The following is a 53,694-nucleotide window of genomic DNA, read 5'->3' as shown; positions in this document are numbered from 1 at the left end:
CTGCTCGTCAGGATCGATCACCACGAACGGGAAGACAAGGTTGACATCCCGTTGGCTGCTTGACCCCCGAAGAACTTCCAAAACCAACCACTAAGTCGGAGCGATAGGAGTACCTGCTCGCGCAGGTCCGCGAGGCGTTCGGCCGGGTGGTGTAGAGCCACAAGACCCACGAGAAGCAAGCAGACATCTGCTTCAGGCGATACCGGTGGCAGCAGGGTGTACTGGTCGCCTTCACGGCTGTCAGCGCCGGAACGTTCCTCGCGCCCGTGCTCGGCATGCTGGGCAACCAGGTCCTGACCAGCCTTGCGACCTCGTTCATCGCCCTCGTCGTCAGCGCGCTGAGCCTCGCCTCCAATAGCTTCAAGTTAAGCGAGGAGTCTGAGGCCCACCGCAAGATCGCCTCGCGGCTGCGGGACGTACGCGAGTCATACCTGTCGCTGATCACCGATCTGATGTCCGCCGCGACCGTGCCTGCGGACGCTCGCGCGCGTCGCGACGAACTCCAGGAGGCCACGCGTGCTGCTTACGCCGACGCGCCCCGGACCACGTCCAAGGCCTACGTCCGGGCGCAGGACGGGCTCAAGAACAACGAGGAGCTGACCTTCACCTCCCGCGAGATCGACCTGTTCCTGCCAGAGGCGCTCCGTCTCAATGAAGGCGAGGCGGGACGACGACCGTGGACGACATCTTTGACGCCCTGCTCGAGAACCTGAAGGTCGGCGACGCCAGCACCACCATCGCCGCACGCGCGACGAGATCACGAAGGCGTTGAACAAGGACTTCCGGTCGCCCGATCTCCGCGTCGTCGTGGGGTGTCGTTCCGGCCAGCGGGCCCGATCCGGCCCCTTCGGGCGGCCGCGGCAGCCTGGGTGATCGGGGCCGAGGGACGGACGTTCACCGCGTCAGTGTTCGGCGATGACCGCGGCCACGCGCTTCATCAGCTGCGTGTGCTCGTCCAGGATGGTGCGCAGTTCGTCGTGGTGCTCCGCGATCCTCGTGTTCTGGTACTCGGTCTCGACCTCACGCCAGGTTTCGACGACACCCGTCTGCCGCTTGCACGCGACGTCGGCCGTGGCGGTCGCGATCTCCCGCTGGGTCAGGGCACCGTTCAGGTCGAACGCCGACACCGCGGTGAGCGGATCCTTCTGCTCGACCCCCTTGGCTTTCATGCAGCCGGACCACGCCGCCACCACCTTCCCCAGCCGTGGATCCCCGAGTGACTCGCTGAAGGAGGCCGACGCTATCCCGCGCGCCAGTTCGGCATCGCCGCTTTCCAGCGCCAAGGTCTTGCCCGCTTCCGCGGCACATGCCGCTTGGCCCGGCGGCGCCTTCTCCGGCTGGGCGGCCTCGGCGCCGTTCACCGAGGTTGGCAGGTGGTAGCCGTACTGGCGCGCGTCCTCGGCCGAGGTCACGCCGTATCGCCGTTTGTTGCCGTGAAACCCGAAATCGGCTATCCGGTTCCGGGTTTGCCGCTCGGACCCGGCCTGGTCGGGCGCCGCGCCGTGGCGCGGGCCGGACCGGGTCAGGCAGTCGTCGATCAGGAGTGCTCGGGCCAGGATCAGCTCCCCGGTCTCCCATGCGGTCGACCGGTAGGCGTTGATCGGGAGCTCGAGGTCGTCGGTCACGACGTCGGCCGGGGGAGCCGGACTGGGGGCCGGCACCGCGGCCACTGCGGAGCAGCCGGTCATCAGGCCGAGGACGAGCAGGGCGGGCACCAAGCGGCGATACGGCGTGGGCATCGGCTCAGCCCCAGCTGATCTTCACGGAGGCGTCATCGTTGTAGGTCTCCTGCAGCCGGCCGCTCGAGCCGCCGTACAGCCAGTCGCGACCACCCGTGTAGCCGGGCAGCGAGAAGATGTAGCAGATCGAGCTCGATCCGGCGTCACACGCGACAGCCGCCGCGTTGGTCTTCACGCGTGTTCCCGAGCCCGTGCCCGTGCCGGCGAAGAACGTCCGGGTGCCCAGATCCGACACCGAGGTCTGGGTTCCCCACCACGCCGTCGTCCGGGTGCTGTTGTAGTACAGGCACAGGTAGTAGGTCGAGTTGTGGCAGCGTCCCTCGACCCCCGCGTCGCTGCCGACATATGTCAACGCCTGTGCCGAGCCGGCGAGCGCGATCGGAGCCGCGATCCCCACCCCCAGGACGGCCACCGCCGCTCGCACGAGCTTTCCGGCCTTGCCCTTCATCTGCATGCTGATTCCCTTTCCTCGGTGAAACCTCTCCGGGTTCACCCAGGCTCGCGGGCGGCCGCATCGCCGGTGCATCGCGCATGCATTGCCGGCGACCGGGTCGTTTCCAGGCACCGGTGCGGCTAAGGTCTGCGATAGGGAGGGGAACCGTGGCCGAGGTCTCGATTCTGCTGCTGGGTGACGTCCAGGTGCACGCGGCGGGCGCGCGGGTGCCGCTGAGCGGGGCGAGACAGCAGAAACTGCTGGCGGCGCTGGCGCTCGCGGAGGGCCGGCTGGTGACAGTTTCCTCGCTCGTCGACACGGTCTGGGACGCCGCACCCCCGCACACCGCCGTCCGGCAGGTCCGCAATCTCGTCACCGCCCTGCGGCGGACGCTCGTGGCGGCCGGGGCGCCGGAGTCGGTCATCGTGGCCGAGGGGGCGGGCTTCCGGATGGACCTCACGGGTCTCCGGTGCGACGTCGTCGAGTTCGACGCCCTCGCCAAGGCCGGGGACCGGCGGGCGGCACTGCGGCTGTGGCGCGGACCGGCGCTGGCCGGGCTGGACGGCGAGATCCTGCGCGGGGCAGCCGACGCGCTCGTGGAACGACGTCTTTCCCTGCTGGAGCGTCATTTCGCCACTGTGCTCGACGAAGGCGGTTCGCCCTGCCCACAGGAGCTGGCCGAGGCTGTCGCGGACCATCCGTTGCGCGAGAGCCTGGTCGTGCTCGCGATGACCGCCCTGTACCGCGCGGGCAGGCAGAGCGACGCGATCGACGCTTACACCGCGTTGCGGACCAGGCTGCGTGACGAACTGGGCGTCGAGCCCGCCTGCTCCGCCCGCGAACTCTACGAGCGGATCCTTCGGCAGGATCCCGGGTTGACGGGCCCGGCCGCGCCGGTCCGGGCGGTACCCCGGCAGCTCCCCGGGCTGACGACCGAGCTCGCGGGCCGGGACGGGTTGCTCGCCGAGATCCGGGCGGCCCTGCACCGGCCCACGGGGACCGTCGCCCCGATCGGGCTGCTCGTGGGCCCGGCGGGGATCGGGAAGACGTCGCTGGCGCTCGCCGCGGGGGCCGCGCTCGCCGGGGACTTTCCCGACGGGCAGCTGTTCGCCGACCTGCGGGGCGCGGGCGGCGCCGCCGTCGACGCGCACACGGTGCTCGGCAGGCTGCTGGCGGCGCTCGGGGTCGCCGGGCCCGAGATACCCGACGACCCGGAGGAGCGGGTCGCCCGGTACCGCACCGCGCTCGCGGGGCGGAGGATGCTGGTCGTCCTCGACGACGCGGCGGCCGAGCGCCAGGTCCGGCCGTTGCTGCCCGGCACGCCGTCCTGCGCCACGCTGATCACCTCGCGCCGTCGCCTCGGTGCGCTGCTCGGCGCGTCCCGCTGGACCGTGCCCGTGCTCGAACCGGACGCGGGGCTGGCGGTACTGACCGGGATCGCCGGTGCGCCCCGGGCCGCGGCGGAACCGGACGCGGCGACCGAGCTCGTCGAGCTCTGCGGTGGCCTGCCGCTGGCGGTGTGCATCGCGGCCGGGCGGGTCGCCGTCGGACCGGACCTGACGATCGCCGAGCTGGCCACGGAGCTCGCCCAGCAACGCCGCCGTCTCGACGGGCTCAGCATCGGGGACCTCGACGTCCGGGCCACCATCGAGCTGAGCTACCGGGCGCTCGACGCCGCGTCCCGGCGCCTGTTCCGCTACCTGAGCCTGGTCCCGATGTCCGAATGGCCCGCCTGGGTCGGCGCGGAGCTGTTGGACGATCCCGCGGGACCGCTGCTCGGCCACCTCGTCGATCTGCATCTCGTCGACCTCGCCGCGCGTGACGCGCTGGGCCGGCGCCGGTACCGGATGCACGGGCTGGTCGCGGCCTTCGCTCGCGAACGGGCGCTGGCCGAGGAAACGCCTCAGGCCCGCGCCGTCGTCGTCGAGCGCCATCTGAGCGCCTGGCTCGACCGCGCCAAGAAGGCCGACGGGCAGCTGGCCGACGCCACCGCGGACGCCCGCGACTGGTTCGACATCGAGCTGCCGAACCTGCTCACCGCGGTCGACGAGGCTTGCGGGCTGCCGGGTAGCGCGGTCGCGGGCGAGCTGGCACTGAGCCTCGGCGCCTACTTGAACTTGCGTGCCTTCACCGCCGATGAGGGCCGACGGCTGCTCGCGGTCGTCGAGCACGTCCGCCGTACTGGCCCGGACGAGACGCTGCTGCGGCTGTTGTCGGTGCTGTTCCCCTGGGTTTCCCGGACCGCGCGAGCCCGGCAGATGTTGGCGCTGGCGGCGGAGCAGGAGCAGCTCGCGCGGCGGCTGGGAGACCGGTCCGCGGAGGAGCGGGCGCTGGTCAACGGCGTCTGGGGACTGCTTCGGGCCGGGCGGCTGACCGACGCCGCCCACCGCATCGCCGAGCTGGGCCCGCGGCTCGTCCCGACATCGCCGACCACGGTCTCCTTGGACGTCGCCACCGCGAGCATGCACCTCGAGGCGGGGCGGCCGGGGGACGCGCTGCCCTGCATCGACCGGGCGGCCGAGGGGGCCGACCTGCTCGGCGACGTCCGGCTGGGCCTGCGCTGTGAGGTGGAACGTGCGGTCGCGCTGATGGAGGCCGGCCGGATCGCGGAGTCGGAAACCGTGGTGGCACAAGGACTTGCCACGGCGCGCGAGACACGTAACGACCAGATGGCGGCGTACCTGAACCACGTCCACGCCGAGCTGGACGCGCTCCGGGGCGGGTGGGGTGTCGCGGCCGAAGCCATGGACGGCGTCGTGCGTACCTACGAGGACAACGCCGACTGGCTCGGTCTCGGCCTCGCCCTCGGCCTCGTCGCGGATCTCGCCCGCGCTCGTGACCAGCCCACGGCCGGGGTCGCGCCGCTCACGCGCGCACTGGCCATCTGGCGACGGCTCGACGCGCCGCTCGAGATCGCCCGGACCCATGCCCGCGCCGAACGAGTCTTCGCGGCCCTCGGTGACCGGGAGTCGGCCGGGCGCCACGAACGGCAGTGGCGCAGCGCGTTCGACGGCCTGGGTCTCGGCGACTCCTCGTTGCGCATCCTCGTTCCCTGACCTCTCACCACCCAAGGAAAGGAAGGAAAACATGAACGAAACCGAGTTCTCACCGCAGGAGGACCCGATCGGGCCGCCGGTCCTCGGCCCCGGCACGCACAAGCTCGGCGCCTGCAACCGAGCGCTCGGAGGCTGCAGATCCGTGTAGTTCGAACCAGCCCACTTGTGGCGCGGGTGATGTTGATGGCGTGCTGATGCGCCCGGGCGATCGTGAAATCCACCGAAACCGACCAATCGACCAGGCCGGCCACGCCGGCGTCTGGCCGCACGCCGAGCGACCGTTCGACTTCTCCTGAACTCGTTCCTCAGCATTCTCTACTTCGGCGAAATCGAGGACTACCGGTGTCCGGCCAGCTTCGCCGATCGCCTGCAGCAAGCCGGCCCCGACCTCTGCCCAACCGATCAACAGCAGCGGGCCAACAGCGTCGAACGCCGCCTTCCCGTACTCGCCCGCCACGAGCGGCTCCGCCACGTTCAGCGCCAGCGTGACCACGCTGGCGAAGATCAGCAGCCGGCGGGCCGGACGAAGTACAGCCTGCGAAGCGCCAGTGAGGGCCAAGTGCCTGGTACCGAGCAGCAGACCGAGAATCGAGAGGTCGACCGCGGGCGCGACGAGCGGCGCCACCCAGATTGGCACTCCCAGCCGGAGGGCGAGGCCGAGAACGCTGCCGAAGCCGAACAGGAACGTGAGCCCGACGACCGTACCCATGATCGCCGAGACGGCCCGGACGATAGTGGAGGTATCGGACGATGAGCTCCGGTCTGAAACGGCCATCAGGCATCGCCGCCCGGGTTGCCGAGCTGGAAACTGCCTTCGATAACCAGCATCCCGCTGGAAAACAGCTGGTCAGACGCGGGACCGTCTGTGTGGTGTCCTGCCGAGGGCTCGAACCTGCGCATGTTGTTCACCGCGCGCTCCCCCGCGGCCGACGCTCCATCACCAGCTGCAAGTCGGCCCGGATCAGCAGCCCGTCGGACAGTCGCCGTCGCATCGACTCGAGAACCACCCACTCAGCCCCTGTCTCTTCAGTCACGCATCGCTCGGCCGCTTCCCGTAGTACGCACGAACCACCTTCCCCAGCTTCCGCTGGATTACGCGCAAGGCCTGGATCGTCGTTACGTCATCGAGCCCGGTCGTCGTCCTCCACTCGAACCCGGTGCCCGCCAGATCGCTGACGAAGACGATCTCCGCCGCGATCAGCGTCCGAGCCCAGTCGACCGCGGCCAACGGACTCCCCGCCTTCAACGCTGCTCGCAGCCGTTTGCACTGCGTGATCAGGTCATCGAAACTCGCAAACCCCATGCCGACCGCCAGCTCGTCACTGCACCGGGCGGGACCACCCCACTCCAGCAGCGCCCGGTCCAGCAGTGCGATCTCGTCCGAGGCGAGCAAGTCGCCCGGGGTCAGCGGATTCAATTCAGCCTCTCCCAATAGTCGTCCACCTCGTTCGGATCCCTCCGGAAGATCGTTCCGCCGTCGGGGTGCCTGGGGTGGATGACGATAGTCGAGCCGTCCTTCCCGAAGAAGGCTTTCCGACTGCTGCCCAATTCCTTTGTACGTGACGGATTCTGCGTGGTGTCCGGGCCAGCCGGTCAAGGTCCTCGGACGAGGCCCCGGCGAACATTGTGGACCAGCACCGCGCCCGCGTAGTACGTGTGCAGGTTGTCGCTGCTCAGAGGAAGTCCACCCGATCGCGGTCGTCCTGAGTGACGTGGACCGCGGTCACTTGTGGTGCTCGATCGGCTTGCCGTCCGGGCTCGTGGTGGCCGACCACGGCTCGAAAGTATTGGCGCACAAGACTTTCGCTGCCACGCTCGGAACCTCGGGGCCGCGCTGGACTGGGCTGCGCAGCGTCGGTGGGGCCGATGGGAGCTGATCGACCCCGTCGGTCGCCGCGCAGATTGCCGAAGCCCGAAGGTAGTCACAGCCGCCGGGCGTCCAGCCGATGGTCACGTCGATCCGGGCCACCACGCCGTAGGACAGCCCACTGACCTTACCGATCTTGCGTACTGGGTCGTTCAGGCTCGCCGTAGCCCGTGCCGACGACCTGGCCGATCTGGGCGATCGCGCAGCGCCGCGTCCACGGGCGGCTCGCGCTCGCCACCGCGCAGTCGACCGTGCCACCGATGCCGGCTCGTTCAGATAGCCCACCAGGTTGTCCGGGCAGACTCCGCCCTCCTTCGGGCCCGGCAATCGCACCCCACGGTCCACCGAACTCCAGTTCTCGTCCAGCGCCGGCAGGTGGTAGCAGCTCAGCAACATCCGGTCGACGCCGGTATCGGAACGGACGAGCAAGCCAGCATCCCGCCATTGGGGCTGCGGCAGGCGCCCCTCTTGTAATCGCCAACCCGTGGGATCATCCACGGTCGAGTGGTTCGCTCCGGCGAGTCAGCCCGCAGACCAGTCGGCACGTCGCTCGTCACTCCCTGGCCAAGAGTGGCGGCAGCTGGCCACCTTTGGTGACCTTTCACATTCCACTGATACGCCGATCAATATTCTCGCAGTGCCTCGACGATTCGTTTGAAGGCCACCGAGTCACGGCGGACCAGGCATTTCTTTGTTGCGATATCGACCCAGCCACGCACCGATCCCCGCTTTAACTTTCCTTGTAAAGCTTGAAGCTTTGCGATCTCAAGCGAGAGTGTCATGCGTTCGCCGCCGGGGAGCGTCGCCGGCAGAGCCGTCATCGCTCGTCAGGGCCCCCATGGGGGGCCCTGACGAGCGCCTACCGCTCGCGAGCGAGGCGGTTCGATGCGTTCACTGCGGTGGTCTGCCGGCCTGTACCGATGGGACCGGAGACAAGAGCTCCGTGGTGGTCGCTTGCCGACGTTCGGAGTTGACATCTCGCCCCCTGGCCGCGGGGCCGAGCGCCCAGGGGTAGCGTCGACCCCGCGGCAGCAGGCGAGAACCGGGTCGTCCGGTCAGGCCCGGTTCAGTTGCCACTGCTGGTTGGCCCCGCCGTTGGCGGCCCACTGCACGACCTGCGCCCCGTCGCTCGTCGCCGCACCGGAGACGTCCGCCACCAGTCCGCTGTCGTGGCTGACGATGGTGTAGTAGCCGTTGCCGGTGGACCGCAGATACCACATCTGGTTGGTGCCGCCGTTGGCCGTCCACTGCTGCAGTTGCAGCCCGGCCGTGCTGCTGTTGGCGTTGACGTCGAGCGCCTTTCCGCTCGGGACGTACTGGAGGGTGTAGGAGCCGTCGGAGGTCGTGGCGATGGTCCAGGTGGCCGTGCCGCTCTGCTGGACCACCTTGGCGCCGTCCGCGGTGGAGTTGCCCGCGACAGCGAGCGGCTTGCCGCTGTTGCGGTTGACGATGCGGTAGGTGCCCGGTGCGGGTCCGTCTCCGCCGCCTCCGGCGAGGTTGAAGTACTCCACCGCGTCGGTGAAGACGGGGTTACCGGACTTCGTGGTCGACAGCTGCAGGTACACGCGGTTGCCGGTGGCCGGGGTGGTGAAGGACACCGGCTGGGTGACCCGCGAGCCGAGCGGGACGGTCAGGGTCGTGCTTCCGGACGCGACGACCGCGCCGTCCGGCGCGTCGAGCCGCGCCGTCCAGGTGAAGCCCACCGAGGTGTCGGCGAAGTCGTCGTTGAAGACGGTGATGTTGCGGGTGACCGTGGCGTTCCGGGCGTAGTTGGGCACGGCCTGCGGCAGCGGGAAGGTGCCGTTGGAGTCCGAGGCGCCGGAGGCCGACCAGAACGGCAGGTCGACCGCGGCCACCGGGTTGAACGCCGCCTGGACGCGCTGGATCTGCGGGTTGCTCCAGGGGGCCGGGAGGTTGTCCGCGCCGTAGATGGGGTGACCGCCCTCCTCCGGGGTGAAGTCGGTGGTCCGCACTCCGGGCACGACGCCGGCCCAGGCGGACAGCAGCGTGTACGGACGCAGGTCGGTGGCGTTCTTGCCGCGCTTGGCCAGGGTTGCCGTGGCGAACCACTCGAAGCCCTGCTTGTTGTTGCACGCCGGCCAGATGTACTCGCCCTCGCCGTCGGGCCGCCCATTCACGGTTTTCAGGCCCTCCCCGTACCTGCCGAAGCCGTCGACGTAGTGCGGGATCACCGCGAAGTTGGCGTACGTCATCCCGGGATACCCGTTGAGATTCCCGTCGACGCCCACCTCGGCAATGACCGGCCGGGTGCCGTCGTTGCCGTTGATCGCCGCGTACAGGTCCTTCTCGAACTGTTCGGAATCCTGGCCGCTCTGGTTCGGCTCGTTGGTCTGACTCCAGCGGATGACCGCGGGGTGGTTGCGGTCGCGCAGGACCAGCGCACGGGCGTGGTTGACCATGTTGTCGTGCCCGGCGATCCAGTCCTGCCCGGATTGGGAGCCGCGGATCGCGGTCTCGTCGATGATCATCAGGCCCATCTCGTCGGCCACGTCGAGCATGTACGGGCTGGCCGGCTCCTGATGGACGCGCAGCACGTTGAAGTTGAGCCGCTGGTAGTTGTCCACCGTCTGCGGCCAGCCGCCGTTGTTCGACGAAGGGGGCAGGAAGCCGGGCAGGGTGTCGTAGGCGTCGCCCTTGCCGCCGTTGTTGATCCGGTCGTAGTCGGCACCCTGGAGGTTGTCGCCGCGGAAGTTCACGCGCACGCCGTTGAGGTAGTAGTAGTCACCGTTCTGGGTGGCCTCCCGGAAGCCGAACCGGTACGTGGCGTCGCCGGTGTGCCCGTCATCGGTGACGGCACGCACCGTCAGCCGGTGCAGCTGCGCCTGGTACCCCGGCCGGTACGGCACGTTGGGCCACCAGTACGAGGTGCTGTCGAGGTTCCACGCGACCGGCCCGACGGTCACGGTCGCGGTCGAGTGGGCCGCCACGGTGACCGTACGGCTGGGCAGTTCCGTGTAGCTGAAAGCCGTTCCGTTGTTGGACGACAGCGATCCGGTCAACGTCACCGACCGGGAACTGTCCGATGTGTTACGCACCGACACGTCGTAGGTCAACGTCTTGTTCGCCACCGACGTACGCACGAATGTGTCGCTGACGGACACCGCCGGGTACGTCCGCAGGAACGCCGAACGGTAGATCCCCTGGGGGACCGCCTCGGACCACTCGGCGGCGTCGGGCACCAGGTACCGGCCGTTGGACGCCTTCAACGCGCCGCGGCCCTTCACGTCGACGCTGATCGTGTGGGTGCTGCCGGGGGCCGCGTAGGCGGTGATGTCGAAATTCGACGGCGTGAACGCCGTGGTCTGCGTCGCCACCACCCGGCCGTCGACCGACAGCGTCGCCTGGTGGTTGACCGCCCCGAACTCGATCCACGTCGACTGCGGCTGACCCGAGTCGGGCACGGTGATGGTGCGCGAGTACACCGCCTCGTTCACGTCGGTGAAGCCCTGCTTGTACCAGCCGCCGCCGGGCACGGTGATCGAGGTCGCCCCCCGACCCGTCGGCGTGAAACTCCACGTCCCGGCCAGGTCGACCGAGGCGATCGCGGCGGCGCCGCCAGCTGCGGCCGCGTGTGCCGGCTGTGTTGCGACGGCCGGCTGTCCTGCGGCGGCGGGTTGTCCCGTGTCGATGATCGCGAGGAGTGTGGCGCCGGCCAGCGCTACGCGGGCGAAGCGCCGGGATAGCGTGCGAGGGCTGTTCTGACGCATCAAGAAATCCCTTTCGCGGGTGTCGCGTCTACGGGGATACACCGATCATCGGACCCGCCGTCACTACCGCCGGGGTCACCAAAACAAGCAATCGTGTTCGAACCGGTTCGACAGAACGATAAGCGGGGTCGACTCGTGGTGTCAAACACATCTATGGCTTGCGACGAAAGAAGAGCGCGATCCCGTGAAACTTTCAAAGAAGAGCGCAATTCCGGGAAATTTCAGGCTGCAACTGGGTGCCCCGTCGTCGGCGGTCCACTGGATGACCTGTGCCCCGTCGTCGGTTGCGGCGCCGGAAACGTCGGCTAGCGGCGGCTAGCAGGCCACTGTCGTGGCTGACGATGGCAGCCGTGGCGGATGATGGCCCCCTGGCGGCGCTTGTGATGCCGCGGCCAGCACAGGCGGCCGCCTCATGGTCGCGATGGGTCGGGTTCGGGCCCCGGGGTGCAGCGCGTGTCCGTGGCATGCGCTCGCCGACCGGGGGGATCCGGGTTCAGCGAGTGAAGGGGCGTTGCCGGATCACCCGCGTCGGCGCGCGCGAGCGTGCCGCGGCGGGCGCCAACCCGGCCGGGCAACGTGGTGCCGCCCCGGCCGGGGGCGCCGAGCGGATCGCGGGCGCAACCAGGGCCACCGCGGCTGTGCCCGCTAAACTGGTACGCGTTCCGGGGAGAAAGGCTCGCTACGGCGGCCGAACGCACCGACCACGCGGAAGAGTTCGTTGTCGGCCTGCACGCTCCGGCGCACGCCCTGCGCGGCCGCGTCCCGTTCGCTCTTCAGGTACCGCATCCAGGAGTCCGGCGACAGCAGCGCCCGCACCAGATGCCACCACTGCACCGGCAGCAGCTCGAGCGTCCTGACGTCAGTGCGCAGTCGAACCCACCGCGACGATCTTGCAAGGATCGTCTGCGCTCCGGCGCGTCCCCCGAAACTGCGCGTCGTCCCTGGCTCCACAAGGGACGCTGGGCGCGACGCAGCTCCCCCGCCAGGACTCGAACCTGGTGCCTCCCGATCAACAGTCGGGTGCGCAGCCTGTTGCGCCTCGAGGGAATGATCGTGGCGAGTGCCCCCAGCAGGAGTCGAACCTGCGTTCCCGGCTTCGGACGCCGGAGTCGTATCCGCTGGACCACGGGGCGAGGTGGGCCGCCGGGGATTCGAACCCCGAACCTGCCGAGTAAGAGTCGGCGGCTCTATCCAGTTGAGCTAACGACCCAGGTCACCGCCGCTTCCTGGGCGGTGTGGCGGAGGATGCAGGATTTGAACCTGCGCGGCGCTCGTCACGCCGACCACCGTTTTCGAGACGGCTGCCTTTCCGGGCTCGGCCAATCCTCCCTGCACGACAACGGCTACGTGGTCGTGGTGGTCGAGGTGCCAGGAGTCGAACCTGATTCTTCGCGTCATCAGCGCGCTGCACAGACCGCCGTGCTCCACCTCGTTCTCGTGCGCGGAGGGCGCGCGATTCGAACGCGCGCCGGGACCTCGGTCCCGGACCACGGGGTAGCAGCCCGGTGCCTTGCCTGGCTCGGCCAGCCCTCCAAAAATGTGCCCCCGGCAGGAGTCGAACCTGCATGCCCGCTCGCGGGCCCGCGGGTTTGAGCCGTGTGCGTCTTCCGGTTCCGCCACAGGGGCGTTGCTGCCCGTCGAGGATTCGAACCTCGGATCTCCGCGTCCAGGGCGCGGTGTCCTGCCAGCTGGACCAACGGGCATCGGCAGGTCGCTGTCCGGCTCCCGGTCCAGGGATCGAACCTGGGCTCACGGATCCAAAGTCCGGCGTGCTGCCAGCTACACCAACCGGGAAAGCGTGCCCCCACCAGGATTTGAACCTGGACTGGCCGCGACCTGAACGCGGTGCCTCTTCCGTTGGGCTACAGGGGCTTCGCCGCTGCCTCTGCCGGTCGGGCTAGAGCGGCGTGACGGTGCACCCGGCACTCCGCCGGCCGCGGTGCTCGTCGAGATCGTGTTGTGGTGGCTCCCCAGGGACTCGAACCCTGCCGTGCGAGGAAGTTGTCATCGGAGCTGGAGTACCGCCCCCGAGGGGGCCACCCTCGGGACCCGGTGGCGAGCCGGGACCCCTCGCGTAGCGCGTACGGGACTCGAACCCGTGTCTCCCGGGCGAGAACCGGGGATCCGTACCAACTGGACCAACGCGCCATCGGGCCCGCGGCAAGCCGCTCGGATGGGCCGTAGTCGGATGCCCGCGAGTCGAACGCGGTGACTCCTGATCCCGGATCAGGTGGGGTCGCCAGTGCCCCTCGCACCCGGTGACCAGCACAACGACCGTGACGGTCGTGCTGTTCGGAGCGCTCACGACGGGACTCGAACCCGCGATCGCCGCATCGACGGTGCGGTGCCCTCGCCGCTGGGCCACGTGACCATCTGCGGCCGGCGTGCCCGTAAAGCACGTAGACCAGTACCCCTACCAGGACTCGAACCTGGCACCTCCGCGTTCGTAGCGCGGCGCTCTGTCCGCTGAGCTACCGGGGCGAAGCGAACGACCGGCGCCGAAGCCGGTGGTCCGCGAGGCAGCGCGGACGGGATTCGAACCCGCGCCGTCCGGGGTGAAAACCCGGCGTCCTTCCCGTAGACGACCGCGCCATGCGAGCGGCCGGAGGGCATCGAAACCTCTGCTCCAGGGTGGAAGCCTGGCGTGTCCGCCGAGTTCACCACGACCGCAGAACGCGCCCGGCCGTGATGGCCGTCGCGCGGGTGCCCCCAGCAGGACTCGAACCTGCGCGCGTCGGCTCAGGAGGCCGCTGCTCTGTCCGCTGAGCTACCGGGGCGTGGGTGGTGGAGGAGGGAGTCGAACCCCAGTGCCGCGTGGGCGTCCGGTTTACAGCCGGGTGGGGCTCCGCTGCCCGTCTCCACCGGGTGGGTCGGGCCGTCGGTGGACGGCCGGACCCGGCGCTCGTCCTGGCCACGTGTGAGGCGGCGGTGACGAGCATTGGGAAATGTCTGCTCCGCTGTGTAGATGTCAAGGATCTGCGCCGCCCGACGTAAATGGGCGGCGTCAAGCACCGGCGGAGGGTGTCGAACCCCCTGCGAACGGTTTTGGAGACCGTCGCGCTTCCGAAGCTCGCCGATAGAAAGAATTGTTTTTGGTGCACGATACAGAGAAAGCCGCCCGGATCGGTTTCCCGATGGGCGGCTCCCTCGACATGACGAGATCTACGTCATGGTGGGGAGCCTGTGCCACTCAGAAGGTTCTCTTCCAGCCAGGAGAAGGGCTTCTGGTGTTCGTCGTTCGACGAGCACACGACAGCGATCGCGGCGGCCAGATACTGGCCTCGCGTCCCTCGCTTCCGCATGGTCGTCATGGTTGCTCCTTCGCTCAGTGATGTGCATTCATCATCGCCTGTGACCCTGCGCGGGTCAATCGTATTTTGCAGAAAAGTCGTACACCTGGTCGCCTGACGCGATTGGCCTCTTGATTCCTGAGCGCCGGGGGACGAAGCCGGCCACCATCGGACGGGAGACCACGTCGAGGCGTGCGGTGATGGACTCGCGAGACGACGAGGCGATGTCTTCGGGCACGGGCGACCATTGCCCGTCGGTGGAGGCGACGTGGCAGGCGATGGCGGCATGTTGCTCCCAGGTCAGCTCCACCTCGATCGGCTTGGGGTCGGACGCACGGGAGGAGCCTGCTGGGTTATGGCTGGGTGAGGTGGTGTTGGTAGGCGTAGCGGACGGCTTGGGCGCGGTCGGCGGCGCCGATTTTGGCGTAGATGTGGTTGATGTGGGTTTTGATGGTCGTTTCGCTGACGAAGAGCTGTTGGGCGATTTCGGTGTTGGAGTGTCCGGCGGCGAGTTGGGTGAGGACTTCGGTTTCGCGGGTGGTGAGCCCGTCTGGCGGTGTTGACGGTGGCGTGTCTGGGGGATGCGCGGTCGCGGCGAGCAGGCGAGCGTGGACGGTGGGGTCGAGGACGGCTTGTCCGGCGGCGGCGGTGCGGATGGCTTGGGCGATGTGGTCGCGGCCGGCGTCCTTGGTGAGGTAGCCCAGTGCGCCGGCGCGCAGGGCGTCGAGGATGGAGGTGTCGTCGCTGTAGGTGGTGAGCACGACAGTTTTTGTGGCGGGGTGGTGGTCATGGATGCGTCGGGTGGCTTCGATGCCGTCGACGCCGGGCATGCGCAGGTCCATGAGCACCACGTCGGGGGCGTGTTGTTCGACGAGGGTGAGGGCGTGGTCGCCGTCGGCGGCGGCGCCGACGACGGCGATGTCGGGGAGGAGGTCGAGCAGGGTGACGAGACCCTCGCGGACGGCGGCTTGGTCGTCGGCGACGACGACGCGCAGCGTCGGGTTGTCAGGGGTGGTCATGTTGGTAGCCACAACTGCAGGCTCCAGTTGGCTGCGTCTTGTCCTGCGATGAGTGTGCCCCCGAGCAGGGTGGCGCGCTCGGCCAGCCCGGGTAGCCCGTAGCTGCCGCCGGTAGCGCCGAGTGTGCTCCCGTCGGCGGTGGTGCTGGTGGGGTTGCTGATGGTGACTGCGACGTTGTCGTGGTGGTAGTGCACGTGCAGGGTCACCGGCTGGCCGGGGGCGTGTTTGCGCGCGTTGCTGAGGCCTTCCTGCGCGGTGCGGTAGACAGTGAGGGCGGCGTTCGCCGGCAGCGGGCGGGGCTCGCCGAAGATGGTGAGTGTGGCGGCGTCGTCGTGATGGTCGGCGACCAACGCGGAGAGTTGGTCTCCAAGAGGTGGGGCGTCGTTGCGTAGCACGCCGATGGCGCGGCGGGTTTCGGTGAGACCGTCCACGGTCAGGTGCCGGGCGCGTTGGACGTGGTGCCGGGCTCGTGGTGTGTCGGTGTCGGCCTCGAGGAGCGCGTCGGCGGCGTCGAGTTGCACGGCCACTGCGCCGAGGGAGTGCGCGAGCACGTCGTGGATATCGCGGGCGATGCGGGTGCGTTCGTCCAGTGCGGCGGCCCGGGTGTCGGCGGCGGCGGCGATGCGGGTTTGGGTGAGCAGTTGCTCGGCCTGGACGAGGCGTTGTTTGTACTGGCGGCGGTTGAATCCCGCGAGGGTGATCGCCACGAGTCCGCCGGAGTAGCCGGCGAAGGCCACCCACTGGTGGTTGATCGTCGCGGTGCCGACGGCCGTGACGAGGACGCCGGCGGCGGTCAGGGTCGTGGCCAGTGCGGGTGGCAGCTCCACGGCTGCGGTGAACGCTCCCACACCGGCCAGGGCCAGCGCCGGGGGCGTGGGGGCGATGCTCATGAGCAGGCCACCTGCGGTGACCAGCGCCCCGCCGGCGGCGGTCGCGGTGAGGGTGGCGTGCTGGTTGTCGAGATATACGGTGATGGTCCTGACCAGCCAGCCCAGGCATGCGACCACGACGCAGATCAGCACGGCCAGCGCCTGACCGTGCAGACCCAATCCCGGTGCGCGGGCGTTGATGCCGTAGACGATGCCGCCGAGTCCGGCCAGGCTTGCACCCAGCCGCAGCGGCCACCATCGCCGTGGCACCCATTGCCCCGTCACTATCACCGTCGTCGCTCCTTGTCTGCATCTGCTTTACGACCGGGGTGGGAGACCGATAGCGGTGGTCAACGCCGCCTGCGCCCCCGCATCTTGAAGGCCATCACGCCCACCACGGCGAGGACAGCCACGGTCAGCCACACCGCGGTGGGCACACCGGACAACAGGCCAGTGGCAGCCAGCAGGGATCCGATCAACATGGGGCTCCTTCGAGGGTCACCATCGCGACGGCATAACCGTTGATGACGACGCTACGAACACCGCCCCGGGTGTGTCGTCGGTTCGCGGTAGGAGACCGCGGTGGAGATTTCCCAGGCGGGTATCCACCCCGATCTCCACCTCCAGCAGGAGGACACCCGGCCCGGAAACCGGCTGGTGTCACCGCCGATCGCCTCGGTGACCGCACGGGATCAGGGAGGTGTGATGGCGAGCCGGCGAGCACTTCCCCGGTTCGGTCGGCAAGGGCTCACCGCACGCACCCAGGAGGTGCTGGACGACCTCGGTGTCACCGACGAGGTGCTGCACTACGGGTTCCGGCACCTGCCACACCGGCGGTACCTCGACGGCGACCGACCGGTGGATCTCGCCGCCGCGTGCTGGAGGGCAGGCCCACCGCGCCGCTGTCCCCTCGGCCAACGGTGTTCAACACGCCGGTGGCCGGGGCGTTCCCGCCCCGGCCACCGGTGTCGGCGAGGTCAGCTCGTGACGGGTCGGTTCAGGTCGGCGCCGATCTGGAAGCTCGTCACCGAGTCCGGGTTCACCGCGATCCAGTCCGCGTCGAGGTCACCTTCCTTCACCTCGAGGTCGTCGCCGCGCAGTGCCGCTGTCCGGTCGCCGTCGAGCTGGAAGCCGGTGACGCCGCCGGCCAGGTGGACGATGTCCGCGTCGAGGTCGCCGTCCTTGGCGTAGAGCTCGCCGCCCTCCGCGAACGCGATGCGGTCGGTGTCGAGGTGGAACGCGGTGACCGAATCGGCGTCCACCGTGAACCAGCCGGGGTCGAGGTCGCCTTCCTTGACCATCAGCTCACCGGCCGCCGTCAGCGCCGCGAGGCGGTCACCGGAGAGCTGGTAGGCGGTCGCGTCGACCTCCTGGTCCACCGACGGCGCGTCGAGCTCGCCTTCCTGGGCGAACAACGCGGTGCCCTCGCGGTAGGCGATGCGGGTGCCGTGCAGCTGGAAGTCCGTGACGCCGCGGCCCGCGACCGTCGTCCAGCCCGGATCGAGGTCGCCTTCCTTGACCTTCAGTTCGCCGTCGGCGGTCAGCACACCGACGCGGTCGCCCTCGATCTGGAACGCCTTGACGACCGCGTCCTGGTGCACGGCCTCGCCGTCCAGCTCGCCGTCGACCACGTACAGGTCGGTGCCCTCGGTGAACGCGATGCGGTCGCCGTCGAGCTGGAAGTCGGTGACCGAGTCGGCGTCGACGGTGTACCAGTCGGGGCCCAGGTCGCCTTCCTTGACCAGCAGGGAACCGTCGTTCTTCAGCACGGCCAGGCGGTCACCCTCCATGACGTACTTCTTCACGTCGGACGCCTGCCACTCCGGCGGCGCGTTCAGGTCGCCGTCCTTCGCCCACAGTTCACCGCCTTCGGCGTAGGCGACGCGCTGCGAGCCGGGCGCCGGACCGCTCGACGTGCCGCCCTTGAAGAGGCGGATCGCGCCGTAGTAGTCGCCGTGGGAAGAGGCGGCGGAAACCCGGACCAGCGCACCCGAGTTCGGTGCCTCGACGATCCAGCCGTCACCGAGGTACATCGCAATGTGGTGCAGGTTGCCGGGAGCGGTTCCGTACAGCAGCAGATCGCCCGGCAGCAGGGGGTCGTAGCCCTCGGAGCCCGTGAACCGGTCGACGACTCTGGACGACTGCCACTGGGTGGTGGTGATGCCGTTGATGATGTCCTCGCCCACGGCCAGCGCGTAGGCGTAGCGGACGAACCCGGAGCAGTCGAGCCCGCGGACGTTGCAGTCGTTCGGGGCGTTGTTGCCGGGATCGCACAAGCCGAACGACGGGCCGGGCTCGCCGCCGTGGCCGCCGCCCCAGGAGTACGGGACGCCGATCTGTTCGCACGCGCTCTCGACGGCGGCCACGGCTTCGGCCGCGGCGCCGTCGGCGAACACCCCGCACTCGGGAGCCGCGGAGGCGGCGGGCGCGGCGGCGAGGTTGAGCGCGGTGGTGCCGAGCCCGATCACGGCGGCGAGCGCCAGCCGGAAGGTTTTCTTCATCGCAGATGTCCTCTGTGGAGTATCGGGAGAAGTCAGGGACGGACGCAGTTGATGTGGCCGTCGGGCAGCTCGCCGCCGTTGAAGTAGCGCAGCGCGGCCTGGAAGTCGGAGCAGCGCTCGCCGTCTTCGCGCGCATCTGTGGCGTAGCCGATGTAGGCGTCGACGAGGCCCATGTTCAGGTTGTCGGCGGCGTTGTTGGTGTCCGAGCGGGCGATGGTCCAGTACCACTTCGCGATCTGGGCGCTGTACTGCAGCGAAGCGGCGGCCTCCGGGTCGGCGAGCAGGTCGTGGCCGACATAGCCGCCCGCGGCGCCGTAGTTGGCGGAACCGGTGAGCTGGATGTACCCACGCCCGAGGTAGGGGACGGTCTGGCCCGCTTCGCCCGCGTTGTAGCGGAAGCCGCTCTCGTTGCGCAGGGTGGCGAGGAACGCCGCGATGCGGGCCGTGTTGGTGATCTCACCTTCCGTCATGGCCTGGTTGAGACTGTCGAGGCCTTCCGCGATGACGTCCTCGTCGCCGAGGAAACCGTAGATGGCGGTCAGGTCGTCGAGCGTCACGAGTGTGCCGCCACCGCCACCGCTGTGGTGCGGGGCGGCGAGCAGCTGCACGGCGGTCGCGCTGTCCTCGTCGACGGTGAACCACCCGGGTTCGAGGTCGCCCTCCTTGGCCAGCAGCTCACCGTTCTTGATCACCGCGACCCGGTCGCCGACCAGGTCGAACGCGGACACGCCCTCCTCCTGGCGGAACGACTCGGCGTCCAGCTCCCCCTCCTGCGCCCACAGGTCGGTGCCTTCCAGGTAGCCGATGCGGTCGCCGTCGAGCTTGAAGTCGGTGACCCCGCCGGCGATTTCCGCCCAGCCGGGCTCCAGGTCGCCGCCCTTGACCTGCAGCAGACCGTTGTTCTGCAACGTGCCGATCCGGTCGCCGCTCAGCGCGAACTTCTTGACGTCCGACTCCTGCAGGACGGACTGGGCGTCGAGCTCGCCCTCCTGCGCCCAGAGCTCGGTGCCCTCGGTGTAGGCGATCCGGTCGTCCTCCAGCTGGAAGTCGGTGACGTTGTTCGCGCTGATCTCCGCCCAATCGGGTCCGAGATCGCCCTCCTTGACCTGCAGCACGTGGCCGGTGGTGATGATCCCGATGCGGTCGCCCTCGATCTGGAACTTCGCGACGTTGTCCGCCTGAGGCACGATCTCGCCGTTCAGCTCACCGTCGACGGCGTAGAGGGTGTTCCCCTCGGTGAACGCGATGCGCCCGTCGCGGATCTGGAAGTCGGTGACCGAGTCGGCGTCGACGGTGTACCAGTCGGGGCCCAGGTCGCCCTCCTTGGCCAGCAGCGAACCGTCGTTCTTCAGCACCGCGATCCGGTCGCCGTCGAGCTGGAACTTCTTGACGCCGGACTCCTGGCGCTCCCATTCCGCGTCGAGCCCGCCCTCCTTGACGAAGAGCGTGTCGCCTTCGAGCACGGCGATGCGGGCTTCCTGACCGGTCGCCGCGATCGCGGGTGGCGCGGGCACCACCACGAGAAGGCCGGCACCGGCGATCAACGCCAGTGTCATGCTCAGGGGCTTGGACATCGGTGGAGCTCCGTTCCGTTCGGAAGTGCTGGTGTGCCTTGCTGTCGGGACCGAGCCTGCCGAGCGCCGTTGACTGCGTCGTGACGCGACGACGACGGGCCGCGTCATCGGCGCACCGGAACGGAAACGGCAAAAGGTCGCAAGTGGACTGTCCACTTGCGACCTTTTGCGCGGGGTCTCACCGGCGGCGGCGCACCCGCACGCACACCCAGTCGAGCAGTGCGGGCACGGCCGATTCGACCATGCGGAGCACCTCGGCGTATTCCCCCGGCCCGCCGTAGTACGGGTCGGGTACGTCGGCGTCCTCCCCCGCCGCCGGGTCGAACGAGCGCAGCAGCCGCACGCGGGTCAGGTCGCCGACCAGCCCGCGCAGGGTCCGCGCGTGCCCGGAATCCAGGGCCAGCAACAGCGACGCCGCCAGGTGGTCGCGGCCCAGCGGGGCGGCCACGTGCCCGGTGGGGTAGCCGTGCTCGGCCAGCACCGCGGCGGCCCGGCGGTCGACGGGGGCGCCCGCCTGCCACAGCCCGGTGCCCGCGCTGGTGACCCGCACGTGGCCGGCGAGCCCGCGGCGGGTCAGGTGTTCCCGGAAGACCAGCGCCGCCATGGCGGAGCGGCAGGTGTTGGTGCTGCACACGAAGCAGACGTGCATGCCTACCCGAGCAGCCCCTCGCAGGCGGCCAGCACGCGTGCTTCGGTGCTGTCCGGGGATGCGGGGTCGCTGCCGGGCGCCGACGCGTTCAACGGTGACGGCCACCCGTAGGAAAGCATGCCGCTGCCGAACCCGGCGATCCACGGGTCGTCGTTCCAGCCGGCCTCGTAACCGACGTGCAGGTCACCCCCCGCCCACAGGATCCGGTCGGACGGCAGGTAGCACTGCGTCTCGTTGACGTACCCCATGATCCAGAGATTGCCGACGCCGAGGTCCTGGGCGAGGGCGTCGATCAGCACGTGGTAGTCGCCGACCACCTCGTGGGCCAGGCCGAGGATGGTCAGCCCGCCCATCTTCCAGCACTGCAGCGGCATCGGGATCGACGCGGGGAGCGTACCCGAGTCGATCTGCCCGATCATCAACCGCGCGTGCCGCACCTCCGCCTGCCCGAGGCGGCCGTCCAACCGGGACTCGAACTTCGCCCGCAGCTCGGCGCGCACGCCGTCGTCGGTGGTGTCGACGGCGAACGACAGCTCGATCTCGGTCAGCTCGGTCGTGATGGGGCCCTCGACGTCGGTGAAGGCACCGCCGCCGACCGTGTCGACGACAGCCGAGGCGAGGAGCTGCCCCAGCTCGTCCGTCGGCTGCGGCAGCGGGTCCTGATCGCCCGCCGTGCCCTGGAAGAACAACGCCATGGCGCCGAGCTCCTGCTCGATGATTTCCGCCGCCACCCCGACGAAGTCGCTGTGGAACTCGGCCACCCGGCCGCACGACACGGGGTGCGTCGCGCAGCCGAACAACACGGCGAGCAGGCCGCCGTCCCCGGCGTCGCGCACGGCGACGACCGGCACGCCGGTCAGCACGACGTCGAGCCCGACCCGGTTGTGGCCGACCTCCGCCGTCCCTTCGGCGAAGTGGAGGGTCGCCGGGATGGGTGTCTCCGCGACGGTCCGCTCGACCAGGTCGGTCAGCAGGTCCATGAACACGTACGTCGATCCGTTGACGGCGTCGACGTCGGCGTCCTCCACGTTCAGCACGACCTTCGGGTCGGGGTGGGTGTCGCCGATGAACGGGCCGTTGTGGGTGTGACTGGTCGCGATCATGAAGTCCGAGCTGCCGACCAGGCCCCGTTCGTCGCACACCCGCCGGCGCAGCTCCTGGTGGACGTCGCGGGGGATGCTGATCACGTCCACCCGCAGCAGCACGTTGACCGACCCGTTGTCGTGGATCGCGATGCAGTGCGCGCGCAGCGGGTGGGCCGGCGGCGGGGCCGACGCGGAGGCGCCGCGCTTGTCCCAGCCGTAGCCGCCCATCCAGAGGCTGGGCCAATCCGGCACGTGGGGTGTGATGTCCAGTTCGTTGTAGGCCACCGCGAACCGGCTCGCGGTGGCGGCGGACGCGGTGGCCGTGCCGGCGAGCCTGGTGGTGACCACGGCAGTCGCGGCGAGCAGACCACCTCGCAGGATCGAACGACGGCTGATTCCGGGCATGACGAAGCTCCAAAGGGGTGGTGGGCGGAATTCAGACCGGGTCGCCCGCGAGCTCGGACGCGATCCGGGAAGCGACGGTGTAGGGGTCGCCGACGGGTTGGGTGGCGTGGGCCTCGGTCTGCTGGGTCCAGGCGAGACCGAACCGGTCCCACTCGTCGTCGAGGCTCGGCTCGTTGCCCGAGGTGATGGTGCCGGGCAGCGCGTCCAGGAACTTCTGCCACCTCGGCCGGTAGTAGCCGCCGAGCAGGCCGTGCCAGTCGCGGTTCGCGTAGTCGTGCAGCCCGGTCGCCCCGAGGGTCTTCGAGGTCCAGATGGTGAGGATCGACCGCGCGTGCCACTCCAGGATGCCGCGTTCCTCGTCGTCCGCACCCCACGACTTCGCCTGCTCCAGCCACGGGCCGAGCAGCCAGTTGCGGTCGGTCGCGAGGATCTCCGACGACAGGTCGAGCGCGCGCAGGAACCGTTGCGAGTGCCGGGAAACGCCGGCGCGGTCACGGGCTTCGTAGGCCTCGCGGAGCTGGTCGAGCAGCAGCCGGCCGCGGTTCGCGAGCACCTGCCGGGTCACGTCGACCAGGTCGTAGCGGTAGGTCGCCGACGTGCGCAACGCGGGCGCGACGGCCAGCATCTCGCCGAGCACCGGCGCGAACTCGGCCGGGTCGTAACGCCAGGTGTCCGGTCCGAAGTTGCTGGCGGAGGTCAGGTTCAGCGTCGGCCACGCGGCGAACGGCGTCTCGAAAGGCCCTTCCTTCTCGGTGTGCCCGGTTGCGGCGAACGAGTACGCGGTGCGCAGCAGGATCCGCCACGCCGCGGCGGCGTGCGGGTCGTCGGCGCCGTAGCGGCGCTTGGCGTAGGCCAGGACCCACGGCTCCAGGTCGACCGCGCCGCGCCGCCAGGTCATCTCGCTGAGCAGGTCCGCGACGACCGGGTTGTTGTGCGTGCCCTCCAGCGCCATCGCGCTGCCGACGAGCCGTTTGCGCTCCGGCGAGGTCCGCACCGCCGGGAACGTCCGGCCCGGTTCGATCAGGTTGCCGAACATGCCGAGCCGTCCGCCGAAGTTCTGGATGGTGCCCCAGCACCACGGCACCCCCCAGTAGGCCTCGGTGTCCTGCCACCTGCGGCTGTCGTCGGAGTCGAGGTCGAGCACCACGACCCGGTTCTCGTCGACGGCGTTGAGCACGTCCAGCTGCGGGTTTTCCTGCCAGCCCTGCATCAGCCAGAGCGCGCCCGGCACGGCCTTCTCCAGCTCGTCCTGCACGGCCTTGGCGGCCTCGCCGAGGTCCGCGCCGTCCAGCACCGCGGGCAGCTCGTCCGTGCCGACCTCGTGGAACAGGTCGTTCGAATAGTGCGTCGTAGTGCCGAACCGCTCGGCCTGCGCCTGGTAGAACCGCTGGGCGACCTCGGGGTACAGGGCCTCGGTGGTGTCGAGCCAGTACGGCCGGGGGTGGCCGGAGTAGGCGCCCTGCGCGGGAATGTGGGTGTCGGGGTGCAGGTCGGCGAACACCTGGTCCGGCACGTGCCCGGCGAAGGCGGGGAACACCGGGGTGATGCCCAGCTCCCGCATCCGCTGGATGATCCGCAGGCCCAGCTCGGCCCGCTTCTCCAGCAGCGCGAGGCTGACCGGGCCGCTGAACGACGACGCTTCGTCGTCGTAGCCGGTCGTCTCCCCGTACCACTGCCACGGCTGCATCGCCGGCTGCGAGATCCACTGGCGCACCTGCAGTTCGGTCATGCCGAAGTCCTGGAAGGTGTCGTACCAGACCATCTCGTGGCCGATCAGCGTGAGCGCCCGGTTCGTGCCGCTCGCGGCGAGGAGGTCGATCTCCCGTTCCCACTCCGGCCAGCCCCAGAACGGCGTGGTGTAGCCGAAGACGGTGAAGTTGTAGGCGTAGCGCTCGGTCAGCTCGGTCGACTGGCGGATGGTCGCCGCCGGGGTGGGCAGCGTGGCGGGCAGGGCGATCCGGTCGCCGTTGGCCGACAGGTGCTGGCCCGCCACGTACTTGAGCCACCAGTGGAACGCCGACAGGGTCGCCACCGCGCTGGTGCCCGCGAAGATCGGCCGTCCCTCGAACTCGCTGACCTCGAACGCGTCGGCTTCACCGGCCTGCGGGGTGAGCTGGCGCAGGCCGATGAGGCCGTCCACGTTCCGGCCGAGCAGGCGGGCGATGGCCGCGCGGACGAGCGGCCCGTCCGCGGGGACACCGGCTGCCGCGAGGACGCCGGCCTGCGCGGACGTGGCCCGGCCCGCGCCGGCGCTGAGCAGTGCGGTCGCCACGGTGCCCACGAGGAAGCCGCGGCGGGAGATGCTGTGCATGTGTCGGTCCTGTCGTCACCGGACTGGGATGTGCTCATCCTCTTGAGCCGTCGTGACGTCCGGTTGACGCGGCGTTGACGCGAGTCCCATGGCGAGTTTCATCTCGGTCGCCTCGGTGTCGTGCCGCCGGGCCCGCTCGGCCAGGCCCAGTTCCTGTTCGACGACGGCGAGCACGGCCAGCGCCTGCGCCTCACGCAGGCGGAAGCCCGTCGAACCGGCCAGCTCCAGCGCCTGTTCGACGTGGTGGAGCCCCTCCTCGGGCGGCAGGGTGCGGCCGAGGCCGATCAACGCGGTGATCTCGCCCTGCCGGTAGCCCGCGCTGCGGCTGATCGCCAGCGCCGACGTGTGCTTGGCCAGCGCCGTCTCCCGGTGACCGGTGCGGTGCTCGACCGAAGCGAGGGTGTTGAGGGCGTCGGCCTCGTACCGCAGGTTGCCGGTTTCCCCGGCGAGCTCCAGCGCCTGCTCGCAGTACCGGCTGGCCGCGGCGTAGTCGCCTGCCTCCCGGTGGGTCGCGCCGAGGTTCTGCAGCACCTCCGCTTCGTCGTGGCGCGCGCGCAGCCGGCGGTGGACGGTCAACGCGGCGTGGTGGTGCGCGAGCGCCTCGTCGATGCGGCCCTGGCGCAGGCGCACGCCACCCAGGTTGTTGCGCGCGGTGGCGCCGGTGTGGGTGAGACCGGCGCGCTCGCACAGCGCGAGCGCCTCGGTCAGGTGGGTGTCCGCCTGGTCCAGCTCGCCGCGTTCCAGGTGCATCGCGCCGAGGTTGACCAGCGCGGCGGCCTCCAGCCGTTCCTGCCCCAGCTCCCGGCTCGCCGCGAGCGCCTGCGTGGAGTGCGTGAGCGCCGAGGGCAGGTCCCCCAGCTCCAGGTGCACGACGCCGAGGTTGCCCAGCGCCACCGTCTCGCCGATCCGGTCGCCGTTCTCGCGGTGCCCGGCCAGCGCCCGGCCGAGGTCCTCGATCGCGGCCGGGTAGTCACCGCGGCTCCAGAACAGCATGGCCTTGCTGTTGCGCAACCACGGCCGCGCCCCGCGCTCCCCCGCTTTCTCGGCGGCGGCGAGCGCGGTGGTCGTGACGGTGAGCAGATCGGCGTCCAGCCGGCGGGAGTGCAGGTAGCCGCGGACCGCGTCGGCCAGGTGCCAGGCGTACTCGGGCGCGACACCGGCCGCCTGCCGGACCACGGCGACCAGGTTCGCGCGTTCCTCGTCGAACCAGGCCGCGGCGTCCAGGTGGTCCGCGAGGTGCGGCACCTGCGGCGGCACCTCCGGCACCGGCCGGGGGAACCGGGCCAGCGTCGGGTGCAGCAGCTCGGCGGCCGCGTCCGCGGTGTGCAGGTAGTACTCGTAGACCCGGCGCAACGCCTTGGTGCGCGCCACCGCGTCGTCCTCCTCGCGGGAGGTCGTCACCGCGTAGAGCCGCAGCAGGTCGTGGAACTGGTAGCGGCGCGGCTCGTACTGCTGCACCAGGCTCGCCGCGGCCAGCTGCTCCAGCAACCGGGTGGCGGTGCCGAACGGCACGCCCAGCAGCGCCGCGGCCGTGGGCGCGGCGAAGTCCGTGCCGGGCACGAGGCCGAGCAGCCGGAACAACCGGGCGGCGTCCGGCTTGAGCGCCCGGTAGGAGGGCACGAACGCTCCCCGCACGGCCGCCGACTCGTCCCCGTCGACGGCCAGCGCCGCCAGCCGGTCGTCCTGGCGCAGCTCGGCCACGTACTCGGCGATGTCCGGCCGCGGCCGGCTGGACAGGTTGGCCGCCGCGATCCGCAGGGCGAGCGGCAGCCCACCGCACAACGCGGCCAGCTCCCGACCGGCCACCGGGTCGTCGTCGATCGTGTGGCCCGCGATGCCGGCGATGAGCGCCCGGGACTCGTCCTCGGACAACACGTCCAGCACGACCCGGCGCGCGCCCTGCAGCGCGGTCAGCCCACGCAGCTCGCTGCGGCTGGTCACCAGCACCGAACAGCGTGCTTCGGCGGGCAGCAACCGGCGCACCTGGTCGGCGTCGGCGGCGTTGTCGAGCACCAGCAGCACCCGTTTGTCGGTGAGCAGCGAGCGGTAGAGCAGTTCCTGCTCGTCCTGGTCGAGCGGGACCCGCTCGGCGGAAACGCCGAGCGCGCGCAGGAAGTAGCCCAGCGCCTGGCCGACGGTCGCCGCCGGGCTGGTGGAGTACCCGTGCAGGTTGACGTGCAGCACCCCGTCGGGGAACTCCCACCGCAGCCGCCGCGCGAGGTGCACGGCCAGCGCCGACTTGCCCACCCCCGGCGGTCCGGACAGCACCACGATGGGGGCCGCCGTCGCGTTCCGGCCGGTGAGCAACTCGGTCGCGAGGGCGATCTCGTCCGCGCGGCCGACGAAGTCGCCGATGTCCGGCGGCAGCGTCGTGGTCGCCGCCACCCGCGGGGCGGGCGCGGGCGCGGCGTCGAGCGCGGGATCGTTGCGCAGGATCGCGTCGTGCAACCGGCGGACCTCCTCGCCGGGCCCCAGCCCCAGTGACTCGGCCAGCAGCATGTCGAGGTCGCGGTACACCTGCAGCGCGTCGGCCTGCCGGGCGGCGCGGTAGAGGGAGAGCATGAGGCTCGCCCAGAACCGTTCCCGGAGGGGGTACTCCGCGGTCAGCGCGCGCAGCTCACCCACCAGTTCGTCGTGGGCACCCAGCTCCAGGTCGGCTTCGATCCGCTGCTCCAGCGCCAGCAGCCGGCGTTCCACGAGCGTGGGCACCTCGTCGCGGTGCAGCACTTCCGACGGCGCGTCCACCAGCGCCGGCCCACGCCACAGCCCCAGCGCCCGGCGCAGCAGCGCGGACCGGGTCTGGGCGGCAGGCGTCTGCCGTGCCTGGTCGACCAGGTCCGCGAACCGGAAGAGGTCCACCTGGTGCTTCGGCACGTCGAGGACGTAGCCGCCGGGAACGGTCTGGATGGTGCTCGCGTCCCCGAGCGCCTGCCTCAGCCGCATCACGTACGCCTGGCAGGTCGTGCGCGCCCCGCCCGGCGGGGCCTCGTCCCACAAGGCCTCGATCAGCCGTTCCACCGGCACGGTCTCCCCCGCACGCAGGGCCAGTGCGCTCAGCACGACCCGGTGCTTGGCCGCGGCCAGCGGAATGACCACGCCCTCACGGCGCACCTCGAGTGGCCCCAGCAGTGCGAAGCTCCACATGCGTCATCCCCCCGAGCCAGAGCTGACGATGATCCTGGTGCAGGGCTCGGCGCTGGTCAACAGCTCGTCCACCTTCGAGTCGGGGCGCCGGCCCTCCGAGCCGATGCCGACGCACGCACTGATGTGGACGTCTTCCTGGCCACGATCTTCGGTGCCGGCTACGACACCGTCACGACGGCCGGTGTGGAGCCGCGAGCCGGTTCGCTGCAAGCTGAAGACCGCGGCAGCGACTGAGGGATAAGAGCGACAAATCAGACACTTGACGATGGTCTGAGGTGTCGTCGAGACCTCGGCGGGTCAGTCGCGGTCGAAGGCGGCCGCGTACATCGGCGCCGCCTTCGTCGCCAGGGCCTTCACCGCCTTCAGGCCGTCGTTCCAGGCGCCCGCGAAGGTGATCGACGTGGCTCGGTCGGCGCGCCCCAGGACCAGGACGCAGCGCACCAGATAGCCGGTACGGAGGTTCGCGCAGAACCCCGCTTGCGGATCCGCCAGTCCGGGTACCGAGAAGTCGCCGACGATCGAGAACTGTTCGTGTTCGAGCGTCACCTTCCCGCACGTGGTCGCCTGCTTCACCCCGGCGACCACGTCCGCTCCGGCCAGCCCCGGGTACTCGCCCACCAACTGGTGGACGGCACCTTTGCCGCCGCCCGGCGCGTAAGTGCGGCCTTGCGCCGCCCGCTGCACCGACGGGTCCGAGGGCAGGCCACCGCCGCAGGCCTCGACGAGGTGAAACGGCGTGGTCGAACCCATGACGTAGCCGACCGGTTGCGTTTCCACCGACAGACCCGCCTTGGTCACCTCGTCCTCCACCGGCAAATAGGCCGTGACGTCCTTCGCCACCGGCGTTGTCACCGTCGGTGCGGGAGCCTGCGAGGTGGGCGGAGTTCTGGGAGCCGGCGCGGTGGCGGCCTCGGTGCCACCGCAGCCGACGAGGAGTAGGGCCAGACAGGCGAGCCCCGCGATTTTGTCCATGTCCCCCCTTGGTCGGCAGCTTGATCGTCTCCTCCCATGGCGGCGTTACGGCGGTGCCCAGCCACCGAACACGTCGACGGCCCTGCTGCACCCTTCGCGCCGGCCACCTCAAGCCCCGGACACCGTGCCCCGCCGGAGGAGCACGGTGAGCACGTCAGGAAGGGTTTCGAGCCGGCCTCACGAGCCGAGCACCGGGCCGGTGTTCATCGCCTCGTCTCGTATCGGGTCAGCACCACTCCGCCGGGGAACGTCCGCGTCTCCACCAGGTTCAGCTTCACCCAGCCGTCCACCGCGGCGAAGAACGGTGTGCCGCCGCCCACCAGGACCGGATGGGTGACGATCGCGTATTCGTCGATCAGCCCGGCCCGCATGGCGGCCCCGGCCAGCGTCGCGCCGCCGATGCGCATCGGGCCGCCGTCCTCGGCCTTGAGCCGGGTGATCTCGGCGACCGGGTCGCCGCCGACCAGGCGGGTGTTCCCGTCGACCTCGTCGATCGTCGAGGAGAACACCACCTTCGGCGTGTCCCGCCAGTTCCGCGCGAACTCGATCTGCGCCGGGGTGGCGCCGGGGTGCTGGTCGCCGGTCGGCCAGTAGGAGCTCATGGTCGTCCACAGCTTGCGCCCGTACAGCGACATTTCGCTCGCCCGCTCCTGGTCGAGCCACCACTGGAACAGGTCGTCGCTCGGCGCGCTCCAGCCGATGTCGTCGCCGGGCGCCGCGATGTAGCCGTCCAGGGTCAGGTTCATGCCGAAGATCAGTTTCCGCATCGTGCCAGCCTCTCGTGAGTCGATCTCCCCCGTACAGACCCCGGGAAGGGCGGGGGTTTGGTGTGGCTGGCGGTTTCACGCCGTCGCGTCCGGCCAACTCACCGCCCGGACTGGCCAACTCGCCGACGTTCCCGGTGAGTTGGCTGTTGCGGGCGGTGAGTTGGCTGCTGCGGGCGGGCAGGTGGCTGTTGCGGGCGGGCAGATGGTGCCATCGGCGAGCGGGAAGTCGCGCGGATTCGGCGGCTTGGATCCTCGGGCGGGTCCGGCTGGGGGTTTCGTGACGTTTCGGCGGCGGCCGGCCGTGGGGCCCGCCCCCGCGATCGACTTTGCCGGGGCCCTACCCGTACAGAGGGGCGCGGCGGAAGAACCTGATCGGTGGTCGATCCGCGGAGACCGCTACCGGGTCCGCTGACAGGCGCCGGCAGGGTCCGATATCCTCTTTACCGGCGGAGATTCACGAACCGCAACGACAACTCCGGTGACAATTGGTCACATCGGTGCGGCATTCAGCTTAAAATGCGGCCTGGCGTCCCGATCGGCACATGTTTTCGAGTACCGTTTGCTCATGGATCCGATACACGCGTTACAACCGCTGTTGATGGAAGCAAAACCATTGGCCACTCTCCTCCCGGACCAGAGTAAATGGGCAGACATCGCAACGAGACTCAAGGACGTCTTGCCGGCGGCGGTGTACAATCCCGGCTATCTGTGCATCGCCTATTACGGCTACCAGCAGGATCCACACATCTTCAGTTATGCCGGAAACTACAGGCTCCCCATGGAGAAGCGGCCGAAATTCGACCAACTCGGCGTCGACACCGTCGCCTTTCTCAAGGAGTTCATGGACGCGCGGGGGCAGTGGCGTTACATCGAGAGCCAGGACTGGTACAAGAACCATGAATACGTGATCGCGGTCGAGGTGAACTACTACGGCAATCGATCCGGCAAGGCGTACACGATGTCCCCGCTGTTCCACAAGGACACCGGCGGCAACAACCTCTTCGTCAACCTGATCTTCGACAACAAAAAGCCCATCGAGGCGACCGAGTGGTTCGTCGACGTCCAGGAGCCGAGCGGCAAGAGGGCGGAATGGCAGAAGACGCTCCTGCCCGAGGCGCACCTGAAAGACCTCGCCGCCCTGCGCCGGCGGCTGCGAGAGAGTGGGGAATACACGACACCCAAGGTGAACGGTGGCGTCCTCGAAGGCGAAAACATCTACGTGTCCTGGGTGGACGACCTCGTGTGGCACGCGACGCCATCGCTGAACGAGCGCATCGCCTACACCGCGGACGCCGCCATCGAGGCATACACATTGATCTCCATCGGACTCAAGGAAGGCAAGACTTTCACTCAGGGCCCGGCCCGCATCCATCCGGTCGAACTATTGGCAACAATAGCCGACGAGCCGAACAGCCGACTGGCTCAGTGGCTGACAACGGAGAACAAACGCATCCAAGACCTCGACTTCGAGTTGGCCAGAACTGCCTGGTTCGCGTTGTACGAGCCCAATGCGGTCAATTTCTCCAGGGACGTGAAGCTGCGCGGCGAAAAGCCGTGGCACATGGTCGGCGACGTCGCCCAGTCGATCTCCCACGACGCACGCCTGAACAAGCCCGACGCCCAAGCCCCGACCATCGAGGAAACTCCCGCCGGTCTGTCGATGGTCAGAAGAGCCAACAGCCTGAACAAGGGCCAGCTGAAGGAGGTGGCCGAGGCCAACAAGGAGGTTCCCCGCTCGTTCATCCGCACCTGGGTCCGGGTGATCCCGAGGACCGCCGAGGAACTGAAGACCCATCACGTCCTCCTCAAGTAGCCTGCCCACCGGCGGACCCGGGCGTCGACGACGACCGGGGTCTCCTCGAACTCGCCGCCGAGCCGACCGGACAGGCGACCGCCGCGTTCGACCGGCACCAGGCCGAGCAGGCGATCCGCATTTGCAGTGGGCGGCGGATCTCAGCGACAGCCGGTTCCGGCTCAGGTGTGTGCGGCGCTGGACGTCGGCGTCCCGGCAATGTGGGCCACCGCCGATGAAGCACTGCCAGCGCCGAACACGACGAGGTGCGGCTGAAGTGCCGGTGAGCTGCCCACCCGGCTGCTACGTCACCGCGCAGTCGAACAGCGTCATGCCGCTCGGCTTCGCGCCGTAGCCTGCCTGCGGGATCACGCGGCAGTGCGCCGCTGCCCAGGACGCGCGCCGACCGAGGACGTCCGGCAGGCCGGGGGCGGCGACGAGGTAGGGGCACCTCAGCCGGCCGGTCCGGACGAGCGCGGCGACGCCTCCCGCGGGCGCACTCGCCGCCGCGGGTGGAGCGCTCGGCAGCAGGATCGCCCGGCTCGGTCAGCCTCGGCGCCTGCCCGCCGCCGTGGCTCTCGTTCTCGCGGTCACAGTGCTGGCGACGCCACTCAGCCTGCACCTCACACCGCTCTGACCGCCTACGGCGAAAGCGACTACGTGACGAAGCCGTTTCCGGCCAAGAGTTCCTTGTCCCGCAGGGAAGTCCTCGACAACGTCTGGAGAGATGAGATGATCACCCTCCGCGACGACGGGTAACCACCCGTCCACAGAACTCCGGGCATCGGCTCGCGAACAGCAGCATGTTGCCGGTCGCCTGGGAACGAGCCGTTGTCGTTGCCATAGCCCATACCCGTTCACCCCGCGCCGCACTGCGCGAGCCGGTTACCATCGGCTGGTGTCGAATCCGAGCGAAGACAACACAGCGCAGCTGGCGCAGGTCCTGCAGGACATCGAGCACGCCGCCGAGCAAGCCGCCGGCTGGCTGAGCGAACGAGACCGCCTCGTCGCGGCGGCCAAGGCCCTCGGCGGCAGCCACCGCCAGATCGCCTCGCGCGCCGACCTGTCCCACGCCGCGGACACAGAGCTGATCAAGCCGCAGGTCACCTCGATCGCCACGCACCCTGGTTCCGGAAGCTGATCCATCGGCCGTGGGCATCCACCCCGGTCAAGGGGTGGCGTGCTGACGACCCGGCCGGGCAACGCTGGTGCACCGCAGCGGGCGCGACCTGCGGTGTCGCCGCGTTCCGCTCGGGGCAGCAGCTTGCGGACGCTCGGACGCCGGTGAGGCGGGCCGGGACGGTGAACCCGTCGTCGCGAGCACAACCTGACCCGGTCGGGCTTTCCCAGACGAAATGAGCGGCCTGGCAACGGGATCCGGTCGCGGGTCCGCAGTGGACCCTGGACAGCGACCTCGGACCCTACGACGTGCTGGACGTGCGGCTGGTGGCCGCGGACACGGTCATGAATCCGTCGTCACCGCGCGGCCGTGGTCGAGGCCGGGCCGGTCCACTTCTGGTTCTGGCCGCCGTTGCAGGTCCCCAACCGCACCGCGGTCCCGTTGGCGGTCGAGCCGGCCGCGACCTCCAGGCAGAGCCCGGACTGTGTGCTGGTCACGGTACCGTCGGCGTTGCTTCGCCACTTCTGGTTGGTCCCGCCGTGGCAGGACCAGATGATCACTGCCGTGCCCGCGCTGGTTCCGCCGCCCTCGGCGTCGAGGCAGCGCAGCGTGTCGCCGGAGTAGACGGTCAGCTCGGCGGCCGCGGTGGCGGTCCACGTCTGGTTCGTCCCGCCGTTGCAGTCCCACAGCTGCAACCGGGTGCCCTGCGTCGTCGACCGGCCCGGAACGTCGAGGCACCTCCCCGCGGCCACCGAGCGCACCGGGCCGCTGCGGGTTCCGGTGCTGCCGTTGTCGAGACCGAGGAAGGAAATCGCGTACGCGAGCATCCCGGCCTGCGGCAGGGTGTGACCGGTGCCCGAGACGACGATGCCTTCCACGGTGGCGTGGGTTCCGGTGTCGCCGTAGCGGTTCCGCGTCCAGGACGACTGCGGGTGATCGGTGGCGGACGGCGTCTGGTTCAGCCCGTGCAGGGCGGTCCACTGTTTGATCTCTTCGCCGTAGTTCGGGTAAGCTAGAGTCGTGTCCTGGTCGCCGTGCCACAGCTGCATCCGCGGGTAGGCGCCGGTGTAACCGGGATACATGGCATGAGCCTGATCGGCCCACTGCTGCGGGGACTTGACGACGTTCCCGCCGGCGCACTGGCTGTTCCACAACGAGCCGTCCGTGGTCGCGAAACACCCCGCGGGCACGCCGGAGAACGCGGCGCCTGCGGAGAACACGTCCGGGTACTCCGCGGCCAGGACGTTCGTCATCATGGCCCCCGAGGAGAAGCCGCTGACCACGATGCGGCCCGGGTCCACGTTGTAGTGCTGCCGGGCCCACCCGACCATCGACATGATGCCGGTGGAGTCGCTGCCGCCGTTGCGGGTCAGGCCCGCCTTCGTCGAGACGTCGAAGCAGTGCCCGTCGCGGGTGGCCTCGGGCACGACGACGACGTAGCCGTACCGGTCGGCCGCCGTCGCGTAATCGTGCCCGTTGCCGTTGAAGATCCCGCCCGCCGAACCACCGCAGTAGTGGACCAGCACGAGCAGCGCGGGTTTCGCCGCCAATGAGTCGGGCGCGTACACGTACATGCCGAGGTTGGTGGGGTTGGCGCCGAAGTCGGTGACCCTGGTCAAGGTGGCGGCCGCCGCGGAACCGGCGGTCAGGAACGCCACGGTGACGGTCAGCGGCACCATCAGCAGCACCGCCAGCAAGCCGCGGATCACCCGTTTCATTGCTTCCTCCGCCTTCATCGCCAGATCCACCGCTCAGCAGACCGCCGGAGGCGGCCTTCTCGGGTCAGGTCCCCATCGTGATCCCGGACGGGAGGGAATACTCCCTTCGGGAATCCGGCTGGTGCGCGCCGTGAATTCGTCCGGTTGCCGAACCAGGGAAACAGGACTCACGATAAGAGCGGTCGATGACGAGGTCAATGATCATTCGACCGCCGCTGAAAGTTACTCGTCATCCCGGTTCCGTTCCCCAGCCGTATCGGGCCGCCGGAGGACACGTACGGCGGCCTCGCCCGAGGCAGGAACCGCAGCGGTGCCCGCCCGGCTGTGACCCGGCAACTCGGCCTTCACCTCATCGTCACCGATAGGCGGAAGTCGTTTGCGACTTGACTGATTCAAGCGAAGGAAGGCCCCCTGGGTGACGTGTGGACGATCGCGATTGACCCTCCGCAAAAGGCCCTCGGCTGCGGGGATCCACCAACGCTCCACCTCGGACACGTTGACCCGTTCTTCGCGCCTGTCCGCAGCGGCCTCAGATCGGCGCGTTGGACAACCGCCGCGCGAGCGAGTCCAGTACTGCGACGATCTCGGCGACCTCCTCCGGCTCGGCGCCCAGCGCCGTGGCCAGTACGCCGTCGACGGTCATGGTGTCGGCCTGTCGCCGCCCCTTCTCTGGCACGCCCGGAGCGGGGTACACCAGAGTGCGGCGCCGATCGGCGGGGTCGGTCTCGGTAGCCATCACACCGTCTTCGCGGAATCTGGCCACCGAGGAGGACACCAGGCTCTGCGGGAAGCCGGTGCGCTCGGTGATCTCGCTGATGGAGCTGCCTGGATGCTCGAAGACGTCGACGAGGATCGTCCGGGCGCTGGTCGGCAGCCTGTGGAACCCCGATCGGGGGATGGCGTCCTGGCCGATTCTGATCAGCTTGTGTCCCAGGAGAAACAACTCGAGCCCGTTCATGTCTCCCATGATGCACCAACCATGTGATACATCTATAAACAGATGCATCTCTTATCTGATGTTGTTCGGACGGGAAGGAAGCACTCTCCATGACGGCCTCCACGACCCTCGACGTCCCCGGAGCCCGGCTCCGGTACCTGCAGCGCGGCAGCGGCCCGCTCCTCCTGCTGATCGCAGGCGGCGATGGCGACGCTGCCGCCGGCGACGACCTCGCCACCCGGCTCGCCGGCACCTACACAGTGCTCACCTACGACCGCCGCGGCTTGTCCGAGAGCACGATCCACGAGCCGGCACAGTCTCCGACCATCACCACCCACGCCGAGGACGTCCACCACCTGCTCGCCGCACTGACGACGGAACCCGCTTTCGTCTACGGGAGCAGCATCGGCGCCCTGATCTCGCTGGAACTGGCGTCCCGGCACCCTGAGCTGGTCAGCACCCTGGTCGCGCACGAACCGCCCGCCACCCAGCTTCTCCCCGAACCCGAGCGCACTCGCGCCCGGCAGGACCAGCAGGAAGCCGAGGACATCCACCGGGCCGAGGGCGCCTTTCCAGCGCTGCGCAAGTTCGCGGCCTTCGCCGGCATCGACTTTGCCGATCGCGAGCCCGACGCGGCGGTCACGCCGCCCGGCCCGGAACGGCTGGCGAACCTGGAGTTCTTCCTGACCCACGACGCACCGGCGGTGCGCCGTCACCAGCTGGACATGGCAGCGTTGAAGGCCGCAGCCACCCGCATCGTGCCCGCCGTCGGCCAGACCTCGGCCCATATCTGGGCTCATCACTGCGCCCGCCTGCTCGCCGAGGAACTCGGCACGCCATACGTGGAGTTTCCCGGCGGCCACAACGGTGCCGCCTTCCGGCCCCGAGCCTTCGCCGCACGGTTGCACGACGTGCTCAGCAGCACGGTGCCGTGATCAACCCTGCCGCGACGATCTCGGCGGAACCCGCTCAACCGCGCACGAAGGTCCGCGAGCGCATCGCGTTCGCGACCATCGCCACGCCCTCCTCGGTGAACAGCGACTCCGGGTGGAACTGCACGCCTTCGATCGGGAACTCGCGGTGCCGGACGCCCATGATCTCCCCGGTGGGCGACCAGGCCGTGACGACCAGGTCGGCCGGCAGCGAAGCCGGGTCGATCACCAGGGAGTGGTATCGCGCCACGGTCAGCGGGGTGCGCAGGCCCGCGAAGACACCACGGCCGTCGTGCGCCAGCGGCGAGCACTTGCCGTGCATCGGTTCGGCCGCGTGCACGATCCGGGCGCCGAACGCCGCGCCGATCGCCTGGTGCCCCAGGCACACGCCGAGGATCGGCACGCGCCCGGCCAAGCCGCGGACCAGGTCCACCGAGATGCCCGCGTCCGCCGGGTCGCCGGGGCCGGGCGAAATCACCACCAGCTCCGGCTCGAGCGCGGCGACGTCGGCCACGGAGACTTCGTCGTTGCGGTGGACCTCGCACTTCGCGCCCAGCGTCCCGAGGTACTGCACCAGGTTGTAGACGAACGAGTCGTAGTTGTCGAGCACGCAGATCACGCGGCCGCCCCTTCCACCGTCACGCCGAGGGCGCGGGCCCCGGACCCGAGCTTCGCGAGGCACTCCGCGTACTCCTCGGCCGGGTCGGAGTCGTGGACGATGCCGCCGCCGGCCTGCAGCCGGATTTCGCCGTCGCACCACACCATGCTGCGGATCGTCAGGTAGAGGTCCACATGGGACACGCCGAACGAGCCGACCGCGCCCGAGTACAGCCAACGCCGTGACGGCTCCAACTCATCGATGATCTCCATCGCCCGCACCTTCGGCGTCCCGGTCATGGTCCCCGCCGGGAACGTCGCCCGGATCAGCTCGGCGGTGCCCCGCTCCCCCGACGGCTCACCCCACACGTCCGACGTCAGGTGCATGACGTGCGAGTACCGCTCGACGGCCAGCAGCCGCTCCACCGACACGCTGCCGGGGCGGCACACCCGGCCGAGGTCGTTGCGGGCGAGGTCGACCAGCATCCGGTGCTCGGCCAGCTCCTTAACCGACGAACGCAGATCGTCCTCGGCGAGCCGGTCGGCGCGGCCGTCGCGGCCCCGCGGCCGGGTGCCGGCCAGCGGGCGGATCAGCGCCCGGCCGCGGATGAGCGTCAGGCACGGTTCCGGGGACGCGCCGACGGCCTCGAACTCCGGGCCGCCGTACCAGAAGTGGTACGGCGACGGGTTGATCTCGGTCAGTCGCCTGTAGACACGCAATCCGTCCACGGTGGCCGGTGCGGTCCAGGCGTTGGACAGCACGAGCTGGAAGACGTCACCGTCGAGGATGTGCCGCTGCGCGCGCCGCAGCGCGTCGACGTACTCGTCGTAGCCGAAGCCGAACGTCCCGGCGCCCACCGCGACGGTGCCGAGCGGGACGACGGCGAGCCGGTCGAGCGTCCGGGCGACCCGGGTGGCCGCGGTGCGGGCGGCCGCGGGGGTCGGGCCGCGGCCGATCACCCGGCCGTCGATGATGAGGACCTCGGGCAGGAAGAACTCGTACACCGGACGCCCGTCCGACGGGTGGCGGCTGGGCAGCCGCTCGAAGTCGCGTGCGGCGTCGTAGGCGAGGAAGCCGTACCAGGCCGCTTCGGCGTCGGTGGTGTCCGGCGGGAGATCCAGCCCGGCCAGCAGGCCCACTGCCGCGGTGAGCGGCGCGGGCCCGTCGCCGCCGGGGTGCGCGAGGACGGCGAGCTCGCCCGCGGCCAGCACCGCGTCCCGGCCGCCCGGCCCGGCGGTGAGCATGACGCGCCCGGCGGGGCGCAGGGCCGCGGCCGCCGCCACCGGGTCGACCGCCGTGGCCAGCGGGACGACGTGGCGGTGCAGCCGGGCTCCGGCCGACAGCGCGGACGTGATCATCGCGCGCCCGCCGGCACCCGGAACTGCGTCCGCTCGTGGGCGCCGACGGGCTTGCCCATGGCGTAGCGGAACGCGGCGAGCTGGATCGCCCGCGGCGGGCAGCCTTCGACGAAGATGCCCAGGTCCCGGCTTTCGTACAGGCAGTTGCCGACGAGCACGACCTCGCCACGCAGGGGCGGAAGCGAAACCTGCGGCCCCGAAATGACGGTCAGTTCCCCGTCCCACTCGCACAGTTCCCCGGCCAGCGCCTTCATCGCCCCGGCGACGAACCGGCTGCACGCCGGGCAGGCGTTGTCGGCGTAGACGCGGATCCCTTCGCGCGGCACGACGATGTCGACCGGCGCCTTCACCATGTCGAACGCCAGGTCCTCGAGCGGGGTCCCGAGCAGCTCGATGTCGTCCAGGGCCAGCGGTCCCATTCCCCGCTGGTGCGCGTCCCGCAGGTAGGCGACGCTGTCCGGGTCGAAGCCGGCCAGCGTGCCGACGGCGACGTCGAGCGCGACGGCGTTGCGGCTCGCGGCCAGGAACCCGGCCTCGCGGGCCTGCCCGTCCATCGGGTAGTTGCCCTCGATCACCGTGGTCCCGTCGCACACCACCAGGTCCTGCGGGCGCATCAGGTTCAGGTCCACTGTGGACTCGTCGACGCCCGCCATGTGCACGATCCGGGTCGTGTACCCGGGCAGCAGCCCGACCAGGTTCTTCATCGCGTTCGAGTAGACGACGCTCGCGTGCGTGCGCAGCTGCGGGACGCCGATGAAGTAGTCGCAGTCCAGGATCAGCTCGGGCACGGCGATCGGCACCCGCAGCGACGTCGCCTCCGGGATGCCGGTGATGCGCAGCGGCAGGTCGTCGAAGCTGACGATCCGGGCGTACTTCGCGGCCTCGTGGTCGCGGAGGATTTCGTAGATGGCGTGCGTGCGCTCGGCGATCACCGGACGCGCCCCGTGCTCGGCGACCACGCGGGCGATCGCTGCCAGCAACGCCGGTCGCACGTGGAAGCCGGGCGCCGTCTGGAACAGGTTCGGCTTGATCAGCACCTCCGCGCCGGCCGGCAGCCCGGACAGCGGGTCGCCGAGCAGGGCGAGGAGCCGGTCCAGGCCGGCCGGCACGTCGGCGTCGCCACCGACGGCCGTGAGGGCGACCGCCTCAATCATCGGTGTCCTCCACCGCGATGACGCGCGCCGGGGCGGCCTCGGCGCCGGCCACCTTGGTCGGCAACGCGATCAGCTGGACGACCTGCCGGGTCAGCTCGTGCATGTTGGTGACGTACTCCAGCAGCGGGATGCCGGCGGCGAGCAGCGCGTGGTGCACCGGGGACTCCGCGTCGCCGGGCCGTTCGGTGAGGCAGTCGAAGCCGATGAGACTGGCGCCGTTGTCGATGGCCCACCGCGCGGCCGACGGCGTCAGGTAGGGCGGGCGGTCCCAGTAGTCGGGCCGGCCCCAGTTGTGCCGCAGGTAGTCGGTGCGGATGAGGAGCCGGTCGCCGGGCTGCCACACGGTCCGCAGCGTCTTCTCGAGGTCTTCGCCGGTCACTTCGTCCAGTTCGCCCTTGTAGGACAGGTCGGCGACGCAGGCGCGGCCGATCAGCGTCTCGAGGGGAACCTCGTCGATGCCTTCGGTGCCGGGGAAGAAGTGCAGCCGGTACTCCATGTGCGTGCCGTTGTGCGGGAACACGTGCAGGTAGGAGAACGTGCGCTTGGTGCCGTACGGGTCGGTCTCCGGCGTCATCGAGCGTTCGCTGACGAACTTCGGGAACCAGTCGGCGGGGTAGGACGGCATTCCGTCGTAGAAGCCGTGGGTGAGGTCGACGAGTCGGGGCACCGGGGTTCTCCTTGCTCAGCAGGTGAAGAGGCAGGTGTTGCGGACGTCGGGATTGTTGATCATGGTGATGACGGTGGTGCCGCCGGGCGGGATCGCGCGCACGCCGCCGCCGGACAGGCCGGCCGGGGTCATGAACGCCGCCCACAGCGCGTACCACTCGGAGCGGGCGCCGGTTTCGGGGTCGATCACGGTCTCCAGGTTCGGCCGCACGATCTCCTGGACGAGCGAGCCGGTCCGCGAACCGGCGTCGAGGGTCTCGCGCCAGGTCCGCGCGTCGACCTCCTGGCCGATGACGACACCTTGGCCGCCGTAGAGCCCGGTCGGCTTGAAGACCAGCTGCTGCTGCCGCTCGACGCACTCTTCGATGCGGCCCGCGTCCGGGCCGGCGCCGGGACGTCCCAGCATCCGGCACCACGGCAGCACGCGGTCGATCACGGCCTGCTCCTCGGCCGAAAAGAGCGTGGCGAACTCCGACAGCATCGCCAGGGTTCCCTTGTTGCCGAACACGTTCGTCGGCGTCCAGACCACCACCTGGCCGGCTTCGTGGGCGCGGAAGACCGGCTCCAGCAGCGCGTCGCAGTCCGGGTGCGCCAGCATTTCCTCGAGGCCGTAGTACCGCAGGATGACGTCGACCGGCGTGCCGTCGAGGTACGGCTTCCCGGCGCGGTACACCAGGTCGCCGATCTCCCCGACGCGGCACTCGACTTCGTTCTCCGCCAGCAGTTCCGCGATGGCCCGGCGCTGGTGGCCGTAGGTCGTCATCCCGCCGGGGCCTTCGACGATCGCGACCACCGGCTCGCCGGCGCCGATCGCCTTGCCCGCGGTGCGCAGCGCCTCGGCGAGGTCGGAGCCCATGTCGAGGAACCCGAGGCCGTGCTCGGCGGCGAACTCGGCGACCGCCGGGACCCGCAGGTACGCCTTGGGCAGCGTCCCCACCATGTCCAGGCCGCCGAGCGCGCTGCCGATGTTGTACTCCAGCAGCTTGAACGCCGTGCCGTCGTAGTAGACGTCGGCGCGGCCGTAGAGCGGCGGCGGTCCCTCGCCGAGCAGCCGGGTCATCAGCGCGGCGTGCCGGTCGTCGATGCCCAGCGCGGTGCGGAACCGCGTGAAGTCGCCGTCGAACAGGCGCCGCGGCAAGGTTCCGACGAGCTCGTAGACCGTGACGAGGTCCCGGCCGAACGCGCGGTACTCCGCCTCGTCGACCACGACCGGCCGCGGCAGCAACCGGGGCCAGGAGAGCCGTTTGGTCTCCGACAGCTCCAGGCTCGCCCGGGCGTGGCGCAACGGGTTCTCCGGTTCCGCGCACGCGGCGAGGTAGGACTCGGTGATCAGATCGGACCGTGCCGACATGGTTACCTTCCAGGGGTTCAGGCGGAGACCGGGACGGGTGTCCCGCGGCGGGCCAGGATCACGCGGTACTGGAGGATGATGACGACGCCGAAGACCAGGTAGATCCCGGCCATGCCCTGCATGCTGACGATCGCGCTCAGGCTGATCAGGATCGAGTTGACGATCTGGCCGAACCGGATGTGCAGGTAGTACGCGGCCAGGTACCGCGGCCGGCCGTCGTCCGGGGCCAGCTCGGCCAGCAGGGCCTGCTGCACCGGCAGGTTCATCAGCTCGCCGGCGGTCAGCACCACGACGGCGACGAGCAGCAGCCACGCGTCGTCGGTGACGGCGAGGACCGCGAACCCGCCCGCGTACAGCGTGATGCCCGAGTAGAGGCGGGCGCGGTCGGGCATCCGCTTCAGGAGCGTGTTGACGACCAGCGCGAACGCGACGACCAGCACGGTGTTGACCGCCTTGAGCACGCCGAGCATCTCCACGCCGGTCACAGCGCCGAACGGGAACACGGGCTGGGTGGGGAAGTCCGTCGCCAGCCGGATCCCGATCGCGGTGCTCAGCTGGCCTTCGAGCGTCAGGATCAGCGTGGCGGCGATGATCAGCCGGCGGAACGTCGAGTCGGCCAGCACCACCCGGTACCCCTGGACGAACTGGGCGACCCCGGTGAGCTTGGTGGCCGGCCGCGGCGTGTCCGGTCTGGTCTCCGCCACCAGCGTGACGGTGATGGTGAGGGCGACCGCCATGCCGATCGCGCCGCCGAGGATCACCGCACCGAAGTGGGTGCTGTACAGGAAGGCACCGAGCAGCGCTCCGGTGCCGAGCGCGAGGTTGATGACCCAGTAGTTGACCGTGTAGACGAACTTGCGCTCGTCCGGCGGCGTCACGTCGATGATCGTCGCGTCGTTGGCGGGCAGTGCGAGGTTCGTCCCGAACTTCACGATGGCGTAGCTGAAGTAGACGGCGAGCGCGCCCCAGCCGGAGTAGTAGGCGACCGCCATCAGCGCGAGGAACCCGGTACCGACGACGTCTCCGACGATGAGCACGGGACGGCGTCCCCAGCGTTCGGACAGGTGCCCGCCGGCGAGCATGCCGACCACCGCGAACGCGGCGAACACCAGGATCAGCGCGCCGGCGACCGCGACGCCGACGTGCGCCGCGAGGTAGATCGCGATGAAGGTGAGGATCATCGCGTCGATCAGCTTGTGCACGAACGCGAGGCCGATCCGGACCCGGACGTTGCGGTGCAGGGCGAAGAAGGCCCTCATCGGACTTCCACTTCGATCAGGGCGCGGACGTGGTCCGCGCGGGCTTGGGCCTCCGCCGCGTTCGCGGAGCCGGTGAGGATGACGAACCCGTGGCGGGTCTTCGAGCTGACCGTCTCCGGCAGGACGTCACCGGGGACGAACGGGAAGCTCAGGGTGTCCACGTAGTCCAGTGCGCGTGCCTCCTCGAGACCCGACACCCTCCGGAGGGTCCCGGTGGGGAAGGCGAAGTAGGCGATGTGCCCGACCGGCCCGCCGGGTTCCGGCAGGGACGCGCGTCCGGCGAGGGCCGCGAACATCGCCCGCTTGACGTCGAACCCGCGCGCGTGCTCGATGATGTCCGGGATCTTGTCCCCGCCCAGCCGCGCCTGTGACTCCACGATCCGCGGGCCGTCCGCGGTGAGGATGACCTCGGTGTGCGCCGGCCCGCACTGGTAGCCGACGGCGTCGAGGAGTTCGACCGCGAGTGCCGCCACCTGCCGTGTCCCGGCCGTCTCCGGCTCGCCGAAGAGGTGGCCGCGCTCGACGAAGTGCGGCAGCGGGCCGAGCAGCTTGCGCGTCACGCCGAGCACGTGGTGCTCCCCGCGCACGGTCATCGTCTCGACGCTGAACTCCGGGCCGCGCAGGTACTCCTCGACGAGCAGGGGCCCGGAGTAGGCCAGTGCGGCGAGTTCGCCGCCCCAGGCGGGGAGCTCGGCGGGATCGGTGAGCAGCCGCGTCCCCCGGCTGGCCGACAGCGCGGCGGGCTTCACCACGACCGGCAGCGTGAAGCCCGCCAGCAGGGGTTCGACGTCCTGCCAGCGGTCCGCGGTGGCGAACCGGACCGTCGAGATGCCCTTGTCGCGCAACAGGGTGCGCAGGGCGAGCTTGTCGTTGAGCAGGAGCACCGAGTGCGGCGAGTTGACGGCCTTGCCGAGCTCGTCGGCAACGTCGTAGGCGAGCTGCATGCTCTCCTCGCTGCCGACGTGCCAGACGTGCTCGGCGCCGGTTTCCCCGACGGCGGCCCGGATCGCGTCGGCGTAGGCGAGGCGGTCGGTGAAGTCCACCAGCCGGAGGCCGTCGGCGAGCGCCTCGACCTCCTTCAGGTACCCGGGGGCGTCCGCGCCGAACAGCCGCGCGGCCTCGGCCGGGTCCCAGATCGCGGTGATCCGGAAGCCCTCCGCGCGCGCTTTGCCGAGGTACGCCTTGTACGGCATGACCATCACGAGGTTCGGCATGTCTTCTCCTGTCCGGGCTCGGCGTGGGTCCAGCCTCGCCGACGCGGCCATCAGCGGGCCATCGGCGACGCATCGGCGCGGGTGCCGACCACGATCTGCTGGGCGGCGGCTTCGGCGATCCGGCCCGCCAGGTAGGCGTCACCGGCCGTCGCCAGGACGTGACCGACCCGGTCTTCGTTCACCCGCAGGGCATCCACCCGCCCCCCGGGCCCGACGGACACGACGGCCTCGCGGACCCCGGGCAGCGCGGCGGCGATGGCCAGGCCGGTCACCTCCGTCACGACGCCGGGATCGGCGGTGAGGTAACGGATCGCCGCGCCGGCCTGCGGCTCGGTGACGACGTCGCCGACGGACTCGCCGAGGTACTGGCGGATCAGCAGCTCCATCGTGGACCACCCGAAGCTGTGGTCCATCAGCTCGGTGATCCGGTCGCCCGCCGGGCGGGGGTTGATCTCGATGAGCTTCGGGCCCGCGCCGGTGTACTTGATTTCGACGTGCGCGATGCCGAGGTCGAAGCCGACGGCCGTCGTCGCGGCCACGGCGGCCGACTCCAGCTCGCGCCGGACCGGGTCCGGCAGCGCCGTCGGGAAGCCGTGCCCGAGCTCGATGAACCGGTTGCGGCCGCCGAGGATCTTGTCGGTCACCCCGAGCACGCGGACGGCCCCCGCCTCGGCCAGGATCTCCACGCTGACCTCGAACCCGACGAGGCATTCTTCGACGAGCACCTCGGGCGAGCGGGCCTGGCCGCGGCGGTTGGTCGCCGCGGACCGGATCGCGGTGAAGGTCGCGGTGACCTCGTCCGGGGTGGTGCAGCGGACGACGTGCGCACCGCTGGTCTCGTCCACGGCTTTGACCACGCACGGCAGCCCGATCTCTTCGGCGGCCCGCAGGGCGTGTTCGACGGTGGTGACGACGCGGAACTCCGGGACGGGCACGCCGCGCTCGGCCCACCGCCGCCGTTGCGCGGCCTTGTCCCGCGCGATCCGGACGGCGGCCGGGTCGGGCCCGGGCAGGCCGAGCTGGCGCGCCGCCTCGGCGGCCTGGATGACCTCGTACTCGGCCACCGAGAGCAGCGCGTCGAGCGGGGTCGCGGCGTCGACCGCCTTCACCGCCTCCAGCAGCGGTTCCAGCTCGTGGGTCGGACAGGTCACGACCTCGTCGACGCACGTTTCGAGCACTTCGGTGCCGCCCGGCGTCGCGTGGTAGCGGTCCAGGCCGCAGCTGAAGAAGGTGACGTGCAGACCCAGCCTGCGCGCCGCCCGCAGGGCGTCGAACCCGGACCCGGACCGGTTCGACTCGACGAACCCGATGCGTCTCATGGCCGTTTCCTCATTCTCCCGGTTTTCGTTGAGGACGCCGAGGCTCATCACCGATGGCCCCCGGCCACGGCGTGCAGCCAGCCGAAGTCGTCGGGCGCCTGGCCGTACTGGACGTCCAGCAGGGCGTTCAGCAAGCGGCGGGTGACCGGGCCCGTGGTGCCGTCGCCGATCGGCCACTCGCCGTCCGGGGTCACCGCGTGCCCGACCGGCGCCACGGCACGCGCCGTGCCGCACGCGAACGTCTCCGTGATGCGTCCCTCCCGGCAGCCGCGTTCCCAGCCGTCGAGGGTGACCGGCTCTTCGGAGACGCTCAGGCCGAGCCGCCCGGCCAGCCGCAGGACCGAGTCCCGGGTGATGCCGGCCAGCAGCGTTCCGCTCAGCGGCGGGGTGACGAGCCGGTCGCCCTCGACGAAGAACAGGTTGGAGCCGCCGACCTCTTCGACGTACCGGCGTTCGCGCGCGTCCAGCCAGACGACCTGGTCGCACCCGTGCGCCACGGCCTCGCGCTGCGCGATGTACGACCCGCCGTAGTTGCCGCCGCACTTGATCGTGCCCGTGCCGCCGTCGGCCGCCCGGACGTATTCGGGTGACGCCCACAGCCGGATCGGCGCCGGCTCGGCCGTGGCGGGCCGGGCGGGGCTGCCGATGACGGCGAACAGGTACTCCTCGGCGGGCCGGTTGGACAGGTGCGTCTCGGCGGCGATCAGGAACGGCCGCAGGTAGAAGCTGTGGCCGCGCGCGCTCGGCACCCAGTCGCCGTCGACGCGGAGCAGCGCCTCCACCGCCGCGACGAAGTCGGCCTCCGCCAGCTCGGGCATGGCCATCCGGCGGGCCGAGCGCGCGAACCGGGCGGCGTGGTCGCGGGGCCGGAAGAGCACACGCTGCCCGGCGGGGCGCCAGAACGCCTTCAGCCCTTCGAAGACGGTCTGTCCGTAGTGGAGCGCCATGGTGGCCGGGTGCAGGGTGAACGCGGCCAGCGGGCCGGTCCGGGCGTCGTGCCAGCCGCGACCGGCGGTCCACCGCGCGGTCACCATGTGGTCGGAGTAGAGCGAGCCGAACCCGGGCGTGCGCAGCAGTTCTTCGCGCTCCTCGGCCGGCATCGGCTCGACGCGCTCGGGCGCGAACTCCAGGGTGGTCATCAGAACTCCTCGCGTTCGAAGCGGGCCAGTGCCCGGTCGGCCAGTGGGCCGGCGAGCCCGGTGTAGCCCGCCGGGTCCAGCAGGCCCGGGGGAACGTCCGCGCCGAGCACGTCGGCCAGGTCCGCCCCGGTGCGCTCGGCTTCGACGGCCGCCTCGGCCAGCAGGCGCTTGGCCACGGCCTTGCCGAGCTTCGGGGCCAGGAAGGCGTTGACGCGTTCGGAGACGATCGCGCCCCGGGTGAGCCGCAGGTTCGCCGCCATCGCCTCGGGTCGCACCCGCAGCGTCTCGGCCAGGCGGACGGCGTTCGCGGCGGCGCCGGCCGTGGTGCGCAGCGCGTCCCGCAGCGGCTGCCACTCCGCGTGCCAGCCGCCCGATGACCGTTCGTCCTCGGCCGACATCGACTGGAAGAGGACGACGGCGAGCGGCGGCAGCTGCCGGGCCGCGGTCGCCACCAGCGTCGCGAACACCGGGTTGTGCTTCTGCGGCATGGCCGAGGACGCTCCGCGGCCCGGCGCCCGCTCTTCGGTGACCTCGCCGATTTCGGTGCGCGACAGCACGAGGACGTCCGCGGCGATCTTGCCGAGCGCGCCCGTGGTGACGAGCAAAGCCGACGCGACGTCGGCGATCGGCGTCCGGATCCCGTGCCACGGCAGTACTTGCCGGGCCAGGCCGAGTTTCCGCGCCACCCGGTCCGGCAGCTCCGGCGCGCCGGGACCGTACTCGTCGTAAGCGGCGAGGGTTCCCGCCGCGCCGCCGATCGACACGGGCAGCCCGGTGCGGGCCCGCCGGATCCGCTCGACGGCGTCGAGCACGAGGTGCAGCCAGGTCGCGGCCTTGAGCCCGAACGTGACCGGCACGGCGTGCTGGGTCAGGGTGCGCCCGGCCATCGGCGTGTCCCGGTGCGCGCGGACGTGCCCGGCCAGGGTCCCGGCGGTGGCGAGCAGATCCCGCTCGACCCGGCCGAGCGTGGCCGTGCACAGGAGCATCAGGGCGGTGTCGAGGATGTCCTGGCTGGTGCTGCCCCGGTGCACGTACTCGGCGGCGGCCGGATCGACCGCGGCGGTGAGCCCGGCGACGAAGGCGACCACGGGGTTCGCGGTCTCGCGGACACCCTCGGCGATGGCTGCGCGGTCCAGGTTTCCGGGGACCGCGGCGGCCCGGATGGCCTTCGCCGCCTCCTCGGGGATCACGCCCAGCTCGGCTTGGGATTCGGCGAGGGCGACCTCGACGGCGAGCATCGCGGTCAGCAGCGCGTGGTCGTCGACGAGCGCGCCGGCGCCGGTCGCGGCCCATGCGGGAGCGAGCAGCTCACTCATGCGGTCCTCCCCAGCTCGTCGCGGTCCACCGCGATCGCCAGGCACGACCGCGCGATGGCGTCCGAGTCGCCGAGGATCACCGAGTTGACGCCCGGCCGGATGCCCGCCGCGGTCACCCAGTGCACCGCCTCGGTCGGTACCCCGAACGCGAACCGCCGCGGGTGGAGCCGGCCCCCCGCGTCCACCACGTGGTACGGCCGCCGGGTGACCGCCAGCCCGCCCGTCTCGAACTCGCCGATGCGGTACGGGCGGCACTCCCCGCGGGCGAGCAGCGTCCGCAGCAGCGGGTCCGTCGTGCGCCGCACGTCGGTGTCCGGAAGGCGCGCCTCGATCAGCGTCTTCGCGCGGACCACGACGTCGGGGCACGCGGCGGACCGCGCGACGAACCGGCCGCCGGTGCCTTCGATCCGCAGGTCCGGGCCGAGCACCTCGAGCACGCCCGCGTCCAGCAGCGCACCGAACTGCTCGACGCGTTCGACGGGTGGCCCGATCGACAGGTACGCGTTGAGCGGCATGTACCACCGCCGCAGGTCGTCGCGGTAGGAGGCGCCGGAGATCCCGCCGTGGTCGACGGCCAGCCGGATCTCGTTGCGCAGATCGCGCAGGACGTCCGTCGCCGCCTTGAGCGGGCCGGTCACGTTGCCCGTGCGCGCCTCGGCCAGCTCGGTGTCCACAGCGGACCGCAGCCACGCGCGGAAGGCCGCCGTCGAGGTGAGATCGGCGGCCGAGTAGGGCACCGCGACGTGGCGCCAGTCCCAGCTCCGGTCGAGACCGAACTCGGCCAGGACGATCCGCTGCGCCCCGGTCTCGCGCACCGCCAGCGGATCGCCGTCGAGCGGCACCTCGGCGGGGCCGGCCGCGGCGAAGGCTTCGGTGAACTCTTCGACGTCGCAGGCGCACCCCCGCTGCCGCACCTGGGCCGCGTGGAAGACCGTGCGCACCTCCTGGTCGATCAGCGGCCAGACATCGCGGCGGAAGTCGGCGCCGTCCCGCAGCCGCCCGATCACCGCCGGTGTGAGGAACCGCGGTTCGTGCCGGCCCGACGCGCCCTTCTCGTTGCGGGCGCGCGCCTGGTACGGGACACCGCGCCGCGATCCGGCGACCAGCCGCGGTTCCCGTCCGGACGGCACGTACGTCAGCGCGCCACCCGGCTCGCGGGTGAACCGGCCGCCGCGCCCGAGCGTGAGCAGGGCCAGGTGGTCGAAGAAGTTCAGGCCCATCCCGCGCAGGAGCACCGGCTCCCCCGCGGGCACGCCGTCCGTCGGCTCGTCGGCCGGGTTGCCCGGCCCGAAGTAGCGCAGGCCGTGGCGCCCGGCGTACCGGCTCAGCTCCGCTTCGGCCGGGCTGAGCTCGTGCGGCTGGTGCCCCAGCGCGAGCACGACGGCGGCCAGGCCGGCGACGATCGTGCCGTCGTCCAGCACGACATCCTGGTGGCCGGCGCGGCCGTCCCGGACGTCGACCGCCCGCGCCTGGTGGGCCACGAACCGCACCTCGGGCGGCGCGGTCCGCGTGATCCGCCGCCGCGTCCAGCGCAGGTAGCTGCCGTAGAACGCCCGTGACGGGTAGTCGTCCGGGCCGAGCGCCTCGGCTTCGGCCCGGACGGCGGCCGGCACGTCCGGGCTGCCGAGCAGCGCGATCGAACGCGCCCACTCGTACAGGCTGGGACCGCGCACGACCGGACCCGCGCAGTCGACCGTCTCGTCGACGAACATGGTCACCTGGCCGGCGACGGTGTTCATCAGCAGCAGGCGGTCCTGCGTGCTGCGCCACACCTGGCCGCCGTCGGCCAGCCGCGGGTCGACGAGGTGCACCACGAGCCGGTGGCCGCGTGGCACGAGCGCGCCGGCGTTGGCGCTCACCCGTTCCGCGACCGACAACCCGCGCGGGCCGAGCCCGATCACCGCGATCTCCGACGTCTCCCCGAACACTGTCTCCCACTCTCGTACTGGTGACTTGGTCAGCGTCTCTGCAGGCTCCGGCCGAGCCCGGCCGCGACGCCGGCGAGCCGGCTCATCAGCCCGGCGAACTGCTCCGGTCGCAGCGCCTGCTTCGCGTCGCACAGCGCCTCTTCCGGCCGGACGTGGACGTCGATCAGCAGCGCGTCCGCCCCGGCCGCGACCGCGGCGAGCGACAGCGGCTCCACCAGCTCCGGCCGTCCGCCCGAGTGGCTCGGGTCCACGATGACCGGCAGGTGGGTGCGCTGCTTCCACAGCGCCACCGCCGTCAGGTCGAGCGTGAACCGCGACGACGGCTCGAACGTGCGGATGCCGCGCTCGCACAGCACCACCTGGTCGTTGCCTTCGAGCAGCAGGTACTCCCCGGCGGCGAGCGTCTCCTCGACGGTGCAGCCGAACCCGCGTTTGAGCACCACCGGCAGGCCGCTCTGGCCCACCGCGCTCAGCAGCGCGAAGTTCTGCATGTTCCGCGCGCCGATCTGGAAGCCGTCCACCACCTCGGCCAGCCGCTTGACGTGTTCCGGGTCGACGACCTCGGTGACGAACGGCAGGCCCGTCTTCGCCCTGGCCTCGGCGAGCAGCTCCAGGCCGGTGAACCCGAGCCCCTGGAACGCATGCGGCGACGTGCGCGGCTTGAAGGCCCCGCCGCGCAGGCCGACGGCGCCGTGTTCGGCGACGAGCTCCGCCGTGGCGAGCATCTGCTCCGACGTCTCGACCGCGCACGGGCCGGCGATCACCGCCACCGAACCGTCGCCGATCGTGGCCGGGCCGAGGGACACCGCGGTGCCGCCCGGGCGGATCTCCCGGCGGCCCAGCCACGCCTCGCCGCCCCGCGGCACGCGCCGGGTCGGCCGCGGCAGGTCCGGCGCCGCGGCGAGCAGCCCGTCACCGTCCGCTCCGGACACCGGCAGGACGTGGCCGGCGCCGAGCCGGTACATCTGCGTCGGCACGCCCGCGGACTCCAGGTGCCGCAGCCAGCCGTCGACCCCGGCGCGGGTCACGGTCTCATCGAACACGAGCAGGAAGTCTTCGTCGGTCACGGCCATCGTCTCTTCTCGAAAGGGTTTCACGCCAGCGCGTCGCTGGTGGCGAGGTTCTTCCCCCGGCGGTCACGGACGTGCACGGCGAGGTCCTTGTACTTGTCCCGGAGGAAGCGCTTGAGCGACTTACCGGTCACACCGAGCGGGAAGTCGTCGTCGCCGGTGGCCACCTCGACGACGGACAGTTCGGGTTTCCCGTTGGCCCGCAGGACTTCGTTGGCCGCGAACAGCACCTTCTCCGCGTCCACGTCCCGGCCGGTCACGACGGCCACGGCCACCTGCTCCCCGTGGTGGCCGCCGGCCACGACGGTGCAGTCCTCGACGCCGGCGACCTCGTTGAGGATGAGCTCCTCCATCAGCACGGAGTACCCGGGCCCGGCGGCCGTGTGCACGACGTCGACCGCCCGGTCGACCTGGTAGAAGTTGCCGTCCTCGTCGCGGTACGCGATGTCGCCGGTCAGCCAGTAGCCGGCGAGCTTGCTGCGGTAGTAGGTGTCCTGGTTCCCCCAGTAGCCCACGGTCATCGACGGCGGCTTGGCGCCGAGGAAGCCGTACTCGCCGGGCTCGGCGAGCGTGCCGTTCTCCCGCACGATCGCGACGTCGGCGAACCCGACCGGCTTGCCGACGCAGCGGTCGTTGCGCTCGGTCGCGAGAGTGCGCGGCTGCATGAGCACGCCCCAGCCGAGCTCGGTGGTGCCGAGCCGGTCGAGGAACGCGGCCGGCGGCAGCTCCGGCGAACGGCGGCCGAGGATGTCCTTCAGGTGCCGCTCGTGGATGGCGTCCGCCATGGACACCCAGATGTTGACCGAGTCGAGTGCGCCCTTCGGCGTCTCGACGGCCGCGAGCTCCGGGTAGGCGTGGCCGAACGCCATCACCATGGTCGGCTTGTGCGTCTCGACGGCGTCGGCGAGTTCGGCGCCGGAGACGTCCCGCCAGACGACCATCGGCTGGCCGCCCAGCACCGCGTAGGCGTTGAACGACACACAGCCCTGGTGCGACTGCGGAAGCGCGTTCAGGATGAGCGCGCCGGGTTCTTCCAGGTAGTTCACCGCACGCCACTTCGGACCGTCCAAAATGGTCTTGTGGGTGTGGATGACGGGCTTCGGCAGGCCGGTGGTGCCGGAGGAGTGCATGAGGCCGACGGGGTCGTCCGGGTGGTGCCGGAAGTGGTCCGCGTCCGGCAGGACGGCCGACGGCGGCCCGGCCTGGCCGGTGTGGACCCACGCGAGGTTCAGGCGGTCGAGGTCCGGGGCGATCCGGTCGAGCCGGTCGGAGTCGGTGTAGAGGCCGACGGCCCCGCTGCGCTCGATCAGGGCGACCGCGCTGTCGCGCTTCGCATTGCTGTTGATGAGCATGGAGATCGCGCCGATCCGCGCGAGCGCCGAAAGGTGCAGGAAGTACTGAAGGGAGTCGGGTGGGAAGACGGCGACCCGGTCGTGCGGCCGGACACCCCGTTCGAGGTACCAGACCGACCAGCTCTGCACGAGGTGGTCGAGGTCGCGGAGGCTGAACCAGTGCTTCGTTTCCCCGTCGGTGTAGGGGATCGGCGTGAGCGAGTGGATGAAGGGCTCGTCCGGACGGGGGTTGAGCTCGAGCATGGCGGGCAGCAGGTTGCCCCCGCCGATGCTCGGGTCGGCGAGAACCTGTGCCCGCAGTTCCGGGCTCAGTACCGTCTTGTGCGTGAACTCCATGGCATCACTTTCTGCTGCGGGACCGCGGCTTTCGACTCCACGACCGAGGGTGCCGGATGCGTCCATCGGCGACGCATCAGTGCTGCATCGGCGGCGACGGCGTTGCGGGGCAACGGATATCGGAGTCGCACAGCGAGTTCGCCCGGTCACCGGCAGGCAAAAGAAAACCGTCCGGAGCCGGTCGGCTACGGACGGATCGGGGTGGCCCGGGCGGTTCAGCCGACGCTGCGCTCCAGCTCGCCGACCGGAGCCAGCGTCGTCCGGCCGAACGTGGTCAGCAGCCCGTCGCCCAGGTCCGGTTCATCCACCTTCGTCCGCGCGTGCTCCTGGACCAGGTCGTGGAAGTGGTACCGCCCCGCGGCCCGCTGGCGCAGCAGGTGAGCGTCGAACAGCGCCTCCAGCGACCGCTCCGCCTCCGGCACCGGCCGGCCCACCAGCCGCGCCGCGTCGGCGGCGTCGAACTCCTCGCCCGGGCCCGTGGTCGCGCCCAGGACCCGGAACAGCCGGCGCTGCCCGGCCGGCAGCCTCCCGTAGGAGACCTCGAGCCGCGACGCCACGCTGCGGTCCTCCAGGCTCAGCTCGGCGAGGCGCGTGACGCGGTCGCGCAGCCGGAACACCAGATCGTCGAGGGACCACGCCGGCCGGTTGTGGAACCGGCACGCCGCGATCGCGACCGCCAGGGGCAGGTACCCGCAGAGCGCCACCACCTCCGCGACCGCGTCCGCCCGGCCCGCCGTGCGGTCCGCGCCGGCGATCCGGGTGAACAGCGCCGCCGCGTCGGGCGCACCGAACACGTCCAGCGAACGGGCCGTCACGCCGTCGAGGCCGGCCAGCCGGCGGCGGCTGGTGACGATCACCTGCGCCTTTCCCGTGCCGGGCAGCAACGGACGGACCTGCCGGGCGTCGAGGGCGTTGTCCAGCACCACGAGGACCCGCCGCTCGGCGAGCTCCGCGCGCCAGCGCGCCGCGCGCTGGCCGCAGCCGTGGGGGATCCGGTCCGGCGCGAGCCCGAAGTCCAGCAGCAGCCGCTCCAGCGCCGCGTCCGGTTCGAGCGGCTCCCGGCCGGCCGTGTGCCCGTGCAGGTCGAGGTAGAGGTGCCCCTCCGGAAACCGGTGCGCCAGCTGGTGGCCGAGCCGGACGGCCAGTGTCGTCTTGCCGACGCCGGGCATGCCGTCGATGGCCAGGATGCTCAGCGCGGTTCCCGCCGACCGGCTCACCGACAGGGCCCGCAGCTCCGCGGCGCGGCCGGTGAAGTGCGCGGTGTCGTACGGCAGGAACGACCGGCCCGGGGCGGGCTCCGGCCGCCGCTTCGGCAGGTCGTCGTGCAGGATCCGCTCGTACAGCTCGCGGATGCTCGCGCCCGGGTCGACGCCCAGCTCGTCCCGCAGCATCCGGCGGCCCTGTTCGTACGCGTTGAGCGCGTCGGCCGTCCGCCCGCACCGGTGCAGGGCCAGCATCAGCAGCTTGCGGGACTCCTCCCGCAGCGGGTGCCCCGAGACGAGCTCGCCCAGCTGCGGCACGAGCGCCGACGCCTCTCCGCCGTCCAGGCGCAGCGCGGCAAGCCGTTCGGTCGCGGTCAGCCGGTTCTCCTCGAACCGCGCGGCGGCGATCTCGAACACGGGGTTGTCCAGCCCCGACAGGGCGGGCCCGTTCCAGAGCGCGAGCGCCGCTTCCAAGAGCTCGACGGCCGCGGCGGCCCGCCCGGGGGCGGCCGCCGCGGAGGCCG

General features: G+C 70.6%; 41 protein-coding genes, 18 tRNA genes and 1 pseudogene. 5 read left to right on the top strand and 55 right to left on the bottom strand.

Annotated features, from left to right (window positions below; all coding sequences use genetic code 11):
- Window positions 1–167: 167 nt before the first annotated feature.
- A pseudogene (locus AB0F15_RS33220) lies at window positions 168–713 on the top strand (SLATT domain-containing protein); the annotation flags it as partial.
- 189 nt (window positions 714–902) lie between these two features.
- Here AB0F15_RS33220 and AB0F15_RS33215 read toward each other — a convergent pair.
- Together AB0F15_RS33215 and AB0F15_RS33210 are read right to left on the bottom strand one after the other, a co-directional pair.
- On the bottom strand, window positions 903–1,739 hold the full coding sequence (locus AB0F15_RS33215) for a hypothetical protein (protein WP_360279091.1): 837 nt from the start codon (window positions 1,737–1,739) through the stop codon (window positions 903–905).
- A 4-nt stretch (window positions 1,740–1,743) separates the two neighbouring features.
- Window positions 1,744–2,193, bottom strand: a complete 450-nt coding sequence (locus tag AB0F15_RS33210; RefSeq protein ID WP_360279088.1) for a hypothetical protein — start codon at window positions 2,191–2,193, stop codon at window positions 1,744–1,746.
- 146 nt (window positions 2,194–2,339) lie between these two features.
- Between AB0F15_RS33210 and AB0F15_RS33205 the strand changes: the two genes are divergently transcribed.
- Complete coding sequence (locus AB0F15_RS33205) at window positions 2,340–5,228, top strand: BTAD domain-containing putative transcriptional regulator (protein ID WP_360279085.1); 2,889 nt, start codon at window positions 2,340–2,342, stop codon at window positions 5,226–5,228.
- A gap of 49 nt (window positions 5,229–5,277) precedes the next feature.
- Here AB0F15_RS33205 and AB0F15_RS33200 read toward each other — a convergent pair whose 3' ends face one another.
- The 37 genes from AB0F15_RS33200 to AB0F15_RS33020 all read right to left on the bottom strand — a co-directional run bounded on the left by AB0F15_RS33200 (window position 5,278) and on the right by AB0F15_RS33020 (window position 29,409).
- Window positions 5,278–6,003 (bottom strand): hypothetical protein, encoded by a 726-nt coding sequence (locus tag AB0F15_RS33200; RefSeq protein WP_360279082.1) that lies wholly within the window; start codon window positions 6,001–6,003, stop codon window positions 5,278–5,280.
- Window positions 6,003–6,137, bottom strand: coding sequence for a hypothetical protein (locus tag AB0F15_RS33195; protein WP_360279079.1), 135 nt, complete (start codon window positions 6,135–6,137; stop codon window positions 6,003–6,005). Before AB0F15_RS33195 ends, AB0F15_RS33200 begins: the two co-directional genes overlap by 1 nt.
- Before the next feature lie 121 nt (window positions 6,138–6,258).
- Window positions 6,259–6,645, bottom strand: a complete 387-nt coding sequence (locus AB0F15_RS33190; protein ID WP_360279076.1) for a hypothetical protein — start codon at window positions 6,643–6,645, stop codon at window positions 6,259–6,261.
- Window positions 6,646–6,951: 306 nt separating this feature from the next.
- Window positions 6,952–7,593: a hypothetical protein gene (locus AB0F15_RS33185; RefSeq protein WP_360279073.1), complete on the bottom strand. Its 642-nt coding sequence runs from the start codon at window positions 7,591–7,593 to the stop codon at window positions 6,952–6,954.
- Window positions 7,594–7,718: 125 nt separating this feature from the next.
- A complete protein-coding gene (locus tag AB0F15_RS33180; protein WP_360279070.1) occupies window positions 7,719–7,916 on the bottom strand; it encodes a hypothetical protein in 198 nt (65 codons plus the stop codon).
- A 234-nt stretch (window positions 7,917–8,150) separates the two neighbouring features.
- Complete coding sequence (locus tag AB0F15_RS33175; protein WP_360279067.1) at window positions 8,151–10,823, bottom strand: RICIN domain-containing protein; 2,673 nt, start codon at window positions 10,821–10,823, stop codon at window positions 8,151–8,153.
- Window positions 10,824–11,468: 645 nt separating this feature from the next.
- Complete coding sequence (locus AB0F15_RS33170) at window positions 11,469–11,657, bottom strand: hypothetical protein (protein ID WP_360279064.1); 189 nt, start codon at window positions 11,655–11,657, stop codon at window positions 11,469–11,471.
- 140 nt (window positions 11,658–11,797) lie between these two features.
- Window positions 11,798–11,870: transfer RNA gene (locus AB0F15_RS33165), tRNA-Asn, on the bottom strand.
- Window positions 11,871–11,884: 14 nt separating this feature from the next.
- Window positions 11,885–11,955, bottom strand: a tRNA-Arg gene (locus AB0F15_RS33160).
- A 4-nt stretch (window positions 11,956–11,959) separates the two neighbouring features.
- Window positions 11,960–12,033: transfer RNA gene (locus tag AB0F15_RS33155), tRNA-Lys, on the bottom strand.
- Window positions 12,034–12,059: 26 nt separating this feature from the next.
- A tRNA-Ser gene (locus AB0F15_RS33150) sits at window positions 12,060–12,152 on the bottom strand.
- Window positions 12,153–12,180: 28 nt separating this feature from the next.
- A tRNA-Ile gene (locus AB0F15_RS33145) sits at window positions 12,181–12,255 on the bottom strand.
- A 10-nt stretch (window positions 12,256–12,265) separates the two neighbouring features.
- Window positions 12,266–12,356, bottom strand: a tRNA-Ser gene (locus tag AB0F15_RS33140).
- Between the two features lie 7 nt (window positions 12,357–12,363).
- Window positions 12,364–12,449: transfer RNA gene (locus tag AB0F15_RS33135), tRNA-Leu, on the bottom strand.
- A 4-nt stretch (window positions 12,450–12,453) separates the two neighbouring features.
- Window positions 12,454–12,526, bottom strand: a tRNA-Gln gene (locus AB0F15_RS33130).
- Window positions 12,527–12,545: 19 nt separating this feature from the next.
- Window positions 12,546–12,617: transfer RNA gene (locus tag AB0F15_RS33125), tRNA-Gln, on the bottom strand.
- 5 nt (window positions 12,618–12,622) lie between these two features.
- Window positions 12,623–12,695, bottom strand: a tRNA-Leu gene (locus AB0F15_RS33120).
- Between the two features lie 203 nt (window positions 12,696–12,898).
- A tRNA-Glu gene (locus tag AB0F15_RS33115) sits at window positions 12,899–12,971 on the bottom strand.
- A 150-nt stretch (window positions 12,972–13,121) separates the two neighbouring features.
- Window positions 13,122–13,194: transfer RNA gene (locus AB0F15_RS33110), tRNA-Asp, on the bottom strand.
- A gap of 37 nt (window positions 13,195–13,231) precedes the next feature.
- Window positions 13,232–13,304: transfer RNA gene (locus AB0F15_RS33105), tRNA-Arg, on the bottom strand.
- A gap of 39 nt (window positions 13,305–13,343) precedes the next feature.
- A tRNA-Glu gene (locus AB0F15_RS33100) sits at window positions 13,344–13,415 on the bottom strand.
- Window positions 13,416–13,420: 5 nt separating this feature from the next.
- A tRNA-Gly gene (locus AB0F15_RS33095) sits at window positions 13,421–13,493 on the bottom strand.
- Window positions 13,494–13,527: 34 nt separating this feature from the next.
- Window positions 13,528–13,600, bottom strand: a tRNA-Arg gene (locus tag AB0F15_RS33090).
- 5 nt (window positions 13,601–13,605) lie between these two features.
- Window positions 13,606–13,686, bottom strand: a tRNA-Tyr gene (locus tag AB0F15_RS33085).
- A 146-nt stretch (window positions 13,687–13,832) separates the two neighbouring features.
- Window positions 13,833–13,901: transfer RNA gene (locus AB0F15_RS33080), tRNA-Trp, on the bottom strand.
- 288 nt (window positions 13,902–14,189) lie between these two features.
- The gene (locus AB0F15_RS33075; protein ID WP_360279061.1) at window positions 14,190–14,423 is read right to left on the bottom strand and encodes a hypothetical protein; all 234 of its coding nucleotides are present in this window, start codon (window positions 14,421–14,423) and stop codon (window positions 14,190–14,192) included.
- A 43-nt stretch (window positions 14,424–14,466) separates the two neighbouring features.
- A complete protein-coding gene (locus AB0F15_RS33070; protein ID WP_360279058.1) occupies window positions 14,467–15,132 on the bottom strand; it encodes a response regulator transcription factor in 666 nt (221 codons plus the stop codon).
- A complete protein-coding gene (locus tag AB0F15_RS33065) occupies window positions 15,129–16,292 on the bottom strand; it encodes a histidine kinase (RefSeq protein WP_360279055.1) in 1,164 nt (387 codons plus the stop codon). Before AB0F15_RS33065 ends, AB0F15_RS33070 begins: the two co-directional genes overlap by 4 nt.
- 59 nt (window positions 16,293–16,351) lie before the next feature.
- Window positions 16,352–16,483: a hypothetical protein gene (locus AB0F15_RS33060; RefSeq protein ID WP_360279052.1), complete on the bottom strand. Its 132-nt coding sequence runs from the start codon at window positions 16,481–16,483 to the stop codon at window positions 16,352–16,354.
- 495 nt (window positions 16,484–16,978) lie between these two features.
- The gene (locus AB0F15_RS33055; RefSeq protein WP_360279049.1) at window positions 16,979–18,502 is read right to left on the bottom strand and encodes an NlpC/P60 family protein; all 1,524 of its coding nucleotides are present in this window, start codon (window positions 18,500–18,502) and stop codon (window positions 16,979–16,981) included.
- Between the two features lie 32 nt (window positions 18,503–18,534).
- Complete coding sequence (locus AB0F15_RS33050; protein WP_360279045.1) at window positions 18,535–20,076, bottom strand: glycoside hydrolase family 19 protein; 1,542 nt, start codon at window positions 20,074–20,076, stop codon at window positions 18,535–18,537.
- Between the two features lie 178 nt (window positions 20,077–20,254).
- Window positions 20,255–20,725 carry a protein tyrosine phosphatase gene (locus tag AB0F15_RS33045; protein WP_360279042.1) on the bottom strand — a complete coding sequence of 157 codons (471 nt, stop codon included), beginning with the start codon at window positions 20,723–20,725 and terminating at the stop codon, window positions 20,255–20,257.
- 2 nt (window positions 20,726–20,727) lie between these two features.
- Complete coding sequence (locus tag AB0F15_RS33040; protein WP_360279039.1) at window positions 20,728–22,215, bottom strand: hypothetical protein; 1,488 nt, start codon at window positions 22,213–22,215, stop codon at window positions 20,728–20,730.
- Between the two features lie 31 nt (window positions 22,216–22,246).
- Window positions 22,247–24,526 (bottom strand): alpha-N-acetylglucosaminidase, encoded by a 2,280-nt coding sequence (locus AB0F15_RS33035; RefSeq protein WP_360279036.1) that lies wholly within the window; start codon window positions 24,524–24,526, stop codon window positions 22,247–22,249.
- A gap of 15 nt (window positions 24,527–24,541) precedes the next feature.
- Window positions 24,542–27,670: a BTAD domain-containing putative transcriptional regulator gene (locus tag AB0F15_RS33030; RefSeq protein WP_360279033.1), complete on the bottom strand. Its 3,129-nt coding sequence runs from the start codon at window positions 27,668–27,670 to the stop codon at window positions 24,542–24,544.
- Window positions 27,671–27,967: 297 nt separating this feature from the next.
- Window positions 27,968–28,510 (bottom strand): hypothetical protein, encoded by a 543-nt coding sequence (locus AB0F15_RS33025; RefSeq protein ID WP_360279030.1) that lies wholly within the window; start codon window positions 28,508–28,510, stop codon window positions 27,968–27,970.
- 335 nt (window positions 28,511–28,845) lie between these two features.
- A complete protein-coding gene (locus AB0F15_RS33020) occupies window positions 28,846–29,409 on the bottom strand; it encodes a dihydrofolate reductase family protein (RefSeq protein ID WP_360279027.1) in 564 nt (187 codons plus the stop codon).
- A gap of 565 nt (window positions 29,410–29,974) precedes the next feature.
- Here AB0F15_RS33020 and AB0F15_RS33015 point away from each other — a divergent pair.
- Together AB0F15_RS33015 and AB0F15_RS33010 are read left to right on the top strand one after the other, a co-directional pair.
- Complete coding sequence (locus tag AB0F15_RS33015; protein WP_360279025.1) at window positions 29,975–31,222, top strand: hypothetical protein; 1,248 nt, start codon at window positions 29,975–29,977, stop codon at window positions 31,220–31,222.
- 877 nt (window positions 31,223–32,099) lie between these two features.
- Entirely contained in the window at window positions 32,100–32,342 is a 243-nt protein-coding gene (locus AB0F15_RS33010; protein WP_360279023.1) for a hypothetical protein, read from the top strand.
- A gap of 335 nt (window positions 32,343–32,677) precedes the next feature.
- On the opposite strand, the gene AB0F15_RS33005 is transcribed toward AB0F15_RS33010, so the two are convergent.
- Window positions 32,678–34,039: a PHB depolymerase family esterase gene (locus AB0F15_RS33005; RefSeq protein ID WP_360279021.1), complete on the bottom strand. Its 1,362-nt coding sequence runs from the start codon at window positions 34,037–34,039 to the stop codon at window positions 32,678–32,680.
- 529 nt (window positions 34,040–34,568) lie between these two features.
- A complete protein-coding gene (locus AB0F15_RS33000; protein ID WP_360279019.1) occupies window positions 34,569–34,997 on the bottom strand; it encodes a MarR family transcriptional regulator in 429 nt (142 codons plus the stop codon).
- Window positions 34,998–35,086: 89 nt separating this feature from the next.
- On the opposite strand from AB0F15_RS33000, the gene AB0F15_RS32995 reads away from it, so the two are divergent.
- Window positions 35,087–35,911, top strand: coding sequence for an alpha/beta hydrolase (locus AB0F15_RS32995; protein WP_360279016.1), 825 nt, complete (start codon window positions 35,087–35,089; stop codon window positions 35,909–35,911).
- A 34-nt stretch (window positions 35,912–35,945) separates the two neighbouring features.
- Here AB0F15_RS32995 and AB0F15_RS32990 read toward each other — a convergent pair whose 3' ends face one another.
- The 14 genes from AB0F15_RS32990 to AB0F15_RS32925 all read right to left on the bottom strand — a co-directional run.
- Window positions 35,946–36,527 (bottom strand): aminodeoxychorismate/anthranilate synthase component II, encoded by a 582-nt coding sequence (locus tag AB0F15_RS32990; protein ID WP_360279013.1) that lies wholly within the window; start codon window positions 36,525–36,527, stop codon window positions 35,946–35,948.
- Window positions 36,524–37,864, bottom strand: coding sequence for an anthranilate synthase component I family protein (locus AB0F15_RS32985; protein ID WP_360279011.1), 1,341 nt, complete (start codon window positions 37,862–37,864; stop codon window positions 36,524–36,526). Before AB0F15_RS32985 ends, AB0F15_RS32990 begins: the two co-directional genes overlap by 4 nt.
- The gene (locus AB0F15_RS32980; protein WP_360279008.1) at window positions 37,861–39,018 is read right to left on the bottom strand and encodes a DUF362 domain-containing protein; all 1,158 of its coding nucleotides are present in this window, start codon (window positions 39,016–39,018) and stop codon (window positions 37,861–37,863) included. The genes AB0F15_RS32985 and AB0F15_RS32980 overlap by 4 nt, the downstream gene beginning before the upstream one ends.
- Complete coding sequence (locus AB0F15_RS32975; RefSeq protein WP_360279005.1) at window positions 39,011–39,685, bottom strand: cyclase family protein; 675 nt, start codon at window positions 39,683–39,685, stop codon at window positions 39,011–39,013. The genes AB0F15_RS32980 and AB0F15_RS32975 overlap by 8 nt, the downstream gene beginning before the upstream one ends.
- Before the next feature lie 15 nt (window positions 39,686–39,700).
- Window positions 39,701–41,035 (bottom strand): hypothetical protein, encoded by a 1,335-nt coding sequence (locus AB0F15_RS32970; RefSeq protein ID WP_360279002.1) that lies wholly within the window; start codon window positions 41,033–41,035, stop codon window positions 39,701–39,703.
- A 17-nt stretch (window positions 41,036–41,052) separates the two neighbouring features.
- A complete protein-coding gene (locus AB0F15_RS32965; RefSeq protein ID WP_360279000.1) occupies window positions 41,053–42,294 on the bottom strand; it encodes an MFS transporter in 1,242 nt (413 codons plus the stop codon).
- Complete coding sequence (locus tag AB0F15_RS32960; protein WP_360278997.1) at window positions 42,291–43,508, bottom strand: ATP-grasp domain-containing protein; 1,218 nt, start codon at window positions 43,506–43,508, stop codon at window positions 42,291–42,293. Before AB0F15_RS32960 ends, AB0F15_RS32965 begins: the two co-directional genes overlap by 4 nt.
- A gap of 50 nt (window positions 43,509–43,558) precedes the next feature.
- The gene (locus AB0F15_RS32955; protein ID WP_360278994.1) at window positions 43,559–44,827 is read right to left on the bottom strand and encodes an ATP-grasp domain-containing protein; all 1,269 of its coding nucleotides are present in this window, start codon (window positions 44,825–44,827) and stop codon (window positions 43,559–43,561) included.
- A gap of 47 nt (window positions 44,828–44,874) precedes the next feature.
- On the bottom strand, window positions 44,875–45,966 hold the full coding sequence (locus tag AB0F15_RS32950) for a branched-chain amino acid aminotransferase (protein ID WP_360278992.1): 1,092 nt from the start codon (window positions 45,964–45,966) through the stop codon (window positions 44,875–44,877).
- A complete protein-coding gene (locus AB0F15_RS32945) occupies window positions 45,966–47,282 on the bottom strand; it encodes an adenylosuccinate lyase family protein (protein WP_360278990.1) in 1,317 nt (438 codons plus the stop codon). The genes AB0F15_RS32950 and AB0F15_RS32945 overlap by 1 nt, the downstream gene beginning before the upstream one ends.
- Window positions 47,279–49,210 carry an FAD/NAD(P)-binding protein gene (locus AB0F15_RS32940; RefSeq protein ID WP_360278988.1) on the bottom strand — a complete coding sequence of 644 codons (1,932 nt, stop codon included), beginning with the start codon at window positions 49,208–49,210 and terminating at the stop codon, window positions 47,279–47,281. The genes AB0F15_RS32945 and AB0F15_RS32940 overlap by 4 nt, the downstream gene beginning before the upstream one ends.
- 29 nt (window positions 49,211–49,239) lie before the next feature.
- Window positions 49,240–50,283 carry a 3-deoxy-7-phosphoheptulonate synthase gene (gene aroF, locus AB0F15_RS32935; protein ID WP_360278985.1) on the bottom strand — a complete coding sequence of 348 codons (1,044 nt, stop codon included), beginning with the start codon at window positions 50,281–50,283 and terminating at the stop codon, window positions 49,240–49,242.
- Between the two features lie 20 nt (window positions 50,284–50,303).
- On the bottom strand, window positions 50,304–51,968 hold the full coding sequence (locus AB0F15_RS32930; protein ID WP_360278983.1) for a class I adenylate-forming enzyme family protein: 1,665 nt from the start codon (window positions 51,966–51,968) through the stop codon (window positions 50,304–50,306).
- Between the two features lie 215 nt (window positions 51,969–52,183).
- A partial coding sequence (locus tag AB0F15_RS32925; RefSeq protein WP_360278980.1) for a BTAD domain-containing putative transcriptional regulator occupies window positions 52,184–53,694 on the bottom strand: 1,511 nt, incomplete at its 5' end.

The organism is Amycolatopsis sp. NPDC026612, from assembly GCF_040638285.1.
In the GTDB taxonomy this organism is placed as follows: domain Bacteria; phylum Actinomycetota; class Actinomycetes; order Mycobacteriales; family Pseudonocardiaceae; genus Amycolatopsis.
The sequence above is the reverse complement of the archived record's forward strand: the minus strand, read 5'-3'. Positions and strand labels throughout refer to the sequence as shown.

What these genes read in the sequence shown, in the direction of transcription:
- AB0F15_RS32980 (WP_360279008.1), bottom strand. Translation starts at nt 39,018, where the DNA reads ATGATTGAGGCGGTCGCCCTCACGGCCGTCGGTGGCGACGCCGACGTG.
- AB0F15_RS33215 (WP_360279091.1), bottom strand. Translation starts at nt 1,739, where the DNA reads ATGCCCACGCCGTATCGCCGCTTGGTGCCCGCCCTGCTCGTCCTCGGC.
- AB0F15_RS33210 (WP_360279088.1), bottom strand. Translation starts at nt 2,193, where the DNA reads ATGCAGATGAAGGGCAAGGCCGGAAAGCTCGTGCGAGCGGCGGTGGCC.
- AB0F15_RS32985 (WP_360279011.1), bottom strand. Translation starts at nt 37,864, where the DNA reads ATGATCACGTCCGCGCTGTCGGCCGGAGCCCGGCTGCACCGCCACGTC.
- AB0F15_RS33055 (WP_360279049.1), bottom strand. Translation starts at nt 18,502, where the DNA reads ATGAAGAAAACCTTCCGGCTGGCGCTCGCCGCCGTGATCGGGCTCGGC.
- aroF (WP_360278985.1), bottom strand. Translation starts at nt 50,283, where the DNA reads ATGGCCGTGACCGACGAAGACTTCCTGCTCGTGTTCGATGAGACCGTG.
- AB0F15_RS33180 (WP_360279070.1), bottom strand. Translation starts at nt 7,916, where the DNA reads ATGACGGCTCTGCCGGCGACGCTCCCCGGCGGCGAACGCATGACACTC.
- AB0F15_RS32955 (WP_360278994.1), bottom strand. Translation starts at nt 44,827, where the DNA reads ATGAGACGCATCGGGTTCGTCGAGTCGAACCGGTCCGGGTCCGGGTTC.
- AB0F15_RS32995 (WP_360279016.1), top strand. Translation starts at nt 35,087, where the DNA reads ATGACGGCCTCCACGACCCTCGACGTCCCCGGAGCCCGGCTCCGGTAC.
- AB0F15_RS32945 (WP_360278990.1), bottom strand. Translation starts at nt 47,282, where the DNA reads ATGAGTGAGCTGCTCGCTCCCGCATGGGCCGCGACCGGCGCCGGCGCG.
- AB0F15_RS32970 (WP_360279002.1), bottom strand. Translation starts at nt 41,035, where the DNA reads ATGTCGGCACGGTCCGATCTGATCACCGAGTCCTACCTCGCCGCGTGC.
- AB0F15_RS32950 (WP_360278992.1), bottom strand. Translation starts at nt 45,966, where the DNA reads ATGACCACCCTGGAGTTCGCGCCCGAGCGCGTCGAGCCGATGCCGGCC.
- AB0F15_RS33200 (WP_360279082.1), bottom strand. Translation starts at nt 6,003, where the DNA reads ATGGCCGTTTCAGACCGGAGCTCATCGTCCGATACCTCCACTATCGTC.
- AB0F15_RS33175 (WP_360279067.1), bottom strand. Translation starts at nt 10,823, where the DNA reads ATGCGTCAGAACAGCCCTCGCACGCTATCCCGGCGCTTCGCCCGCGTA.
- AB0F15_RS33070 (WP_360279058.1), bottom strand. Translation starts at nt 15,132, where the DNA reads ATGACCACCCCTGACAACCCGACGCTGCGCGTCGTCGTCGCCGACGAC.
- AB0F15_RS33060 (WP_360279052.1), bottom strand. Translation starts at nt 16,483, where the DNA reads ATGTTGATCGGATCCCTGCTGGCTGCCACTGGCCTGTTGTCCGGTGTG.
- AB0F15_RS33040 (WP_360279039.1), bottom strand. Translation starts at nt 22,215, where the DNA reads ATGCCCGGAATCAGCCGTCGTTCGATCCTGCGAGGTGGTCTGCTCGCC.
- AB0F15_RS33035 (WP_360279036.1), bottom strand. Translation starts at nt 24,526, where the DNA reads ATGCACAGCATCTCCCGCCGCGGCTTCCTCGTGGGCACCGTGGCGACC.
- AB0F15_RS33015 (WP_360279025.1), top strand. Translation starts at nt 29,975, where the DNA reads ATGGATCCGATACACGCGTTACAACCGCTGTTGATGGAAGCAAAACCA.
- AB0F15_RS32930 (WP_360278983.1), bottom strand. Translation starts at nt 51,968, where the DNA reads ATGGAGTTCACGCACAAGACGGTACTGAGCCCGGAACTGCGGGCACAG.
- AB0F15_RS33030 (WP_360279033.1), bottom strand. Translation starts at nt 27,670, where the DNA reads ATGTGGAGCTTCGCACTGCTGGGGCCACTCGAGGTGCGCCGTGAGGGC.
- AB0F15_RS33020 (WP_360279027.1), bottom strand. Translation starts at nt 29,409, where the DNA reads ATGCGGAAACTGATCTTCGGCATGAACCTGACCCTGGACGGCTACATC.
- AB0F15_RS33050 (WP_360279045.1), bottom strand. Translation starts at nt 20,076, where the DNA reads ATGTCCAAGCCCCTGAGCATGACACTGGCGTTGATCGCCGGTGCCGGC.
- AB0F15_RS33045 (WP_360279042.1), bottom strand. Translation starts at nt 20,725, where the DNA reads ATGCACGTCTGCTTCGTGTGCAGCACCAACACCTGCCGCTCCGCCATG.
- AB0F15_RS33005 (WP_360279021.1), bottom strand. Translation starts at nt 34,039, where the DNA reads ATGAAACGGGTGATCCGCGGCTTGCTGGCGGTGCTGCTGATGGTGCCG.
- AB0F15_RS32965 (WP_360279000.1), bottom strand. Translation starts at nt 42,294, where the DNA reads ATGAGGGCCTTCTTCGCCCTGCACCGCAACGTCCGGGTCCGGATCGGC.
- AB0F15_RS33000 (WP_360279019.1), bottom strand. Translation starts at nt 34,997, where the DNA reads ATGAACGGGCTCGAGTTGTTTCTCCTGGGACACAAGCTGATCAGAATC.
- AB0F15_RS32960 (WP_360278997.1), bottom strand. Translation starts at nt 43,508, where the DNA reads ATGCCGAACCTCGTGATGGTCATGCCGTACAAGGCGTACCTCGGCAAA.